We start from the raw sequence: 57671 nt of genomic DNA on the forward strand, positions 1-57671 counted from the left end.
TAATTCCTTTTGATAAAATGAATGTATTCAATATTAAACAGATCACATAGAAAATAACAGCTTCATAAGGCAAACCGGTAGTAGACTTTGATATGTCAGTATAAGAATCAAAGAATCCTGCAACATTAGCTTGACTCATCCCGTTAAATGTACCTATTAAAGTATGATACACATAAGACATTGTCCATGACTCAATATAACAATAATAAGAAGCAATAGCAATATTAGTAAAAATACCAAAGACACCAATGTATTTAAGCAACCGCCCTTTCACCATTGAATCGAGAATGTATGGAGTGCTGTGGTTTCCAAATTTCCCTCCATATCTTCCTGAAGACCATTCGATAAACAATAATGGAATACCCATAACGAGAAAACAAATTAAATAAGGAATGATAAAAGCCCCTCCTCCGTTTTCTATGGCCTGTACTGGAAATCTAAGAAAGTTACCTAAACCAACGGCATTCCCCGCCATAGCTAGTATAAGTCCAACTCGCGAACCCCATGAATCAACTTTTACTGACATATTTGTGTTTTTTGTTATGCTTCAAAGATAACAAAACAATCGAAAAATCAGCACTTAAGCAAAAAAGCATTACTATTTCATTATCATATTTATCATAAAAAAACAAAATGAACAATGGGCTCTAAAATCACTTTCACACCAAATTAAATAATATTATTTATTTAATCTAAAATAAACAATATATTTGCGCACAATTAACACTAAACTTACTAAATATATGTCAATCTGGAAAACAAAACCACTCTCGGTTTTATTAAATGAAGCATCCGAAGATGAAAAAGGGCTAAAAAGAACTTTATCTTCAAGATCTCTGGTTGCTCTGGGCGTTGGTGCCATTATTGGAGCTGGGTTGTTCTCGTTAACTGGTATTGCTGCAGCAGAAAATGCAGGTCCAGCAGTTACATTATCATTTATATTAGCAGCCGTTGGATGTGCATTTGCAGGATTATGCTATGCTGAATTTGCATCAATGATTCCTGTCGCAGGGAGTGCTTACACGTACTCATATGCCACAATGGGCGAATTTGTTGCTTGGATAATCGGTTGGGATTTAGTATTAGAATATGCTTTAGGAGCTGCAACTGTAGCGGTAAGTTGGTCTCAATATGTAGATAAATTTCTTATAAATTACGGAATACACATTCCACAATCTATACTGCATGGTCCTTGGGACGCAAAACCAGGGATTATTAATTTACCTTCAATTTTAATCATTTGTTTACTTTCTCTGTTATTAATAAGAGGCACAAAAGAATCTGCTTCCTTAAATAATATTTTAGTTATTTTAAAAGTAACTGTGGTAATTGTATTTATTGGTTTAGGCTGGGGCTTTATTAACAACGCAAATCATACTCCTTTCATACCAGTTAATGAAGGTGAAGCACTTTTAAGTTCTGGAAAGATGTCTTTTCTTAATTTCTTCAGTAGCGACTATTTTGGTCATTATGGCTGGAGTGGTATTTTGCGAGGTGCAGGAGTAGTATTTTTTGCTTTTATTGGTTTTGATGCCGTTTCTACTGCTGCGCAAGAAGCGAAAAATCCACAAAAAGGAATGCCAATTGGTATTTTAGGTTCATTAGTAATTTGTACTATTTTATATGTCCTTTTTGCTTACGTTTTAACTGGTTTAGAAAATTATCTTAATTTTAAAGGTGATGCAAGCCCTGTAACTACCGCATTTGCAAAAACAGGTTACACATTTTTAAATTCTGGGCTTACAATTGCAATTATTGCAGGATACACTTCTGTGATGTTAGTAATGTTGATGGGGCAAAGCAGAGTTTTTTATAGTATGAGTGTAGATGGTTTATTACCGAAATTTTTCAGTGATTTACATGCTAAAAATAGAACACCATACAAAACAAATCTTCTTTTTATGGTATTCGTAAGTATATTTGCGGGCTTTGTTCCTGTGTCAGACCTTGGTCACATGGTTAGTATAGGTACATTATTTGCATTTTCATTAGTTTGCATTGGTGTAGTTGTTATGCGAAAATCTAATCCAGATGCAGAAAGAGGTTTCAGAGTGCCTTTTGTTCCTGTATTCCCTATTGTAGGTGTTATTATCTGTCTAATTTTAATGGCTGGCTTACCTATTGAAAGTTGGGAGAGATTAGCAATTTGGATGGCAATTGGTGTTGCGCTGTATTTCGCTTATGGTAAAAAACGCAGTAAATTAAACAATCCAGATAAATAGATTTTTTCTAGCCTAAAAAAAGGGATTATAAAATACTTTATAATCCCTTTTTCTTTATATATACTTAGGCGCTACACTACAAATCAAATACTGAAGTTCTTTTAGCACGAATCAAATCTTTTAACTTGATCCAGAAAGCTAGAGTTAAATATACTCCAAACCAAAGTCCTGCCGTAACAAAAGATATGTAAATAAAAAAAAGTCTCACACTTGTCACTCGCATTCCTAAACTATCTGCCAGACGAGACGACACATGGAAGCCATACTTTTCAAAGAAGTACTTAAGCTTTATTATTCTAGGTACACTTTGTGCCATTGTATTATTTATTTATTCCACACCACAAAAATACATAATTATTTTTTGTTGAAACTAAAGATAGGAAGAATTAGGTAGCCGTCAGTAGTTCCATACCGATAGCACACTCTAAACACCTCCCTTTAGAACAGTACTCATTCTTAAGTTGCAACATTGCTTGCGTTTCAAAAGCACTCGCTGCATGCACTCCAAAGGATTTGAATTTATCCATAATGGCATTTTTCTCTGGCGCAACTTCATTTAGCAATTGGATCAAATCTTCTACAACCTCCCCTCCCCTGCTTTTAGCATATGCAAATTGAATTGGAATCAAGGTATTTACCACAATCAAATCTATAAACGACTTCGACAGCATTTTCTTCTTCTTTGGGCTTTCCTTATCAAATTGATAATGTTCTTGCCAATAGGAAGTCGCTGAAACCTGAAAAAGCTCGTAAATAGCCTTCACCGACGTGACTTCGCTTATTTGTGAAAATAGATTTTGGTTGCCATGATACAAATTAGCCAATTGTGAAAGTCGTATCGTGGGAAAATTATCAGGGCGGTGTTTAAAAAACTGAACTAGATTACCACTACTTTTTTCTATTTGGTATTTGTGCAACAAATAGTAAAACCTGAATTTTAAATCTTTAAAATAATTATCTTCCTTTTCAACGTCTAATAATCCTGCATTACCAAACAGTAAGGCTTCCAAATTTTCGGCCTCAGGTCCTTCTTTTCTGATAATCGAAAACGGAATGGAAGTCGCTATTTTTAGAAAGATTTCCCCGTTCGTGTTCAATCCGAAGTTTTTTGCCAACAGACAGAACAAAACCGCCTCCCAATCATTATTAGTTTGTTGAAGCAGCTCATAAATAGCTTTGGACTTCCTTTCCAATCGTTCAAAAAACAACCGCTCCTGCCAGTTTTTTAAAATAAAAGGGGAAACATCGGCTAACTGCTTTTCGCAGAAAATCCACGCTTTTGGAGACATCAATGAATTATAGTTATCTGTTATATCCCTGTCGACATATTTCTTGAGTTCCAAAACAGGAATTTCAGTATTATTTTTTCTGTAAATTTCAGTATCGTGTTCCCAAACTACGTGGAGAATTACGTTTTCGTATGCCACATCTCTTTCGTGATGATGTACATACCAGTCCGAAGATTTTAGGTGAATCTCCACGTTTCCGGCCCACATTTGATTACCGATTGTAATTTGAGCATTGAAAAAATCAGGGCCTGCCAACTCTAAATACTGACCCACATTGGCAATGGTGATTTCCTCATTATTTGAAGTTTTCAAATTAAGGATATCGAACTTCTTAAATTTCCAGAGGTAATGGAGAAAATCTTCTTTCATCGTAAAGCCTTGTAATTAAGAGACTAAAGTAACGAAAAAACGAATAACTTTTACTTTAAATTGAATCTTGAAAACTATCTCATTAAATACAGTTTGGCGCAAGCCCGAGCATCTGATAATGCTTCATGATGATTCACTTCAATTTTCATTGTCCTGCAACAATCACTAAGCTTTGTCGGTTTTAATCCTTTTGCTTTGTATATTTTAACGGTGCATTCCCATCGAGGCGATAGATTCAAATCATCGTAACTTAAGCCGTACAGCGCCATTGATTTGGCCAACACGTTCCTGTCAAAACTTTCATTGTGAGCGACTACAATTCGATCCTGTAGTCGCCTTTGGATTTCAGGAAAGACCTGCGTAAATGATTTTGCATTCACCGTATCCCTTGGATAAATTCCATGGACTTGAATTGTAAAAGGAGAATACAGATTGTTTGGCGGTTTAATCAGACTGACAAACTCATCTACTATTACTCCATTCTCAACTGTAACTATTCCCACCGAACAGGGATGGAATGCCGTTGCCGTTTCAAAATCTATTGCTGTAAATGTCATTTTTAAAGTTAGAAGTTAGAGTTACAGTTTAAAAATTATTGTATAAAATTTGGATACCTCATTATTAGTAGAAAAAACCACGAATTTACCGACTTTAACTCGTCAATATCGTGGTCTGTATGTTATAATTATCGAAAGTAAACCTACTTAATCGAACCTATAATATCGTATTTTGTAATAATATGGTGCCTTCCTTCTCCTAAATCAATCAATACCGCTGCATTGTCCCTGTTGAACAATTTAGAAACTTCTTCGATTGACGTTCCCATTTGCACAATAGGATAAGGACTTCCCATAATTTCCTTAATTGGTCTTTCGGCTGAGTTTTTATCATGTACATAACTTTGAAACAAGTCAGACTCATCTAAGGAACCTACAAATCCCGACATATCCATTACTGGTATTTGTGAAATTTTATATTTACGCATTCTTTCAATCGCGTGAGACACTAATTCTTCTGTACGAGCAACAATTAAAGGCTTGTAAATATGATCTTTTATAACATCTTCTGCTTTTTTAACTTCCTCTTCAAGAAAACCACGTTCGCGCATCCAATCGTCATTAAACATCTTCCCTACATAGCGGCTTCCCGAATCGTGAAATAAAACTACAACTACATCTTCTGGCTTGAAATGATCCTTTAATTGCAATAGCCCCTTAGTGGCAGCTCCTGCCGAGTTCCCAACAAAAATACCTTCTTCGAGAGCAATTCTTCGCGTGTACACCGCAGCATCTTTATCTGTTACTTTAGTGAACCCATCAATCAAAGAAAAATCTACATTCAAGGGTAAAATATCCTCTCCGATACCTTCTGTTATATAAGAATAAATCTCATTTTCATCAAAAATTCCGGTCTCATGGTACTTTTTAAATACAGAACCATAGGTATCAATACCCCAGATCTTGATATCCGGATTCTTTTCTTTTAGGTATTTTCCAACACCCGAGATTGTCCCTCCAGTACCTACACCAGCTATAAAGTGAGTAATTTTACCTTCCGTTTGAGCCCAAATTTCAGGTCCCGTTTGCTCGTAGTGCGCAATAGCATTCGATGGATTGTCGTATTGATTTACATACCAAGAATTTGGTGTTTCACTGGCTAACCTTTTTGATACAGAATAATAGGAACGAGGATCTGTTGGCTCAACATCTGTAGGACAAACCACTACTTTTGCGCCAACAGCACGAAGGATATCCATTTTCTCTTTAGATTGTTTATCTGACATGACGCATATCAACTTATATCCCTTAATAATAGCAACTAAAGCCAATCCCATTCCTGTATTTCCAGATGTTCCTTCAACAATAGTCCCCCCTGGTTTTAGTCTACCATCAGCCTCAGCATCTGCAATCATTTTTACCGCCATTCTGTCTTTTACGGAATTACCGGGATTAAAAGTTTCTACTTTGGCAAGTACTAATGCATCCACTCCTTCAATGACTCTATTTAATTTCACTAATGGTGTATCTCCTATTGTACCTAATATATTTTCTGCGTATTGCATTTAATTGTAATTTAAAGATTGTAATTTGTTATAAATACTTTTGCAAAGATAGTATTTTGTTAGAAACATTCATGCTTCTTATAGATTCCCTTAAGATTAATTGACGCTACTTTCTTTGATTAAGAGCTCCATGAATTTCATTTTTAACAATATTCCTTACTTGCTTCTTTGAGTAAGTAAATTATAATATCCATAATCGTTCGGACATGTAAACAAGCCCTTTAAGTTCAAAGATTAATTGAAGAAATTCCAGATTATCCCAAAACGAATCATGAAATCGCGGTACGGATTATTTGGAGCGGAGTAGAAATTATTTCCTGTAAGAGAAGAATTAAAGTGTTCTGCTTTCAAATAAACTCTAGTTCTTTGAATGCGTGCATTGATAAAAAAGTCAAGGTTGGGATAATTCCCAATTTCTTTCTTATCCTGAATAAAGAACTCCCCGATTACCGGATTATAATCATTAGCGAAATAATTTGCAAAATAATTCAAGGTTATCCCAGTTTGTAAAAATAATGCTTTTTTAAATAAGTAATTAGTGTAATAAATAGTATTCCTAGTAACAAGTTCAGGGACATTTAAAATTGCGTCCTGTTGACTTACTTTTTGATACAAGAAGGTATTATCCAGAGCAAAATTCCCGAATTTTATTTCCTTACTTACTTTAACCGATATATAATTTATAGTATTACCATATTGATTCGGGGTCACAATTTGCTGCTTTAGGTCTATTGCGCTATTCTCAAAATATAAATGATCATCCAACGTCATGAACTGTACTGCTGCTTCTACCCACGGGGTAATAGCAGTAGCGGTAATGGAGTTTATTTTTTCATTCTTGAAATTATTAGACCAGTTGTAATTCACATAACTACTTTGATACAAATTATAATTATCATTGGGCAACTTATTCAAATTTTGGTATCCAAAAGAGAATTGGTACTCCTCATTAAACTCATAATTTATCTTTGCCTCTAAATTAGATAAGGATTGATTCGTCACTGACCTTGAATACAAGAACTGCCCATTCCAATTCTTTTTTTGGTATTCATACTGACCACCAGCGCTATTTATATTTCTAGTCAATGAAGCTGGAATAGTTTTATCGTCCCTAATCAATATTTGGTTGTAGTAATAATTACTTCTAAAATCATCTGCGAAAAACTGGAACTTTCCAAGAGTAGTATTTTCATAGGTCAATCCTAGTTTATTATACATTTTATTATAATGTGTTTGGTCATTAATGCCGCTCGTTACATAGGAATCTCCAAATCTATATACTCTTTGAGAGCCTAATGTTGAAGGCACAGTTGCTTGATTGTATTCAAAAAATTTATTTTCGTAGTTAAATTGATGGCTGACGTATAAATTGTTAGATCCTTTTTTATCGTTTACCCTTAGAAAATGATCAAGAAACACGCGCTTACCTTTTAGAAATGATTTCGCATCAGTAAAGTATACCTCGAGTCGTTGTCTATTATCATAATTTGGATCTTCGTCTTCAAAATCACTGATTGTGGTAATTCCGCCATTTTCCTCATTTAAAATATCCTGACTCGTGAAATGAGCATTGGCAAAATAGCGCTCCCTTTTTGTATTGTAGCTTGTTGTAAATCTAAAATTACCAGTACTGGAAAGTTGGTTTATATACTTTCCTTCAGAGCGAAGGCCCTTGTATGCGATCGAAAAATTAAGCCTTGGATTAAGGTTTAAAGTAAAAAAAGCATCAAGCGTTTGTCCCTTTTGCATTACCGACTTGAAGTACAATTCGGTAACTGGTGTGGCGACCGAACTATATTTTATATCATTTGCTTCCAAAAAATTAAAATGTTTTGCCTTGAAACCAAATTCCGGATAAGGGGAAAACTCAGTCAGACTGTATTGTAAGGTATTATAGGTTTGCCCTTCATTTGAAAAAGGCAATAATCCGAAGATATCTTTTCGCAGATAGTTAAAACTATACTCTCTTTGAATGGTGAGTGAAGTGTCTAGGTAAGTGGTGTCACGTTCTATAGAAATAAAACGGTACTGGTCCATAGTGGCCACTTTTTGTCCATTGAGATTTTTTTTTGAATCCGATGCTATCCGACCTTTAGGCTCCATTGAATCGTCTCCTTGCTTTAACTGGGAAAACAACATTGTTGGCAATACTAAAAAATAAAATAAAAAGAGAATTCTCATTGTAAAAGGATGGAGTTAGGATATTATATAAAGGCAAAGGTAAATGATAAATATGTATAAAAAAACCCTTTATTTAATGGCATTGTATCGGATAAATTAAACCTAATTAATATACTCATTTGAATGAAGAAGTCAACGCCAGTCAAAAATAGGAACAAAAAAAACCGAGTTTGAAATTAATCAAACTCGGCTTACTAAAAAAATCCAAATTTTTCTACCTATCAGCATTAACTGATTCATCAATCAAGTCATTAGCGTCTATTTCAGCTTGCGGAATTTTCAAAAAGAACCTTTTGTCATCAGCAGTCAAACTAGATTCGCCTTTAACTCTTTGGTTACCCGTCCTAGTAATACCTCTTCTTAGACGTTTAGCGTCAAACCACTCTACACCACTTTCTAAATATAATTCTTTTCTTCTTTCAACTAAAATTTCCTCAAGTAGAGCAGCACCAGTATTAACTGATTTCAAAGCATTTATATCTCTATTCTTTTGCAAGGTGTAAAGCAAGTTATGAGCTCCAACTGCGTCCTGCAATCTATATTTCGACTCCGCCTCAATTAATATCATCTCAGGTGTACGTATGATAGAATGATCGGCATCAAAAGTAAACTGAAATTTATTAGTTATCCAGTAACGATAATCAGATAAATCAGTGATTGAGCTACTCTTCTTTTGAAAAACGGCTCTTACATCTGTTGCAGAAAATAAGTTTACGAAATCTACGTTAATATATGTTGCCGAATAAGACACCGTCAAATGATCTGTTCCTGCATGCGGCCAACCCCAGTAGTAACTACTTTGATCTGAACTTTGTGCACTTCCCCAAATCCATTCTACATTTGAATAATCATTAAATCCTAAACTGTAAGCTGATGCATTTAATACTGCCGTTGGATTACCTCCATAAGCGGCTTTAGCTGCAGCTTCAGCACCTGCCCAGTTACCCATAACCTGATATACTTGAGCTAGGATCCCATTAGCTACGCTTCTATTAATGTAAGATTTACCTAATCGTGAACTTGTTAGACCATCAACCGCTTTAGTCATATCATCAACAATCAAAGCATAAACATCTTTTACTGTAGACATTCCGTTTCCTGTAAGAGACAAACTAGTGTAAATTGGTGGTGCAGGGTAATTCAAATCAAAAGAATACGTAGGAGCAAACTCCATCACTAATTGATGATAAAAGAATCCTCTCAAAGCATAGCCATATGCCATTAATTCTTTTTTATCACTAGCAGATAATGAACTAGCCTCAACACCGTTTATTAAAGTATTTGCTTGGTTTATCATATAATACGAGTAATCCCAAGTAAAATTAACTCTTCTATAAGTTGGCTCACGATTGTCATTTTGATAATCAAAATTAAACCACGAAGGTTTAGTCATCGCATCATTCCCCTTCATTGATCGAGCATAGAAAATGGAGTTCAATCCAGCAGAGTCAACGTTAGTAAATTGCCCTCTAAAACGACGCATTATCCCTGAAATAAATGCTTCTACACCTGTTCTTGAAGTAAAAACTACTGACTCTGAAACCCCATCTGTGGGTTTAGGTTCGTCAAGAAATTCTTCGCTACAGCCAGCCAACATGACTACCGCCATGAAAGCAAATAAAAATTTTAAAAATATATTTTTCATCTTGTCTATTTTTTTTTTTAGAATTCTAAATTAATACCAAAAGACACTATTCTTTGGTTGTATGATCTACTATTGGTATTGCCATCCAAACTTTGTTCAGGATCTATACCCTTATGAGATTGCCATGTCAGCAGATTATCTGCTTGCAAATACAATCTTAATCTTGAAAGACTCGTTTTAGCTAATGCATCTTCAGAAAAATTATAACCCAAATTCAGCGCTTTTAATCTAACGTAGTCATTTTTGAATAAAAAACGTGTTGATTGCGAATTGAAATCATTATTTGCAGTTAAGAACAGAGGCACATCTGTAATGTCACCTGGCTGTTGCCAACGGTCTTTTAAATCCTGATGAGCTGACCTCCCAGGCGTTTCAAAACCTGACATTAAACCTGCATAGGTACTATCATAAATATATGAACCATAACTAAAGTTCAATAAAATATTTAAATCTAGATTCTTATACTTAAAGAAATTAGTAAGACCACCAACAACATCTGGAATAGATGACTTATCAGCATAATATCTAGTAGCTTCAGCAAAACTTTGTGTTGTCTCGCGTTCACCTGTAGCCAAGCCATCTGCCCCTAAAATATCTTTATACCACATTCCGTAACCTGTCGCTGGATCTACACCTGCCCAATCTCGTATATAAAAATCATATAATGATCTTCCTACTTCCCATTGTTTATCTCCATTGATAAAACTTTTTTGTGAAAGACTAGTAAGCTTATTGTTATCCATAGAAAAATTTAGTCCTGTTGTCCATATAAAATTAGGTGTAGCTATATTTCTGGAGTTTAACGAAACTTCCCAACCATAATTTTTTAAAGAACCGATATTTGTCAGAATTGCACTATTACCGGTAGAAGCTGGAAGCGGCTTAGCGTAGATCAAGTCTATTGACTCTTTAATATAATAATCAACCGAACCATATATCCTATCTCTAAACAAGCCAAATTCTAAGCCAATGTTTGAAGATGCCGTTTTTTCCCAAGTAAGAAAAGGATCAACTGCGCCACCTAGCACAACTCCTGTATTACTTAACTCATTAAAGCCTGTGTTGAACAATTGTAAATAAGGAAAATAAGACGCTGTCCTATTGTTTCCTAATTCACCATAAGACCCCTTTAATTTAAGATTACTGACTACTGTACTGTTTTGCAAAAATTTCTCTTCAGAGATCAACCAAGAAGCACCTACTGCGTAGAAGCTACCCCATCTAACATCTTTGTTGAAACGTGTTGAACCATCTCTTCGAAATGATCCCTCAAAAAAGTATTTCTCACCGTAGTTATAACTTAAACTACCCAAATAACTAGAAAGTCTTTCTTCTGTCACTGAACCAGAGACGTTAGATGGGGTCGTACTGCCACTTAATACATCTACCCCTGGCAAATAACCTTCTCCTTGCGCTCCTAAAGCATCTAATTCAAATTTATATGCTTCTTGAATTGCAAGAGCATTAAAATTATGGTTCCCAAAAGATTTAGAATACCTCAACGAGTTAGTAATGTTTGTACTAGTTGTGAAATCTCTATTTTGAGTAACTCGACCACCCACAGAAGAAGCATATCCTACTTCATTGCTTGCATACACATACGAATCGAAGAGGTATTTATCATAAGCTAAATTTGTCTTGAAAATCAAGTCTTTAGCCAAAGTAAATTCTAAATATCCGTTAGCTGTAAAATTATCTCTTTTATTTTTAGTTTTATAATTATACAACGATCCAAAAGCATTTTCATTACTTAGTGTAGGACGACTAGCATTCAAAAGCTGACCTGGAGTAGCTCCGTAATCAAATATATTATCTCCATTAGCGTCAGTAATTAAATCACCATTTTCTCCTCTTCTGTAAACAGGGTAAATAGATGGTACGGTATAAATCCACTGAATAGCACTTTGAAAACTAGAACCACTTTGTGTAGGGAAGTTTTGGCTCGACGTTGAATAAAAGGATGTTATCCCTGCTTTAAACCAGTCGGTTACCTGAGAATCTATACTTAAACGTGTTGTAATACGATCAAAATTAGAAGTAACTACATTTCCTTCTTGCCCTAAGTAATTTGCAGAAAAAGCATAGGCAGTTTTTTCGCTACCACCACTTAAACCTAGGGAGTGCTCTTGCCTAACCGCTGCGTTATTTAACATTAATTCCTCCCAGTTTGTCTCCCATTTTTTTTCTGATGACACTAAGTTACCATTTGCATCTACAGGAACAGCGTTTACATAAGGATTGTAACCCAACTCACCTACTAGTTGCCTTGAAGCATTTGAACCAGCAAGCTCTGGCGTTTGCCCACCTACATACTGATTTGCATTTCTCAAACCCTCCCAGCTGTATTTCATATAAGTATCCGAATCTACTAAGCCGTGTAATTTAACAGCATTACCAGCAAATCCTGCTAATGTAGAAAAAGTTACTCTAGGTGCGGTACCTAGCTTTCCTCTCTTCGTTGTAATAACGATAACACCATTTGATCCTCTAGAGCCGTATAGCGCTGTTGACGACGCATCTTTCAAAACACTAATAGATTCTATTTGATCAGAACTAATTGTATTTAAGTTCCCATTGAAAGGAGCACCATCTAAAATGATCAAAGGGTCAGCTGCGGCATTTATGGACGAAATACCACGAATACGGATTGTAGGGTTTTCACCTGGTTGGCCACCTGCAGCGATAATATTGACACCCGCAACAGTACCTTGTAAGGAAGTTAACACGCTTGTAGCTTGCTGCTTGCCTAACACTTCTTTACCAATTGTTGCGACGGAGCCAACGATCGACTTTGCCGTTTGCTTACCGTAAGCCACAACTACAACTTCATCTAGAAAATTTAACTTTTCCTTTAAAATTACATTAACGACAGAAGAAGCTCCTACTACCACCGTTTTCTCTATCATTCCTGCATAAGAAAAGAGTAAAATATCTCCCGCCTTAGCTTGGATCGAAAACTTACCGTCAAAGTCGGTTTGTATACCAGCTTTTGTGCCTTTAACGACAATATTAACACCCGGTATTGGTCCAGAACTATCTGAAACTACACCTTTAACTACTTTCTCTTGTGCAAAAGAAAATTGCATCGATAACGTTATTAATAACGTTATAAACCATTTGAATTTTAATCTCATATTTAAGTATTTGAATTAGTTACAACAAACTTGAGCTTTTTTTTTCAAAAAAAAAATTAAACAAAGCATAAAGTTTAACATTTTAATAACAATAGTATACACACAATAAAAAAACCTCTTTTTCAAACTACCGTCGCTAAAATAGTCTAAACATACTTTCACGTAAAAAGCTCTTACAAAAAAGTGTCTTTAGCGAAGAAGAATTGGCTACCAAAAAAGTACAAGAGCGATAAAAAAATAATGGTTTGTTTTTACTCCCTAAGAAAACCAATCACAGTATGCTATTTAATACACTCACGATATGCATGAATTTAATCAGCAACTCTGCTCTACGTCCATTACATGTAGACAAATTTCAGTTGACCTCAAAATAAGACAAATACATTAGTACAATGATATGCCATTAGATTAAAATTATTATCCGCACAGTTTAATCATTTTTCTATAAATTTGCTTTATGCTTCAACTTTACTTTTCAAAACTCCTTTTAGAATCCGGAACCGATGAGGCTGGTCGTGGCTGTCTTGCGGGACCTGTTACTGCCGCTGCGGTAATTCTCCCTTCCGACTTTGAGAATACAATCCTGAATGACAGCAAGCAATTATCCGAAAAAGTAAGAGAGAAATTACGGCCTTTTATCGAAAAGCAAGCCATAACCTTTGCGGTGACTCATCTGGAACCTTTAGAAATTGACAGCATCAATATCCTGAACGCCTCGATAAAAGCGATGCAGGAATGTGTTTTGAAGCTCAATCCGCAACCCGAGTACATCATAGTGGATGGTAACAGTCCTTTTATTCGAAAAAAAGGGATAAAAAACAGTAGTGGAAAAATTTTCACTCCAGCAGAAATCGACATTTTGTCTTCCATTCCGAATACTAGTATCATAAAAGGAGACGCTAAATTCATGAGTATTGCTGCCGCGTCTGTTTTGGCAAAAACCTATCGCGACGAATACATGAACCGCATTCATGATGAATTCCCTATGTACAACTGGAAAAAAAACAAAGGCTATCCCACCAAAGAACACCGGGAAGCGATAAGAAAATACGGGGTTACAAAATACCACCGAATGAGTTTTCGATTATTGCCCGAACAAATGAAGTTGGATTTATAATTTCAGATTAGCGATTTTTGATTTGCTTCCCAGTCGCAAAAACTCTAGTGAGATTCTTCAAAAGTCGCTTCAAAAAGACTGGATAAATGTTTTAAGATTTTTTCTTTTACTTCGTCCTCGTCTACTTTTTCAACACCGAGTTCTACGTTTAATGAGGTTACCGCTTTACCGCGAATGCCGCAGGGAATGATATTGTCAAAATAACCCAAGTCGGCATTTACGTTTAAGGCAAATCCGTGCATGGTGACCCAACGCGAAGCGCGCACACCCAGCGCACAAATTTTTCTGGCAAATGGCGTTCCTACACCTACCCACACCCCCGTTTCGCCTTCACTTCGACCGCATTCTATGCCATACTCTTGTAAGGTAAGAATAATGGCTTCTTCCAGAAAGCGTAAGTATTTATGAATGTCAGTAAAAAAATTATCTAAGTCGATTATGGGATAACCTACAATTTGTCCTGGTCCATGATACGTAATATCCCCACCACGATTGATCTTGTAGAAAGTGGCGCCTTTATCTTCGAGTTGTTTTTCGGACAAAAGTAAATTAGACAAATCGCCGCTTTTCCCTAAGGTATACACATGCGGATGTTCCACGAACAAAAGATAATTAGGAGTCTCTAAAGTAAGCTCCTCTCTCCTATTCCTAATTTTCAGATCAACGATTCCTTTGAACAATTCTTCCTGGTATTCCCAAGTTTCTTTGTAGTCTTTATTTCCTAAATCTTGTAACTGGATTGTTTTGTTCATTTTTCATCTTTGATTGGCAAAGTTACAAAGGATTTTATTGACTTAAAATTATAAAACAAGAAAGTCTACTATAAGTCATTTTCTAACACCACTTCAAGCGATGTACTTTCCGGATTTTGCATAGTGTCGGTCAAAAGTAGTTGCAACGACAGTGATTTCTTGTCGGTACTAATTTTAGCATCCGTATTAGAAACTGATTTTATTTTTCGCGGAAAGTGATAGTTTAACGTATAGGTTTGAACCACATTAAATTTTGAAACTTGAGTTTTTAACGTATCAATTCGCCCCGACGCTTTTTCAAGTCCTTCTACATCAATGATTTTTACAATTCTTTTAAAAACGGTTCCGTCAAAGCCATAGCTCACCTTATAATAATGCTTTTCAGCAGTTAGTGCATAATTATTCTCCAGATCATCCGCATAATCTTCTGTTTTATACAAATCAGGAACTGTTTCTATGTTATTAAAAGATTGCGTAATCACTGTTCTAAATTCTTTATCATAAGAACTTTTTTTGACATGCAAATTCACACCATTATACTTAGTGAACAGCTCTTGTTCCGGCTTAGTGAACTTCAAAAACGTGTCGTTGTATTTCAAAACGACGTCGCTAAAAGCATAGGATGTGTCGACGTACTTTTCTTCTTTGGAATAATTAGCCCCTGCAATCTGCATGTAACTGTGTTCATCACGGAGTTCAACAACTTCAATCTTTCCGCTTCCATCCTCGTTGAGATAAATGGTTTCGCTGACCTGGCAGTTGCTTAAGAGAGTTCCCACTATCAAAAAGTAAAAGTATTTTTTCATTTGCTATTCCTGCTTATTTATTGGTTTCCGCTGTATCTATTTTTTTTATAAATGTAATTTATTTCGCATTATTTCATGGTTTTTGATTTTAAAAACGTCTTTAAAAAACAAAATCGCGCAGAATAGCCCTGATCGAGCCGATATCCTCGCCTTCACTATACTTCGGGAAGGAGAGATAAAGGGGAGAGCAGGACAAATCGCAATTGAATAATATAAATTTGTGCTCCAAAAAACAGCACTTTTAACAATCCAATTTTAAGACTTTATGACTTTGCAACTTTAACACATAAAGACTATCTTTGCCGACTTAAAAACAGCATAAAATGGCATTATCCGAACAAGAAATACTTCGTAGAGAAGCGCTCACCCAATTACGCGAATTAGGGATTGACCCTTATCCTGCAAACGAATTTGTGACTACCGCTTATTCCAGCGAAATCCTCGCCGATTTTGACAAGTACGACGGAAAAGAAGTGGTTTTAGCAGGTCGATTGATGGGAAAACGCATCATGGGAAAGGCTTCGTTCGCGGAATTGAAAGACGCCGAAGGGCGTATTCAAATCTATGTCGCGAGAGATGATATTTCGACTGACGAGGAGAAAACAATGTACAATGTTGTTTTCAAAAAACTATTGGATATTGGCGATTTTATTGGAGTTCGTGGAACGGTTTTCAAAACTCAGGTAGGCGAAATCTCTGTTCATATTTACGGATTAACTGTTTTGGCGAAAGCTTTGAAACCGCTTCCTGTTGTAAAAACAGATGCTGACGGTAAAACGTACGATGCATTTGCAGACGCGGAACAAAGATACCGTCGTCGTTACGTGGATTTAACGGTAAATGACCACGTGAAAGAAACTTTTATCAAGAGAACAAAAATGTTCAATGCCATGCGTTCTTTCTTTAACGACAGAGGCTATCTTGAAGTGGAAACACCTGTTTTACAGCCCATTCCTGGTGGTGCTGCAGCACGCCCATTTATCACGCACCACAACTCGCTTGACATGCCCTTGTACATGCGTATTGCCAACGAGTTGTATTTAAAAAGATTAATTGTTGGTGGTTTTGAAGGGGTTTATGAGTTTTCTAAAAATTTCCGTAACGAAGGGATGGACAGAACACACAACCCAGAATTTACCGCTATGGAAATATATGTAGCCTACAAAGACTACAACTGGATGATGAAATTTGCCGAAGACCTTTTAGAGCATTGTGCTGTTGCGGTAAACGGAACGAGCGAAGCTACTTTTGGCGAACATAAAATAAACTTCAAAGCACCTTACGCGCGCATTACAATGACTGATTCTATCAAACATTTTACTGGTTTTGATATTTCAGGTAAAAGTGAAGCGGAATTATTTGATGCAGCGAAAGGAATGGGGATTGATGTGGATGCCACAATGGGTAAAGGAAAATTAATTGATGAAATTTTTGGAGCTAAATGCGAAGGAAACTATATCCAACCAACTTTCATTACGGATTATCCAAAGGAAATGTCACCATTATGTAAACAACACCGAGACAATCCTGAATTGACGGAACGTTTTGAATTAATGGTTTGCGGTAAAGAAGTAGCGAATGCCTACTCTGAATTAAATGATCCTATTGACCAAAGAGAACGTTTTGAAGAGCAACTAAAATTAGCTGCAAAAGGAGATGATGAAGCGACCGAGTTTATCGATGAAGATTTCCTTAGAGCGTTAGAATACGGAATGCCTCCAACATCAGGTATGGGAATAGGAATGGATCGTTTGATCATGTATTTGACGAATAATGCCTCTATCCAAGAAGTATTGTTGTTCCCTCAAATGAGACCAGAGAAAAAACAAGTTCAAGTGGAGCTGGAAGACGATGAAAAACTAATTGTTTCTTTATTACAAGCTAATGAGAACCAAATGGAATTTGGATTATTGAAAATAAAATCAGAATTGAGCGGTAAAAAATGGGACAAAGCTATGAAAAATTTATCTTCTTTAGGAATGACTGAAGTCATTGTTGTTGGAGAAACGAAGGCTTGTCGCTTGAAAGATTAATTTTATACTAAAATATAGTTAAAGAAAAAAAGGAACTCAATTGAGTTCCTTTTTGATTTAATTTAATAATGCTGCTTTATTATCAAAATCCTTTTCAGCAATTAGATCAGATACATTTCTAAACGTAGTGAGCGCTATTTGGGTGAGTGCTTCATTAGTGAAAAATGCCTGATGAGCAGTTAGCAGCATATTAGGGAAACTCGTTAATCGCTGTATATCATCGTCTTGAATAATATCTTCAGACAAGTCTTTAAAGAACAATTTCTCTTCTTGTTCGTATACATCAATCCCTAAATAACCAACTTTACCATTTTTTAGTGATTCAATAATATCTGTAGTATTAATTAGAGCTCCTCTACTAGTATTAATGAGCATAATATTATCTTTCATTTGCAAAAGCGAACTTTTATTTATCATGTGCTTTGTATTATCATTTAATGGACAATGCAAAGAAATGATATCAGCAGATTTAAAAATAGTTTCCATGGCTTCATATTGCACTCCCAAATTCTCCATTTCTTGATCTTTGTTTATATCAAAAGCTAAAACTTTACAACCAAAGCCTAAAACAATTTTAGCAAATGCTTTACCTATGTTTCCCGTTCCTATGACCCCTACTGTTTTACCATGTAAATCAAAACCCAGAAGTCCCTTTAATGAAAAGTTTTGTTCTCGCACTCGATTATATGCTTTATGCGTTTTACGATTTAAAGTCAATATCATGGCCATGGCGTGCTCAGCGACAGCCTCGGGAGAATAGGTCGGAACACGACATACTCTTATACCTGCTTTTTGGGCTGCTATAAGATCAACATTATTAAAGCCTGCACAGCGCAAAGCTATAATTTCCACACCATTTTCTGCCAGTTTTTTAATGACTTCAGCATCTACAACATCATTAACAAAAACGCACACAATAGCACTCTCTTGCATTAAATTTATAGTACGAGAATTCAATTGAACTTCAAAAAACTCTAATTCAAAGCCAAAATCAGCATTGTACTTTTCGAAAAAGACTTTATCGTAAGGTTGTGTTGAAAAGAAAGAAATCTTTTGTGTAGTTAAGTTGTTCTTTGCTATCATAATATTGAAATAAATTAAAAGGAATAGTTATGCCCATAAGGGGGAATAAGTTAAAGATAATATCAAAAGTTAGAAATACAGTACCACTACACTATTTATTCAAAATACTTTTAAACAAGAAACAATACTAATGACATAGAATTAGTATTGCTTTCTTTATTTCAGATAAAATAGTGTAAATATCAAGCCCTGTTTTTATCACATACCGATATATGTTCTATACAGACCAACTACATTGTACTATTTCCCTTTTATACCGGTATTATTATGCACGAACGCTTTGCATGAACACACGACTTTTTTGGAATGACTATTTTAGACACCTAATCCGTAAAAAAAAACTTCCGGCTTTCACCGGAAGTTTTTTCTATTTTTAAAAGGTTTTAGATACTTTATCAACTGCTCGAATCGTAAAATCTAAATCTTCGTAGCTAAGTGCATCCGTTATAAACCAACTTTCATAAGCGGATGGCGCAATATAAATTCCTTCTTGCAACAATCCGTGAAAGAATTTTTTAAATGTATCATTATCTCCATTTGCAGCTGATTTAAAATCGATTACAGGAGTAGCATCAAAATGAACTGAAATCATAGATCCAATTCTGTTTATAGTGTGCACCACGTTATTTGCTTTTAAAGCAACTTCAATTCCTTTATGCAAATAAGCCGTTTTCTCTGCTAATCTGTCAAAAATAGCAGGATCATTATTTAATGTTTGCAACATAGTCAATCCTGCAGCCATAGCCAAAGGGTTTCCGGATAAGGTTCCTGCTTGGTAAACAGGCCCTATTGGAGCAAGATAATCCATTATTTCTGCACGAGCTGCAAAAGCACCTACTGGCAAACCACCACCTATTACTTTTCCGAAACAAATAATATCAGCATCAACATTTAATAATTCCTGTACTCCACCCCGTGCTAATCGAAATCCAGTCATAACCTCATCAAAAATAAGGAGAATGTTATTGTCATCACAAAGTTGGCGCAAACCTTCTAAAAACCCTTTATTCGGGGGGATACAACCCATATTACCCGCAACTGGTTCCACTATTATAGCGGCAATTTCATTTTTATTAGCATCAATTACGGTCTTGACATTTTCTAAATCATTGTAGGTAGCCAGTAAAGTATCTTTAGCTGTTCCGGCAGTTACTCCTGGACTATTAGGTGAACCAAAAGTTACCGCTCCACTTCCTGCTTGAATCAAAAACGAATCAGAATGACCATGATAACAACCGGCAAATTTTATTATTTTATCTTTTTTTGCAAATCCACGAGCTAGTCTTACCGCACTCATACAAGCCTCTGTACCTGAATTCACAAACCTTATTTTATCTACATTAGGCACCATAGACACTGCTAAAGCAGCAATTTGAGTCTCCAGTTCTGTTGGCATACCAAAAGACGTACCTAACTTTGCTTTCTCAATTACAGCCTGTACTACCGGCTCAAAGGCATGTCCTAAAATCATAGGACCCCAAGAATTAATATAATCAATTAAACGGTTTCCATCTTCATCGTACATATAAGCCCCCTTGGCACTTTTTACAAAAATTGGAGTTCCCCCTACTGCTTTGAACGCTCTTACTGGTGAATTTACTCCTCCTGGAATTACCTTTTCTGCTTCAGCAAAAAGCTGACTACTTCTTTTATATAACATGTGTAATTTTGATGTTTTATTTACGAAATTCTCTATTCTAAACTTCTATTATTTCACTTTTAATCTTTGACCAATAGAAATGGTATTGGCTGACAGATTATTTATTTGCTTTAATTCAGTAACCAATAAATTATATTTTTTTGATATCGAGTACAAAGTATCTCCTTTTTGAACTTCATATAAAGATTTGTTTTGACTTTCAAAAGCAGCTATTCTTGTCTCTTGCTTTTCAATTGGAGTATAGTCTTTACCCATAACATAAGCATCATACTGACCCAAATTGTAACGCTCGATATAAGATATTAACTTGTCCGGGTATTTTGGATCCGTGGCATAACCGGCTCTTCTGAGCCCATTTGCCCAGCCTTTATAGTCTTCTTTTGGCAACTTGAATAAACTAGCATACCTGCTCCTACCCGTCAAAAATAACGCGTGATCGTTAAACGATTCTGCAGGTTCATAGTATTTTCTAAAACACTCCTGACTGGAATCATCATCATGTCTGACTGATTCACCAGTCCAACCCTCATGACATTTTATCCCAAAATGATTGTTGGCCCTAATACATAAATCACCTCTTCCTGCTCCAGATTCCAAAATTCCCTGAGCTAAAATGATACTTGCCGGAATACCGTAAATTTTCATATTACTCATGGCAATATCTTTATACTGAGAAATGTACTTTCCGATTACATCAGTCCCGACATACGTTACCGAGGTTGATTTTATTACTTCACCTTCCTCGTCAACTTGTTTTTGTTCTTTCTTCAGTATCGGCTTAACTCCATTTGTCTTTTTGACAGAACGGGACGCCACTTTTTTTGAACTTGAAGGCACTGCTTTTTTCGTTACTATCACAGGTTTTGTCACATTACAACTCAGTAAGGTAAGCAGCGTAAGTACTAGTAGGATTTTTTTAAACATGAGCCTTTATTATTGGTAATTGTTTCTTTCTTAATTTTGTATTCATTCCTTCGATTCCCTGTATTCCCCCCGTATGAATCAGTAAAATTTTTGACCCAGCAGGAAAATAATCCTTCTCTATACTATCCATAACGCCAAAAACCATCTTTCCAGTATAAATAGGATCCAAAGGGATGTTGTTGTTTTCAAAAAACTGATTAATAAAAGCAACTAAATTCTGATTCACCTTGCCATATCCACCAAAATGGTACTCAGTTATCAGCTCCCAATTTTCATCCGAAATCTTGGTTACAAAACTACGAATTTCATCTTTTAAAAAGTCCCCTTTTAAAGCAGGAAATCCTAAAACTTTTTGATGTGGTAATACACTGTTAATAATTCCGGAAATAGTTCCGCCAGTTCCCACTGGACAGCAAATGTAATTAAACTGTTCGTCTTCTTTGGTTAGAATTTCCTCACAGCCTTTTATGGCCAGCTCATTAGTACCGCCCTCGGGAATAAGGTAAAAATCCCCGTATTTATATTTTAAGTTTTCCAAAAATGAAGTTTCACTTTTTAATCGGTACTCTTCTCGTGAGACAAATTCGAATTGCATGCCACAGTTCTGGGCAAATTGCAAGGTTGGGTTAGTTGTTATTTTATCACGCAATTCATCCCCTCGAACAATCCCAATGGTTTTAAATCCATTTTCTTTTCCGGCAAAAGCTACTGCGGCAATGTGATTAGAATAGGCCCCACCAAAAGTGAGTAGCGTTTCCTGACTTTCCTCTTTTGCCTGAAGCAAATTATACTTCAACTTTCTGAACTTATTTCCGGAAACGAAAGGATGAATCAAATCTTCCCGTTTGATCGTCACAGAAATCGAATTTGGAAATTTTATAATTAGTTTTTGATTCAAACCGGTAATTTTTTTACAAAGATAAAGTTTATATACAACAAAAAAGCACGATTCAAAGCCATTCTCGCCAGAAGTCTTCCTTCTCAAGAAGGTTATAAAAACCTAAACATCAAAAAAATGAAAGGTAGCACAACATAAAGTAAAACCCTTTTGAATGCACTTTTGAGTAAAGCTAGTTTTTGCTTAGCACCAAATATTTTATGAATCGAAGAACAGATCTGTTTTTCAAATACCCCATGTCGGATTCATTGCTATAGGCTTCACGCTCAAAACTAATATTCCTGTAGGCCAGATCCTTGTTTTTATATTGGACCAATCGAACAGTATACTCTAGGACGTACCATATAAAAAAGGGAAGTATTAATAATTCTAACTGCTGGCGTACGTGTATTTTTTCATGATTGATAAAAACAATATTTTCTTTATCAGCACGATATCTTACGAAAATAAATGGAAAAGTGGTTAATCCACGAAAGCCTTTAGGAACTAAATATTTGCTGATAATAAGAAACATTCATTATAAAAATTATAAATTTGTGCTACTAAAATAGTTCTTTTTAATGAAATGCTCAATTTATTGGGTAAAACCACTAAAATAAACCATTACAAAACTCTTTACAATAGACTACTTTCGAATATGATTGATGAGAATGATCCAAATAAATTAATTGAAGGCGAAGATTTTTATTATACGCCTGAAGGTTATAAATGTTTTACCGAAAAACACCACCTGAAAAGAGGGTATTGTTGTAAAAGCGGATGCCGTCATTGCCCCTATGGCTATGACAAAAAAACAGGCACGAACAAAAAGTAGTTATCTTTAACTACAATCGATATAAAACAAAAAAACGAAATGGATATTTGTTTACAGAAATATAGAATCAAGATTCACAAATCCTACCATCGTTCGGATATTCGTTATCCTTAGTGATCTGGCGACGCTCAATACGCTGAGAAAAGAAATTGATTCTACGGAATCTATTTTAGCGAAAAAACACGTATCCAAACTAACGAATCACAATCAAAATGAATTTTCAAGAACAAATCCAACAAGGAATACCTACTATACTACCTCAACTAAAACCGTATGAGCTAGCTATAAATCACGCACCAAAACGAAAAGAAATCCTTTTAGCTGATGAAAAAAAACTAGCCTTAAAAAATGCTTTACGTTATTTTGAACCACAACATCATGCTGAATTAATTCAAGAATTTCGTCAGGAGCTGGAAACCTACGGCCGCATTTACATGTACCGCTTTCGTCCAGATTACGAAATGCGTGCACGTCCGATCGAGGAATATCCCGGGAAATGCGAACAGGCAAAAGCCATTATGTTGATGATCCAAAATAATCTGGATTATGCCGTAGCACAGCATCCTCATGAATTGATCACTTATGGCGGAAACGGAGCTGTTTTTCAAAATTGGGCACAGTACCTGTTGACAATGAAGTACCTGTCAGAAATGACAGACGAGCAAACATTAACAATGTATTCAGGACATCCGATGGGATTGTTTCCATCTCATAAAGAAGCACCAAGAGTAGTTGTAACTAACGGAATGGTGATTCCTAATTATTCTAAACCGGACGACTGGGAAAAAATGAATGCTTTGGGCGTATCACAATATGGGCAAATGACTGCGGGCTCCTATATGTATATCGGACCACAAGGAATTGTACACGGTACCACTATCACGGTACTAAATGCGTTTCGTAAAATAAACCGAAATCCTTCAGGCGGCATCTTTCTTACTTCAGGACTTGGTGGTATGAGTGGTGCCCAACCCAAAGCAGGGAATATTGCCGGTTGTATTACCGTTTGTGCTGAGGTCAATGCAAAAATCACCCACATTCGTCACAGCCAAGGCTGGATCAACGAAGTTATCGAAGATATTGATGAATTAGTAAAAAGAGTGGCTTTGGCGAAAGCCAACAAAGAAGTCGTATCGATTGCCTACCTGGGAAATGTGGTTGACGTTTGGGAAAAATTTGACGAAAAAAATATTCATATCGATTTGGGAAGCGACCAGACCTCCCTCCACAATCCATACGCAGGAGGATATTATCCAACTGGTATTTCCTTTGAGGATGCGAACGAAATGATGGCAAATAACCCCGATCTATTCAAAGAGAAAGTACAGGAAACATTACGTAGTCATACGACTGCTATCAATAAGCACACAGCAAAAGGGACCTATTTCTTTGATTATGGAAATGCTTTTCTATTGGAGGCTTCTCGCGCAGGAGCAGATATAATGGCCGAGAACCATATCGATTTCAAATACCCGAGTTACGTTCAAGACATCATGGGCCCCATGTGTTTTGATTACGGATTTGGCCCTTTCCGTTGGGTTTGTGCTTCAGGGAAACCGGAAGATTTACAAAAAACAGATACTATGGCCTGCGAAGTACTGGAAGAGATGGCAAAAACCGCACCCTTTGAAATTCAGCAACAAATGCAAGATAATATCCAATGGATAAAAGGCGCACAGGAAAATAAATTAGTTGTGGGCTCACAAGCCCGGATTTTATATGCAGATGCAGAAGGCCGCATGAAAATTGCTGAAGCTTTTAATCAGGCTATTACCAAAGGAGATATCGGAACCGTAGTTTTAGGGCGTGATCATCATGATGTATCCGGAACGGATTCACCTTACAGAGAAACCTCTAACATTTATGACGGTTCACGTTTTACTGCTGATATGGCGATTCAAAACGTGATTGGAGACAGTTTCCGTGGTGCTACATGGGTTTCTATCCATAACGGTGGAGGCGTAGGTTGGGGCGAAGTGATTAATGGTGGATTTGGAATGGTGCTTGATGGTTCAAAAGAAGCATCAAAACGCATCCAATCCATGCTTTTCTGGGATGTTAACAACGGTATTTCAAGACGCAGCTGGGCTCGTAATGACGGTGCTATATTTGCCATTAAAAGAGCGATGGAAACACAACCTCTATTAAAAGTGACACTTCCGAATATAGTTGCCGATAATTTATTGGATTTTTAAAAAAATGAACGTATCTTTAGTAAGGATTTAACTGTCAAATATTTACGTTATGAAAGCATTTAAACTTATACCGGTACTTTTTCTTTTCCTTTTGGGCTCTTGCAGCTCCATTAAAGTAAATTCAGATTATGATCAAAGTGTAGATTTCAGTCAATATAAAACTTATGCGTTCCATAAAAGAGGAGTCGACAGAGTCGAAATCTCTGGACTAGACAAAAAAAGAATTCTTAATGCTATAGATACTGAACTCAGCAAAAAAGGAATGATCAAAAGTGACAATCCTGATTTGTTAGTTAATATTTTCACTAAAGAACGAGAACGTATCGATGTCAATCAATACAATGCAGGATGGGGTTACGGATGGGGATACGGATGGAACCCATACCTTTGGGGAGGACGTACTTACGTTTCTAGCTATGTTGAAGGAACGCTATACATTGATTTAATTGATGCCAAGAAAAAAGAACTGATTTGGGAAGGGGAAGGTGTTGGTTACCTAACGGAAGATCGAGAGCGAAAAGAAATTAAAATCAATGAGTTTGTAGCAAAAATTCTAGCTCAATTCCCACCAAAATAGAAATACCAATAATTTCTTATTCTACATAAATGGCCTACCTTTGCGTAGGCTTTTTCTATACCCAATTATGACAATTCTTAATGACATTACGACCCTCGAAGACATCAAATTACTTGTTGACACCTTCTATTCTAAAGTGCAAAAAGACGACATAGTCGGTCCGATATTCAACGGGAAAATAGGTGACCGCTGGCCAGAACATTTGGAAAAAATGTACCGATTTTGGCAAACGATCTTACTCGAAGTACATACCTATTCAGGCAGTCCCTTCCCTCCACATAAACAATTACCGATTGCCAAAGAACATTTTGACCGCTGGATGGAAATTTTCACCACTACAACGAATGAGTTATTTGCCGGCGCTACGGCGGAGGAAGCGAAATTCCGTGCCAAAAATATGGCAGAAATGTTCCATTATAAAATTGACTATTTTAGAAATGCCGGACAAAACGGAGATCTTTTAAATTTGAAATAACAGCCAATGCGCAACTTATCACTTCTTGCTTTTTTATTCTTTACTTTCGTCTCTTGCTCTACTGTAAAAACGAATGAAACCGCAAACAGCAATCTCAGCTTTACACTATTAAATAGTGTTGAAATCCCCTTCAATAAAGAATTTAAAAACACAGTCGTTGGCGGATTGTCCAGTATAGATTATGATCCTAAAAATGATCTATACTATTTTATATCCGATGACAGAGCCGTCTACAATGACGCCCGTTTTTATACCGCCAAAATTCATTTGGGTTCAAATAAAATAGACAGCATCGCATTCAAAAATATAGTTTTCTTAAAAAATGCAGCTGGCGAAAAATACAGCAGTTGGGAGAAACAACCCGATAAATCCATTGATCCTGAGGAATTACGTTACAATCCAAAAACAAAAACAGTAGTATGGAGCAGTGAAGGCGCTCGCATTATGTCCAAAGATTTTTCGGTACTGCAGCATCCTGCGGTTCACACAGCCACCACAGAAGGAAACTTTATAAATACCTTTAATTTGCCCGCAAACCTCAACATGCAAAAAGAAGAAAAAGGCCCCCGTAACAATAGCGTCCTAGAAGGCATCACTTTTAACAAAAACTACACAACACTATATACCAACATTGAAGAACCTTTATATGAAGACGATACCGAAGCTTCTATAACCAAAGGAGGATTAATCCGACTGTATGCGTTTGATATAAAATCAAGAAAGAATACGGCACAGTACGGCTATCTTTTAGATCCTATTGCACATCAACCCAATCCTGCGGCTGGTTTTGCCGTCAATGGGGTATCTGCCATTCAATATTATGGAAAAGACCAATTGTTAGTGGTGGAACGATCCTACTCTGTGGGAAAACAAGCCTGTACTATAAAAGTCTATTTATGTAATTTCTCAAAAGCAACTGATATAAAACATATTGCTTCTTTGCAGAACCATGAATTTACCTTGGCTTCCAAAAAATTGATATTGAACATGGATGACTTGGGGATTTTTATCGACAATATCGAAGGAGTAACTTTTGGCCCAAAACTATCTAATGGTAAACAATCACTACTTTTTGTTTCGGATAATAATTTCTCTGATAAGCAAAAAACGCAAGTACTGCTTTTTGAAGTGGATTAAGATTTTTAAAGACATCAATAACTGCGGTATAAACACCGTTCCTTTTTTAATATCGATCAGCATTTTGAGGAAAGTCATCAAAGATGTACTTATACATGTCAGAAAGTAAATTTACAACTTCCTGGGACCAGATTACCCTTCTTCCTTTTTACTCAATACATGATCGTCTACCACTTCCTCAGACGTGCGAGTTTTGGCTCCATCTGAACCGGATTCACCAATAAACTCAATGTGTTCAACATATTGTGATTTAGTCAAACTTTTCCCTTCAATAGTTCGAGCCACTATAGCATCCCCATCCAAGATTGCATCTATTTTTTTTTAAAATACTTCTATCTTGAATATCTATTAGTTTCTTGATTATATGATTTTTATACGCTTCGATATTCATAATTATTTTATTTTATACTATAAAGATACAACTTTTTAAAAACGGAAAAACATTTTACGTTAACCAACTAGCACGGATTATTTCAACAAGTTATTCGCACTCTCCTTCTTTAAAAAGAGACCTAAAATAAAGAAGATAAAACAAGTATTACCTGTTTTTGACAACATTGATTTAACTGTTTTTTAAATTGAGAAGAAAAAGTAGTTCATCCATACCACTCATACCCCCTAGCCCCGATTGCAATGAAATGCTTTTTATGAAAGCCGTTTTTATTTTTCTTGTTTATAAAAAGCAACCGAAGGAAGCTCTTTTATCAACTTTAGAAAAACAAACAGCTTTGCAAAAACTTGCAATGAAAAGCGGGAAATGGCTCCCAGAATTCGTACTTTTGTACTATAACTACAACGTTTTTGACATGAACCCAACTATTGAAAGTAACCCCTTACTAGACCGATTGCCAAAACACTTGAAGCAATTTATTAAACCTCAAGATTATAGCGATTACACGCCTATAAACCAAGCGGTTTGGCGCTATGTGATGCGCAAAAATGTGGATTATCTGTCAAAAATGGCTCATAATTCATATCTGGAAGGATTAAAAAAAACGGGGATAGAAATTGACAATATTCCAAGTATGTACGGAATGAACCGTATCCTGACCGAAATTGGTTGGGCTGCAGTAGCCGTGGACGGATTTATACCGCCTAACGCATTTATGGAATTTCAAGCTTATAACGTGCTAGTTATAGCATCTGACATTCGTCAACTCGAACATATAGAATACACGCCGGCACCGGATATTATTCATGAAGGTGCGGGTCACGCCCCGATTATCGCCAATCCGGAATATGCGGAATATTTGCGCCGTTTTGGAGAAATAGGTTGCAAAGCCATCTCATCTGATAAAGATTATCAAATGTACGAAGCCATCCGTTTGCTGTCGATTGTGAAAGAAGCAGAAGATACGCCACAGGGAACTATTGATGAAGCCGAAAAAGCGGTAGAAGATTTGCAAAACAACATGGGCGAATTGTCTGAAATGGCACAAATTAGAAACCTACACTGGTGGACTGTGGAATATGGCCTGATAGGTACACTGGACAATCCTAAAATATATGGCGCCGGCTTGTTGTCTTCCATAGGTGAAAGTGCTTGGTGCATGACGGCTGAAGTAAAAAAACTTCCTTATTCTATTGATGCTGCCCACGCTAATTTTGACATAACAAAACCGCAGCCCCAGCTTTATGTCACACCAAATTTTGCTTATCTGAATTTGGTTTTAGAGGAATTTGCTAATAAAATGGCATTGAGAACCGGTGGTTTGTCGGGAATCGAAAAATTAATCGTCTCAGGTGCATTGGGAACAATAGAATTAAGCACCGGCTTACAAGTCTCAGGTGTTTTTACCAATGTAATTGAACAGGATGGCAAACCGATATACATACAAACAATAGGAAAAACAGCGTTAGCTTCCCGCGAGAAAGAATTAGTAGGTCATGGAACACTAAACCATGCCGACGGTTTTGGTAGTCCAATCGGGAAACTAAAAGGCATCAATTTAGCCATCGAAGACATGAGTCCGAAAGACTTAAGCGCTTATAACATCACCGAAAGCAACAGCGTAAAGCTGGAGTTTGAAGGAAACATTATGGTTGAAGGAGAAATCATCACTGGTTCCCGAAATTTACAAGGAGAAATTATCCTTATCCGTTTTAAAAACTGCACCGTAACACATGGAGAAACGGTTCTATTCCAACCGGAATGGGGTGTTTACGATATGGCAGTGGGAAAAAAAGTAGTTTCTACTTTTTCTGGACCGGCTGACGCAAACAGTTTTGACTTGATTACCCATATGCCTTCGAGTACCACTATTAAAGCAAAACATACTGCTGAACGGGATGACTTAGAGGTTTTATACCAAATGGTAAGAATTATTAGAAAATCTAAAGACATATATGCTTCCCTAGATCCTATTTTCCTTAGACTAAAAAAGGATCATCCTAACGACTGGTTACTTGCTGTTGAAATTGCGGAACTTCTCAAAGACCGAAACGACACTCAACTATTAAATGAAGTATTAAATTACCTTGAAGATTTAAAACAAAAAAGACCGAAAATAGCACATTTGATTACTGGAGGCCTAGACCTGATTTTTCGCACTATTACAAAATTATAATTCCGCTGACTTTTAAATAAAAAGTATTTTTATATTATATACGCTGCCTTACATCTTTTGTTCGGCAGCGTCTTTTTTTGTCATTAAAACAGATTTTCTTCTTCTTTTGTTAAACGGAATAGTTCTGCAAAACGGTAGCTAACGAAAAACCGCTGTTAGACTTCTTCAAGGTAAAAAAAAGCTTACATTTAAATTTCAAAAGAAGGTTTGAACATGATTAGTAAAGACAGTAAAATGATTCGCATAGCAGAAAAGAATATTTTCTGCAGCCAGATAACCCAATAAAACTGGACAAATAAACCAATACTGATTTTTCTTCATGATGCATTGGGCTGTTCTGAAAGTTGGAAAGAATTCCCGATGACTGTTACCGGTAAAATTCGTAAAGTCGAAATGAGAGAAGCAATGACGGCTGTATTAGGACTGTCAAAATAACATAAAAAGGGTTTGAATCAGATTACTGTTCAAACCCTTTTTATTGAAAAGAAACACAAATTGTAAAACCTGCTATAATTTTATATTCTGTTTAAAATCGTTTTCGTTTTCAATTACAACCCCATCATATTTTAATGTCCATCCTAAACTATTAGTAAGGATTAAAAACTTCGACAATTCACTAACCAGCCTATTTTGCGCATTAGTTTTAAGTGTAGACTTTTTTATCTTTTTAGCCAAGTTTGCTTTTACTGATTTACTTATTTTATTATAATCGTCACCGGTAAAAGGATTTAACTTACTTTGTTCCAAATCATAAAATTGAATGTCAGGACTAATTTTTATTTCTTCTTGTGGAATATATACAATAGTAATGGTCTTGTTTTTTTCGTTAATGTCATATTTCATTTTATGCAAGTCATAGGCGACAGTCACATCGGCATTAACGACAATCAATGCTTTTTTATCGAATGAAAGCATACCCATAAGATATTTTTCCTTATTCTTATAGGTAATCACTTCAGAGAAATGTCCTTCTGTCACTACTAATTTACCTACGTTAACAATTTGTTGCTGTATAAGGTCAGTATTGTAATCTATTCCTGAGTCTTCCTCTTTCTTGAATTCACAATATTTAAACAATAGTACAATAGTGACAATCACTCCCATAAAAACAAGTAATCTTCTTAGCATAATTAAAATTTCATGAATGAATATTGAGAAAGTAATGCATCGATTTTATCCTTGAGTTTAGCTTCAAATTTTTGATGGCTCTCCGAATTGGGGTTGAAAGGTTTATGAGATAAACTCTTTTGGATGGTTTCCACTTCCTCCATTGTTACAGAAGCGGCTTCTGAAATATTTGTTTCATTGAAACGTTTCCAAATATAATCGATGGCAACTTGATTGGGGTGCAACATGTCTTCGGCATAAAACCGATAATCACGAAGTTCATCCATCATTAGTTCGTAACTGGGAAAGTATTGCGGGTATGGTTTGAGAGTTTCAGTTTGCAGCGTACTATGAATCGCAGCAATTAAATTGGATTTGCTCCATTGATTTTCGACGAAACCATCTTTGATGTGCCGCACGGGTGAGACCGTAAAATTAAGGACCGCTTTGGGATTTACGGACTGTATCAAAAGGATTGTTCTTATAATGCTTTCTTCTATGATATCTATCGCCAACAGTTCTTTCTTAAACTGTTTTTGAGGCACTTTATGACAATTGGCAACTATTGCGCTGCTTTCATTATTTCGATAGACCCAGGCCGTCCCATAGGTAATAATGACATGCGTGGCCTCACTTAGTTCTTTCCAGGTTGATTGAACAATGATATTCAAATCGTTTAACAACTCAACTGGATCCCCATTGCTTAAATCAGAATGAGCATCATAACAATGCCAGCGTTCATTGTGAAAAAAAATATCAGCTTCCGTAAATACTTTTTGTGCCACAGCGAAGGAAATTAATTTTTCGATTGCCAGCGGATGAAATAAAATACCAAATGGATTACAGGAATTCTGAAATTTACAATAATCCAGTTTCTCTGACATATTTACCGCAAAGCAAGAGCCCAGAGATATAATCTTCGAATTGTAATCTATCGGGTGAGTACTTTTAGGAATGGGTATTTGAGTTCTGAATTGCATAGTATTTTATTTATGCAAACTTAGGGCTTTATTAGTAAAAATATTGTGATTTCAAATATCCGGACTTAGCAGTTTCTGTAAGCTGCTCCGTAGGGTAATCATCCGTATCATATTGAAAAGTACTATTAAAAAATTTAGCCGAAGATATGGTTTGATCTGCCGCATTGGTACTACTGCTTTCTACAACGCTGCTGATGGTATTATTCAATGAAATCACCTCATTGTGATCCAGTAATTTACTGTATCCTAAAATAGAATACAAAGGATTTTTTTTCGAATCGTATTGAAAATTTACGGTATATTTTGACACGACACCGGGCGCTGCATCATCTAAAATCCTTTCGTCTTTTATTAAATTTTTATCTTTAAAATACAGTATTCCATGATAAAACCTTGCCTCTTGACTTCCCGAATTTAAGCTCCTTTTTTCGTATGAAACAGTGCCATCTGTATTGTGAATATAATTTATCACATAATTATTTGGAGAAACAACCTGTATTAAATGATCAGTATCATATGAATATTCTACGGTTTGACTAAGCTGAGTACCTTTGTCTGTCGTTCTTATTTTTGTAATCAGGCCATCTGTGTAGGTAAAGTCATTACGCAATTCAATACCATCTGTAGTTACGATTTCATCCCCAATATACTTGAACAAAGTTGTAGTAGATGTCCCATCAGCTAAAGTTTCAACTACCTCTTTAAGGAATTTACTTTTACCGTCTTTATCATTGGAACAAGAAGTGAGTAAAACTGATGCAATAGATATGAAAAAAAATATTTTACTTGAATATTTCATGATAGTAGGTTATTTGGACTAGGGACAAATAGAGCAAACAAATGTAAAGAATAAATTTTGCTAAGCAAACTAAACAAGTCTAACAACCTATAAAATCGTTGAAGTGAAAATTTATTGAAATACAAAATTAAAAACCCTTTCGATTTGCCTGGGCAAAGGGAGAGGGTTCGTTTTCTTAATAAGAATAAAGAACTACTTCACGAAATCAATTGCTTTGTTTAAAGCCTCTTGAATACCGCCTGCGTTCTTCCCTCCTGCAGTAGCAAAGAATGGCTGACCGCCTCCTCCACCTTGTATGTATTTCCCTAATTCACGAACTACTAATCCTGCATTTAATTTTTTGTCAGCAACAAGTTCTTTAGATATATAGCAGCTTAGCATCGGTTTTCCTTCCTCAGCTGTAGCCAAAACTAAAAACATATTGGTTCCTAAGTTCCCCAAATCATACGCCAAGTCTTTAGCTCCTTCCGGGTTAAGATCCACTTGGACCGCAAGAAACTGTACCCCATTTATCTCTTGAATTTGTTGAGCCAATTCCGTTTTTAATCCTTTTGCTTTATCTCTTATTAATTGTTCCACCTGCTTTTTTAATTTTGTATTCTCCTCTTGTACTGACCCTACTGCTTTAATTACATCTTGCGGGTTTTTCAATGCGAACTTAATCTCATTTAATGTACTCTCCTGAGACGCAAAATAAGCTTTGACGGCATCACCGGTAATCGCTTCAATACGTCTAATGCCTGCGGCAACAGCTCCTTCTGAAACGATTTTGAAATGCCAGATTTCGCCAGTATTCTTCACGTGAATTCCTCCGCAAAGCTCCATGCTTCCGCCAAATTTAATAGCGCGCACATGGTCTCCATATTTCTCACCAAACAAAGCCATAGCACCTTCCTCCACCGCTTGCGCGAAAGGAATATCTCTGCGCTCTATTAATGGCAATTGTTCTTGAATTCTGCCATTAACAAAGTCTTCTACCTGCTGTAATTCTTCATCAGTCACTTTTGCAAAATGCGAAAAGTCAAAACGCAAATGATTTGGACTTACTAACGACCCCTTTTGTTCCACATGTGTTCCCAATATGCTTCTCAATGCCTGATGCATCAAGTGAGTCGCAGAGTGATTTTTTGTAGTATCTGACCTTAGTTTACTATCTACTTTAGCTACAAAAACACCGTTTACATTCTCCGGCAATTTTTTAGTAAAATGCAGAATTAGATTATTCTCCTTTTTAGTATCTATAATTTGGATGGTCTCATTTGCCGAAACTAAAACTCCTTTGTCTCCCACTTGTCCTCCACCTTCAGGGTAAAATGGTGTGCTATCTAAAACAATTTGGTACATAACACCATCTTTTTTAGAGTCCACTTTACGAATTCTTGTGATTTTTGCTTCGCTTTCTGTTTGGTCATAGCCTACGAAAGTTTCTGTATTTCCCTCCACTAAAATTTTCCAGTCATCAGTAGAAACTTCAGAGGCAGCACGAGAACGTGTTTTTTGTTCTTGCATGGCTTTATCAAAACCAGCTTCGTCCAGACTGAATCCTCTTTCTCTAAGAATCAAAGCCGTCAAATCAATAGGAAAACCAAAAGTATCGTACAATTCAAATGCTTTTGCTCCCGGTACTTCTTTTCCTTGATTAGTTGCAATTACGTTATCTAACAACTGTAACCCTTGATCCAGTGTACGCAAAAAAGACGTTTCTTCTTCCCGAATTACATTTGTAACTAAACCTTGTTGTTTTTTGATTTCAGGGAAAAAATCACCCATTTGGTCGGCTAGAACAGCTACTAATTGATAGACAAAAGGCTCTTTGGTATTCAAAAAAGTAAATCCGTAACGTATTGCACGACGCAAAATACGACGAATTACATATCCTGCTCCAGTATTGGAAGGCAGTTGACCATCGGCAATAGCGAAGGCTACCGCACGTACGTGATCGACAATTACACGAATCGCAATATTAGTTTTATTTTGTTCCTCACTTATTCCTTTTACTTCGTTTGAAGTATATTTCAATCCTGTAATTCCCTCCACTTTTTCAATAAGCGGTGTAAACACATCCGTATCATAATTTGAAGTAGTGTTTTGCATTGCCATACACAAACGCTCAAATCCCATTCCGGTATCTACGTGTTGTGCCGGTAATTTTTCAAGAGAACCATCAGCTTTACGGTTGAACTCCATAAATACGTTATTCCATATTTCAACTACCTGCGGATGATCAGCATTGACTAAACTTCTACCTGAAACTGACGCTCTTTCTTCGTCAGTACGCAAATCGATATGAATTTCAGAACAAGGTCCGCAAGGTCCTTGGTCTCCCATTTCCCAAAAATTATCTTTTTTATTTCCAAGGATAATGCGATCTTCAGGAACGAATTGTTTCCATATATCAAAAGCCTCCTGATCAAAAGGCACGTTCTCTGCTTCGTTCCCTTCAAAAACAGAAACATATAAACGCTCTTTATCCAATTTTAAAACTTCAGTTAAGAATTCCCAAGCCCAAGGCAAGGCCTCTTCTTTGAAATAATCACCAAAAGACCAGTTTCCCAGCATTTCGAACATGGTATGGTGATAGGTATCAAAACCTACATCTTCTAAATCATTATGTTTTCCTGAAACGCGAAGACATTTTTGGGTATCGGCAATTCTATTGCTTTTTGGCGTGGCATTGCCCAAAAAATATTCTTTAAACTGAGCCATTCCCGAGTTATTGAACATCAGAGTGGGATCATCTTTAAGAACGATGGGCGCTGAAGGAACAATTAAATGTCCTTTGCTTTGAAAAAAGTCTAAAAATTGCTTACGTACGTCTTGTGATTTCATTATTTTTTTTTTTACCACTAAGGCGCTAAGGCACAAAGTTTTTTAATTTATATTTTGCTCGAAAGCATTTTATGCCCCAGATCACAGCGGAAAGCTTCGAAATTCAGTACTCTATTTTTTCTTGAAACGGTAGAGCGACCAGAGGAAGCTTCTGCAAGTTCATTAGAAAAAACGAGAACTAATCGATAACTTGCGACGAATAGCTGGAATAGGCACATTATTTTATTTATTATTAAAAAAACGATGGAACAAATGAAACATTTATTAAATTTGTTCAACTTACATTTTACAATGTGCAAAAATAGGGTATTTTAAAATATGGCGAAAGTAAAATATTATTACGATTCGGAAAATCTGGCGTATCGCAAAATAAAAATAAAAAAAAGAAACAAATTTGGTTTTGTTATCCTGTTTTTACTGGCATCGGCATTGTTTGGCTCTCTTATATTTGTGGTTTTATTAAACACTCCTTACTTTGATACTCCTAAAGACCGGCTATTAATTCGTGAAAATGAAAATTTGAAATTGAATTATGCAGTCTTAGATAAAAAAATGGATGAGCTTGATCATGTAATTCAAGCTATTGAAGATCGGGATAATAATTTATACAGAACGTATTTCAATACCTCTCCAATACCTAAAGAAGAAAGAAAGTCCGGATTTAGCGGCGAAAATCGATATACTGATTTACAGGGATATGACAACACGAAACTGGTGCTTAACACCACAAAAAGAGTCGATATTCTTAGAAAAGAATTAGCGATACAGTCAAAGTCACTGGATTACATTCTAAAACTGGCAAAAGAGAAAAACAAACTATTATCTGCCATACCTGCCATTCAACCTGTCAGGAACGAAAATTTAAAACGCATGGCTTCTGGTTTTGGATACCGGACGGACCCATTTACCAAAGCCCGTAAAATGCACGAAGGGATGGACTTTACAGCTAAAGTGGGTACTCCTATTTTCGCAACTGGCCACGGTATCGTAGCACAAGCAGACAACAGGGCTTCCGGTTATGGGAATCATATCGTCCTTAGGCATGGTTATGGATACGAGACCTTGTATGGACATTTGAGCAAATACAATGTCAAAGCGGGACAAAGAGTAAAACGAGGAGACATTATAGGTTACGTGGGAAGTACAGGTAGATCTGAAGGTCCCCATTTGCATTATGAAGTACATAAAGACGGTAAAGTAGTTAATCCGCTCAATTTTTATTATGGAAACATTTCCGCAGTGGAATATGTAGCCATTTCAAAATTAGCTAACCAAGAAAATCAATCATTAGACTAATGCACATAGAGCTACAACCCGATAAAAGATATTACAGCATTGGTGAAATCGCCAAAGCTTTTGATGTAAATGCTTCCCTGATACGTTTTTGGGATAGTGAGTTTGACATTCTCAAGCCAAAGAAAAACGCAAAAGGGAATAGGATGTTTACCCCGGACGACATCAAAAATCTACAACTCATTTATCATCTGGTAAAAGAAAGAGGCTTCACATTAGAAGGGGCAAAAACCCATTTAAAAAAAGGTCAAAAGAAAACATTGGATAAATTTGAAATTATCCGAAAATTAGAGACCATCAGGACACAGTTATCAAATATTAAGAATCAACTATAGATTGGTGATTTTCGATTAACAATCGCTGATTTCAGATTAAAAAAAACTAAACACTAAACTTTAAATTAAATAGAAACATGGATTTTAAAAAATTTTTACCTTGGATTATTGCAGCCGTAGTTATCATCGGTGGGTACAGTTATGTTAAAGGAATAAATAATAACGCTGTTGGGTATGAGCAGGGTATTAATGAAGCTTGGGGTAACGTTCAAACTTCTTACCAAAGAAGAAATGACTTAATCGGAAACTTAGTGAATACCGTAAAAGGAGCTGCTGAATTCGAAAAAAGCACTTTGACTGCTGTTATTGAGGCGCGTGCCAAAGCGACTGCAGTAACAATTGACCCTACGAATATCACTCCGGAACAATTAGCACAATTCAACCAAGCACAAAGTGGCGTAAGCAGTTCCCTTTCCAGATTGTTGGTTAGTGTAGAACGTTACCCGGAATTAAAAGCAAACCAAAATTTCTTAAAACTACAAGATGAGTTAGCAAGCACAGAAAATCAGATTCTTACGGCCAGAACGCGTTTTAACGAAACAGTAAAGCCATACAATAATCATATCAAAATTTTCCCGAACTCTGTTTTTGCTGGTATGTTTGGATTTAAGGAAAAACCATATTTCGAAGCTGTCGCAGGTGCTGAAAAGCCGGTTGAAGTACAATTCTAAATAGAATAAAAACACTATACCCCTTCAGGATTTAAGAGCGAGATCACAGAAAGACCTTGAAATTCTTATTAAAAAAAAGACTAAACCATTAAGGAGTTTCGAACATTAAGACCTAATGAAGCTTAATTTCTTACTGGTTTTAAATTTTAAATGCTTGTGTCGTTTATTAATTTTCTGAAATAATTACAAAAAAACAAACTTATGTCAAAAACAGAAGCTTTTTTAACCCAAGAAGAAGAACAAGAAATTGTTGATGCTATTTGCGTGGCCGAAAAAAACACCTCTGGAGAGATTAGGGTTCATTTAGAAAAAACAACCGCCTTAGACCCGTACGATCGTGCTATGGAAGTTTTTCATGAATTAAAAATGGACGAAACCCAACTAAAAAACGGGGTCTTAATTTACCTTGCCGCACAAGACAAAACCTTTGTGATTTGCGGGGATCAAGGAATTAATGATGTCGTTGCAAATGATTTTTGGGACAGTACTAAAGATGCCATGGTCGCCCATTTTAAAAAAGGCAATTTCAAACAAGGCCTTGTAGACGGGATTCTCATCGCTGGAGAACAGTTAAAAAAACATTTCCCATGGTCAGAAGATGACACGAATGAACTATCAAACGAAATATCTAAAGGAGAATGATTTTACAAAAAAAGAATACCATAATTTTCTTAAACCTGCTTGTCTGTTTATTTATTACACAGATAGGTTTTGCACAATTTACAATACCTGAAAAGCCAAGTTTAGCAACTTCAGTTTATGATTACGCTAATGTTCTTAGTTCAACGGAAAAACTTCAATTAGAAGAAAAATTAATCCATTATTCTGATTCCACCACTACACAAATAGTAGTCATTACCATTGAAAGCCTAAAAGGGGAAGATGTAAGCCAGTTAGCCACTCGCTGGGCTCAAACTTGGGGAATCGGTCAAGCAAAAGAAGATAACGGTGTTATAATTCTGGTGGCAAAAGCTGAAAGAAAAATAGCAATTAATCCCGGTTACGGTCTTGAGGATCGCCTAACTGCGGGAATTGGCGGTGAAATAATTAGAAATATTATTACTCCTGAATTCAAATCCGGCAGTTACTACAATGGGCTTGACAAAGGAACAGATGCTTTAATAGATGTTTTTAAAGGCAAATACAAAGGCGAAAGAAAACAGAAGACCAAAGGGAAAAGTTTCCCTATTTTACCCTTCATTATTATTATCGTAATCATCCTTGTTCTTATTTCTAAAAACAAAGGCGGCGGCGGTGGCGGTAATTCTGGAAACCGTGGCGGTCGCGGACCAAGTTTACTGGATGTCATTATTTTATCCAGTCTTGGAAGTGGCGGAAGAGGTGGTTTTGGCGGCGGATCTTCCGGTGGAGGATTTGGTGGCGGAGGCGGCGGATTCGGTGGCGGATTTGGCGGCGGAGGCTTTTCAGGAGGCGGTTCCAGCGGAGGCTGGTAAAAAAACCTATTATACAATCATAAAAAAAGCTGCAAATTGCAGCTTTTTTTATCATTACTACCTATTATATTTCTTAAGACAAAACCAATAGTAACTTGAATCAATCGACTTCTTGTTAAGGAAAACCTCAAGTTTCATCCAATAGTTCTTTTATATTTTAATAATTCATTATCCGTTATTTAAATCATTTTTCGAACTATTAATCGTAAATTAAATAGAAAACAGTCATGAAGAATTTTGCAATAAAACTCATGTGATTTACCACCGTATTTGTATTTATTTTTATCGATTTATGTCAAGCCAATATAGCATTACCCATGCTCCGAAGTTTAGTGATTTCATGAGGCCTACTAATTCTATTTATGGTTTATACAGTACTTGCCGATCAATACACCACTATAAAAACTTTTAAAGATTGGTACGACGATCATCCTATGGACACTTTGGATGATGAGAGATAGAACAAACAGCCCCTGTTTAACTAAAAGCCAAGATAAAACTTCAGGAAATCGGGGTTTTCATGGCCGTTATTCCTCTATATTTCAAGTAGTATTGTCCAAAAGCAATATTCACTTTTTAATAATACGACAACCAATAAAAAAAGGTGTATTATCGTACTTCGCTTTTTAGCACGAGACGATGCAGCAGTTTAGGAAAAAATCGTTTTAAATAAATGCCCAGCACTTCTTTTCCTCCTATATAAGATTCAAAGGTATTAGATTCGACAGCCTTGACTAATTTTTTTGCAAAGACCGCCACCGGCATACCGTTCAGGGTTGCCTGATCATTACTGTTTTGTTTTGATCCATCGCCCGTCAGCGCGTTTACAGCAACATTTGTTTGTATGAATCCCGGACAAATGAGTGTGACATTGACATTGTCTTTTTGATGCTCCATTCGCAGCACATCAAAAAAGCCATGTAAAGCATGTTTCGCTCCGCAATAACCGGAACGATAAGGAGAACCAAATTTCCCCATCAAACTGGTGATGGTTACAAAATGTCCTTTTCTGTTAGTAATATAATGAGGTAATAACGCTTTTGTTATGGCGACCGTTCCTAAATAATCTACTTCAATGAGTTTTTTATCCACTTCAAAATCAGTATCGACTAAAAGCGACCGTTGACTCACTCCGCCATTATTGATTAGGACATCAATTTTTCCAAAAAAAGAAATGGCTTTTTCAACATGATTTTTAGCACTATTAAAATCCGCTAAATCAAAAGGAAGAACAACCACTTCCCCATTCAGGCATTTAGCTTTAACACGTTGGAGGTTTTCAACATTCCTTGCAGAAAGTATAAGTTTACAGTTTCTTTGGCTTAATTCATATGCCAAAGCTTCCCCGATGCCGCTGGAAGCTCCAGTGATCCACACCACCTTATTATTTATAGATGCCATTTTTTATTATAAATGTAAAAAAGTTTACCGAGTTATGACTAACTCGATAAACTTTCTTTAAAAAATATGGGAATAAAAATTATTTCTCTCTTTTGAAGTAAGAAGAGTCAAAAACATATTCGGCTTCCCAAAACCTAGCAGATAGCGTATCATTTTCGTTATCAAAAGGGTTTATTTTTCCGCCTTTATAAAAGCGATACATTTTATAATTTGCCATAATTACATTTTTAATTATTTTGTATCTACATTAAATAATAGTTCATAGTGCAGTAGAGTAATATTTTTTTTTAAGTGTATACTCGCCATCTTCTTTACCGGAATATTTGGTGTCATAAAGATATTCAAGCCAGAGTTCAAGTACTGGTATTCTGTTCTTTTCAGTCAAATATTCCTTATCATCTTCTGAAAGCAAAGCTAGAAATTGATCGCCCATTCTGTGATCGTTAAAGAAGCTGTAAAGAGACGAAGATTCTTTTTTGAAATAAGAAGAGTCAAAAACATACTCGGCTTGCCAAAGAATAAACGAGGGGCTATCAATTGAACCGTCAAAAGGGTTTTCATTTTCGCCTTTATAATATCGATACTTTGTGTAATTTCCCATAATTGTAATTTGTTTTATATTTTCAGTTAAGCATGTTCTTGAATTTTCTAGCATACTAGAAAGATTATTACGTATTTGAATGTGTGCTTGAAACAAGATTTGATTTTACTCACCACCTTGTGAAGTATAATATTCAAACAATTATTTACCGTTTAATTTTGTTAAATCTTTTATATTTTACATTTCAAGTTTAATTCTATTAGCAGCTGTCCTTTTGGTTTCATCAATAATCTTAGCATAAATCTGCGTAGTATTTAAATCTTTATGGCCTAACATTTTTGAAACGGTATAAATATCTGTTCCCATTGACAGTTGCAAAGTTGCGAAAGTGTGGCGGAAGCAATGGAATGTAATCTTCTTGCTTATTCCAGCATCTAAAACCCATTTGGTTAATATCTGTTTTCTCTTTGATTGGTTGCCTCTATCAGGCTAAAAACCTTTTCTAAAGATTGTTTTCTTTCTCCAAGCAAACTAAAAGCCTAACCGTAATTGGTAATGTTTCCGAACCCCCTGTTTTCTTTTGCTTGAATCGAATAAGGTGACCGCTAGCTTCAACATATTGTACTTCTTCCCAAATCAGTTTTTAAATATCGGAACGCCTTAATCCTGTTAATGCAGAAAACAGCGCTTGTACTTTAACTTCAGGACTTTTGCAGTTTGTTTTAACAAGTGCTGTAAGTTCGGTAAGTGTGATGTAGTTTCTTTGCGTTTCAGCCTGTTTAACCGCATTGATTTTATCTGCAATGTTTTCCGATAGATAGCTATCTTTGTATGCTTGTTTTAATGCGGATCGAAATTTATCATAATATATCTTAATCGAATTTTTAGACAATTGAACCTTATTACTTTTTTTGCTTTTGATCGTTTCTAAAAACGCTTTAAATCCATCGAATAACTCGGGGTCAATATCTGAAAACTTCAAAGTGTTTCCTTTGTGTAATTTTAAAAAATCACAACCTCCTAACCAAATAAAACGATTAGATAAATTTTTCTTGTCAGCAACTTTTTTGAAATATGCGATAAAATCACCATCTTATTTTTTATTCTTTTTAATTTGCTCCTGTTCTAACGTACTGTATATTTCGGACTTATTAAATTCACTTTCTTTCTTTTGCCTTATCTGTTCCGCTATATTTAAAGTATTTGTATTGTGCATTTTGTCAAGCGAATGCCTTTTGCTATCAAAGACATACATACCAAACTCCCTGCATGTTAACTCTCCATTCTCGGGATTGGTAACTGCTGAATAAAAATCGAGATATAAACTATGTCTTTTACCTTAAATTGGTTTTTTTTGCGAAGTGATACTTTTACCGCCATTGACAAGTTTTTTTCGAGGTACAGATTAAGTACAAATATAAACAAAAAAACAAATAAAAACCATATCCAAACAAAGTACAAAACAAGAAAAAACCCTTGCAAATCGAATGTTTACAAGGGTTCAATACATATTTAATATACGTTTGTTTTTGTATATTATTTTTCTCTAATATAAATATCGATTGGAACACCTGAAAAATCCCAGTTATCTCTAATTTTATTTTCAAGATAACGTTTGTATGGTTCTTTTACATATTGTGGCATATTAGCAAAAAACACAAACTGTGGTGTTTTAGTAGGTAATTGCATACAATACTTAATTTTCACATATTTCCCTTTTGTTGCAGGTGGTGGATACGCTTCAATCACTTTCAACATGTATTCATTGAATTTAGAAGTAGCTATACGTTGTTGTCTACTTTCGTAAACTTTTACGGTTGCTTCCAATGCTTTCAACAAACGTTGTTTTGTTAGTGCAGAAACAAAAAGAATAGGTACATCTGTAAATGGCATTAATTCTTCTCTGATTTTATCTTCATAATCACGGGTTGACATTGTTTCCTTTTCAACTAAATCCCATTTGTTTACCAAGATCACAACCCCTTTTCTGTTCTTTTCAGCTAACCAAAAAATACTTTGATCCTGACCTTCAAATCCACGAGTGGCATCAATTATCAAGATACAAATATCAGCATGCTCGATAGCACGCACCGAACGCATAACAGAATAAAACTCTAAATCTTCTTTTACTTTAGCCTTACGACGAATTCCCGCAGTATCTACCAAGTTAAATTCGAAACCGAAACGGTCAAATTTCGTATCAATAGAATCACGGGTAGTACCCGCAATATCAGTAACAATATATCTTTCTTTACCAATTAATGCATTGATAAAACTTGATTTCCCAGCATTTGGTCTTCCCACTACCGCAAAACGAGGCAATGCGATTTCTTCCTGAGTCGGCTCTGGTTTTACAGGAAACGAATCAATTAATGCATCTAATAAATCTCCCGTTCCACTTCCTGAAATACTTGCAAAAGTGTAATACTCTCCTAAACCTAAATTATAGAACTCAATCGCATCTTTCTCACGCATCGCATTATCCACCTTATTTACAGCAAGTAAAACCGGTTTAGTCACTTTACGCAATAGTCTTGCTACAGCATCATCCATTGGTGTGATCCCTTCTTCAACGTCAACCACAAAAATGATAACGTCAGCTTCGTCGATAGCTAATTCAACTTGCTTACGGATTTCGCCTTCAAAAACGTCATCAGAGCCACGTACATATCCTCCCGTATCGATTACAGAAAATTCCTTCCCGTTCCACTCACTTTTTCCGTAGTTTCTGTCACGGGTTACCCCAGAAACTGAGTCTACTATCGCTTCTCTTCTTTGTATCAATCGATTAAAAAGTGTCGATTTCCCTACGTTTGGCCTTCCTACAATGGCAACAATATTATTCATAATACTAATTTCAATATTTTGCAAAGGTAGTGTTTAATCCCGTGACTATCAATTTTTTTGATAGATTAGCGCAACCTTAGCTTTTTACCTGATATACGTCCGGTAATATGGACACAAACAACGGACTAAGACTTCGCTTAAGATTTTATAAAAATGTTCTGCAAAATACAGACACAGTCCTTCAAAAACTTGAAGACTATAAAAAAACAAACTGCGACGATTATTCTGTAAAAACAGGCGGAACCCGCACTTGGCTAAACATCTGAAAATCTAATTATTCTCCGCATTTACATTTGGAATTAGACCCCCAGGACGACAAAAAAACACGTATAAGAGGATTATTTGGCTTTAAGCCCACCTTATTTACCTTTTTCTATATTTCTTCATTTTATAATTGCGAGAACGTTTCTAATTTTGACCGGCATAACCGACTATGTATTAAAAAACAGGATGACATTCGATTTTATAGTTGTCGGACTTATGGTATTTGCCTAGTTTTTACTTTATTTTATCACAAAGCAAATCCGAGAAAACGGCCATATAAAAATGAACAAATTTGAAGCCCTATTTTTAAAAAGAATAGAATCTTAAATTATCAGCAGAACCAACTCCTTACGATCAAATTGCAAAAAAAAATCAATATTAGAATTTAAATTCCAATATTGATTTTTTTTATTTTTCCGCTCCGGTTAAGCTAAGCGCTAGCCTTCTGACTCTTTTCTCTTGATTTCAAATCAAAACGATAAAACAACAAGCTTATTGATTGTAACCAAAACGCTTTAACATGTTCACATTACTTCTCCAGTTTTTATTCACTTTCACATACAATTCGATGTGAATCTGTTTTCCGAAGAATTTCTCTAAATCGGCACGAGCATCCACCCCTACTTTTTTTAGTGCTGCCCCCTTATGTCCGATAATAATTCCTTTTTGCGTTTCACGCTCCACCATAATCAAAGACCTGATTCTTATGATGTTTTCATCTTCAAAGAACTCTTCAGTTACAATTTCTACTGCATATGGAATTTCCTTGCTATAGTTCAACAATATTTTTTCCCGAATCGTTTCATTTACAAAGAAACGTTCTGGCTTATCTGTTAATTGATCTTTTGGATAATAGGCCGGTGACTCCGGTAAAAGCGAAATTATTCTTTGGAAAACTTCCGGAACATTAAAGTTTTGTAAGGCGGATATAGGATATATTTCTGCATTAGGCACTTTCTCTGTCCAAAAAGCTACTTGCTTTTCTAATTGTTCCTGATTAGAGTTGTCAATTTTATTCAACAACAACAAAACAGGTATTTTTGAATGAATGATTTTATTGAAGAAGGCTTCGTCTTTTAAATCTTGCTCCCCAATTTCGACCATGTAAATTAAAATGTCAGCATCTTCAAAAGCGGACTTTACAAAGTTCATCATCGACGCTTGCATTTCGTATGCAGGCTTAATAATTCCTGGTGTATCAGACAAAATCATTTGAAAATCTTCTCCGTTTACGATCCCAAGGATTCTGTGACGAGTCGTTTGTGCCTTGGACGTAATGATAGAGAGTCTTTCCCCTACAAAGGCGTTCATTAATGTGGACTTTCCAACGTTTGGATTTCCGATAATATTTACAAAACCTGCTTTATGTGACATTTAATATATTATTTATTTTGCAAAGGTAGTTATATCAACTGAATAGATGAAATAAAACATTTTTTAAAATTTTTCTTGGAAATGATAAATTTCGGTGTACCTTTGCACCCGAAACAACGCGGGATAGAGCAGTAGGCAGCTCGTCGGGCTCATAACCCGAAGGTCACTGGTTCGAGTCCAGTTCCCGCTACTAAGTTAATTTTATTGAGATTACAAACGCACATCGCGGGATAGAGCAGTAGGCAGCTCGTCGGGCTCATAACCCGAAGGTCACTGGTTCGAGTCCAGTTCCCGCTACTAAGAAAGCTTCACAGAAATGTGAAGCTTTTTTTATTTATAGTTTATTCTAACAGCATGGCTCAAATCTGCCACGGTGAACATAAGTTCGAACCTCCGACACGACGCACTACTTATAAAGCTTTACCGCAATGTGAAGCTTTGTTTATTTTATACTATTATGTAACTAAAACTCCGTTAAATAAAAAAACCCATGATGCTTGAGCAATATGGGTTTGAAATCTCCAAACTAACTAAAAATGAAAACCATTTTAGAGCAACTAAAATTTATTTTTACAAATGCTATTCTTCAGCAACTAAAGGTCTTTCGATGTCCATCGTAACATCTAATAAAACAGCGATCCCTTTATCATTTAACATCGTCATATTCAATGTGTCCAATACTGCTAATCTTCTTGATATTAATCCACTAAATTGATTATAAGAAATATTCATTTCTTTCAAGTCTTTAAGATTTTCTAACTCGAAAGGAACTTGGCCATCCATTTTATTTTCAAATAAACTTAAGTTTTCAAGATTTTTTAGATTTGCAACTGCAGCACTTAATTTCCCATTAAGCTTATTGCTGTTCAAAAGCAATATCTTTAATGTACTGACTTCATAAAGTGAACTTGGTATTTGCCCCTCCAATTCGTTATTAAAAACAGCCAATGTTTCTAAGCGTTTCAAGTTTCCAATCTGAGCAGGCAATTCACCGGAAAGTGTATTCATATATAGTTCAAGATCAACCAAATTACTCAACTCACCAATTGAAGACGGAATCGTCCCCGTCAATCTATTAAAAGAAAGATTTAAAGCTACCAGTTCTTTTAAATTTTCTAAAGCGGATGGAATCACACCCGATATGCCGTTTTTATGTAAGTCCAATTTTTTTAAATCTGTAAGGCTCACAATCTCACTTGGTATTTCACCAACAAGATTATTATCTGATAGATCTATCGACACCACTTTATCTCCTTCCAATACAACACCATACCAAGTAGAGATAGGGGAAGATAAATCCCATTTCGTATTCCAATTAGCTCCGTTTGTCGCAGTATACAATTTCAACAGTACTGTTTTATCTGAAACTGAAACTTCTGCCATCATTGTAATTGATGCTAAACCTGTTAGTAGTAGCGTGAATAGATTTTTCATAACATTGAGTTTATAGATGTTTTAACAGTCTAAATATACACACTAACTCAATTATCGACAAATAAAATCGACGAAATACACTTTTTAACTTAATGTATATATGTTTTTCTTACAAAAAAACCATTATTATAATTAAAAAAAAACAGCATATTTGATTTGTTAACTTTAAAACTAAGCTTTTGTAAACTAACTATTTAGCTATTCTAACGGTGGCCGTTTCTGCATTTTTAGCAGGACTTATCAAGTATCATCCGAAAAATTTTGGAACCAAATGGACGACAGAAGCTTGCATGACAAGGATGAAATGAAAGGTAAAAACACGCTCTTGCTTTTCGCAATGGTAGTATTTTATGCTTTTTCAAACGCAATCAACCTTCCAATTTTAGTTATTCATCAATGGGATGCAATCAATTTTTTTGGCAGTAATCGAAAATAAGAAAACCCTTATTTTGCTAATTTTAAAGCTGATTACAAACTGCCGTACATACTTTTAAACGCGTAATACCTCATGGCATGGATTCATATCCGCTTTGTTTCTTGCAGTACATATCATTGGAAGCAAGGTATTATCCGAAAAAAAAAGAAGCAGATACACTTTAATATTGGGCAGATTCCGGATTGTCTGTTATCTGTTAATGAGTGGCCTAACTTGTGCCTGGGTATAAAATTTTCCTTTTAAAATAAAATCTCGTCTCTTTTAAGAATAAAGAGACGAGATTTTTATTATGTTGACGAAAACATAGAATAACTATTAACCTAATTATTTTAAAGCGCGATACAAGATTTCAACTGGATGCAGCGCCTCTCTGCCAGTTCCATCAGCAATCTGATGACGGCAACTAGTTCCTGAAGCAGAAATTAGAGTTGTTGTTTCTTCGGCCCTAATAGCCGGAAACAACACGAGCTCTCCAATATTCATAGATATTTCATAATGTTCTTTTTCATATCCAAAAGAACCTGCCATCCCGCAACAACCACTTGGAATATTGAGAACGGAATAGTTTTTAGGTAATGACAATATTTTTTTTAATGGTACTAAAGATGACAATGCCTTTTGGAAACAATGTCCGTGCATTCGAATACGTTCTTTTGAATCCGTAAAGGAACTGGCGGTGATGTTACCGGCTTCCATTTCGCTTGCTAAAAACTCCTCTATCAAAAAGGTCCGCGTCGCTATTTCCTTCGCTTTTATTTTTAATTCCCCGCGACACAAATCAGGATATTCATCTCTGAAACTTAAAATAGCAGAGGGCTCAATTCCAATCAACAACGAATCCTCCGGGATATGTTTACTGAAAGAAACAATATTCTGCTCAGCGATATCGCGAGCCTTTTTCACCATCCCTTTAGACAAATAGGTCCTTCCGCTAATTCCTATTTCCGCGACTACTACTTTATATCCTAGATGATTCAACAATTTTACCGCCGTCTGACCAATACCGACATCATAATAATTCAGGAATTCATCATTATACAAATACACCGTTGGCTTATTAAAATTACCATATTGAGGATAGTTTTTCATCCATTTTGCGAAGGTAATTTTATGCATCATCGGTAGATTTCGCTGAGTGGCAAAACCAGTCATTTTCTTAACCAGAGTACCCACAAATCCTTTTGCAGAAAAATTGTAGACTCCCGGTATGCTTGCAAACAGTTTATTTATTACTGGCGTATTTCCAATTAATCTAGAACGGAATTTTATACCATTTTTATCATGATACTGTTGTAGAGTTTCGGCTTTTAGCTTCGCCATATCTACATTTGACGGACATTCAGACTTACATCCCTTACAGCTTAAACACAAATCTAGTACTTCAAGCAAAGCTTCACTATCGAATTTATTTTGCTTATCTGAATTGGTTATTGTTTCACGAAGCATATTAGCTCGTGCGCGGGTGGTATGTTTCTCATTACGTGTTGCCATATAACTTGGACACATAGTACCACCACTTTTTTCAGTCTTTCTACAATCCCCTGATCCGTTACACATTTCTGCAGCACGCAGGATTCCATTAGTTTCCGAAAAATCAAAATAAGTATCCGGCATTGGTGTGTCCTGCCCTGCAGTATAACGCAACGAACTGTCCATAGGTGGCGTATCCACTATCTTGCCTGGATTAAAAACATTCCAGGGGTCCCAAGTATGCTTAACATCTTTAAAAATCTGGTAAATTTCTTCTCCCAGCATTAATGAAATGAATTCTCCTCTTAAACGACCGTCGCCATGTTCTCCGCTTAATGATCCTTTATATTTTTTAACAAGATGGGCAATATCAGTAGCAATAATTCTGAAAAGCGCTGCTCCTTCTTTGGTTTTTAAATCAATGATAGGACGCAAGTGTAATTCACCAGTTGCAGCATGTGCATAATGCACACAATTCAGATTGCGTTCTTTTAAAATCACATTGAAGTCTTCGATAAAACCCGGTAAATCGTTTACATCCACTGCCGTATCTTCTATAACAGCAACTGCCTTAGCATCGCCTGGTATATTCGACAACAATCCCAATCCTGCTTTTCGCAGTGTCCAAACCTTGTTGGTATCTTCTCCAAAAACTATTGGAAAATGATGCCCCAGATTTTTTGCCCGCAATTGAGCTTCCATTTTTTCGGCTATCTCCAGAATTTCTTCTTTAGAATCACGCAAAAATTCAACCACCAAAATCGCTTTGGGATCTCCTTGTACAAAGAATCGGTTTTTGTTTTGTTCTATATTTTCTTTGGTACAATCCAGTATATAATGATCTATCAGCTCCACACTGTCTGGATTGAACTGCAAAGCCTCCAAATTTGCTTTCAGCGATTCATTTATGCTATCACAATGCACGCACACCAAGCCTGCAAAAGGCTTTAATGCATCGACTAAATTCAATTTTATTTCGGTAGAGAAAAACAAGGTCCCTTCCGACCCTGCAATTAATTTACAGAAATTAAACTTTTGTTCAAAATCACCAAATGGTTTGCTATCGGCTAATAAATCCAGTGCATATCCCGTATTACGACGTGGAATCGATTTTTTAGGATAATTTTCATCAAATAAATCTCTGTTCGTTTGATTTGACAAAATAGTTTTCGCCTGAAGGTAAATATTTTGCTCCAGTTCGCTTACCACGTTTACTCCATTGCATTTGGCTTCAAACTCTTCATTGGTTAATGCTCCGAATACAACTTCGTTACCATCAGCCAAGAACCCTTTTATTTCTAACAAATGCTCTCTCGTTGACCCATAAATCACGGAACGAGCACCACAAGCATTGTTACCCACCATTCCGCCAATCATGCAACGATTACTGGTAGAGGTCTCTGGTCCAAAAAATAATTGATATGGTTTTAAATGCAAGTTCAACTCATCCCGAATCACCCCTGGTTGTACCCAAGCTGTTTTATTAGCTTTGTCCACCGATAGAATTTGGGAGAAATCTTGAGAAATATCTACTATTATTCCCCCTCCTACAACCTGACCTGCTAGTGAAGTACCGGCGGCTCTAGGAATGACGCTAGTTTTATGATCTCTGGCAAATTGGATTATCTTCTGAATATCTTGTTTAGTTGACGGTATTGCCACAGCTAGCGGCATTTCTCGATAAGCACTGGCATCCGTAGCATAAAGTGTACGCATTGTCTCATCAAAAAATAATTTTCCTTCTATTTGATCGGCTAAACCTTGAAGATTCATTATTGTGTTTTTTTTTTAGTTTATAATTACTTACATCATGGATTAATACAAAATTCTGTATTTGATGGTATTAGGAATTTCTTTTAATTTTTTCTCTAATTCTGGATTGTAAATATCATCAATATCGGTAATTACATATCCCAGTTGTTCATTTGTTTTTAAGTACTGCCCTAAAATATTACTATCCGCATCAGTGAGTATCGTGTTTATTTGCACTAAAATACCTTTCACATTTTCGTGGATATGCATAATACGATGCGCACTTTCAAATTCCGGCAATTGGATTTCAGGAAGATTAACACTACCATAGGTAGTTCCAGTATTGATATAATTTATAATTTTGCGGGAAACGAAATGTGCAATATCAACCTGTGCTTCCTCGGTGCTCCCCCCAATGTGCGGTGTCAAAATCACGTTAGGCATGCCACACAATTCAGATACAAAAGGCTCATCGTTGCTTTTTGGCTCTTCAGGAAAAACATCAACGGCAGCACCTTTTATTTTTCCGTTTTTCAAGTTAGCTAGTAAAGCACTAATATCTACCACATGACCTCTTGAAAGGTTTAAAAAGATTACTCCATCCTTCATGTTTTCGAAGGCTTGGGCATCGATTATATTTTCATTACTCTTTCTACCGTCTACATGTAAGCTAACCACATCCGACAAAGAAAGTAATTCTTTCAAAGAGGAACATTTCTTAGCATTTCCTAAGGCTAATTTATCAACAACATCATAAAAATACACCTTCATCCCTAAGGCTTCGGCTATGATTGAAAATTGAGACCCAATACTTCCGTACCCTACTATCCCAAGCTTTTTTCCTCTAAGCTCCACACTGTTATTAGCCGACTTGTCCCAAATTCCTTTGTGCATTTTATTGCTTTTCTCAAAAGTATCACGAACCAACATGATCATTTCCCCTAAAGCTAACTCTACCACAGAACGTGTGTTGCTATACGGAGCATTAAAAACCGCAATCCCCCTTTCACTACACTCTGGCAAATTCACCTGATTTGTTCCTATACAGAAAGTTCCAATCGCGTGAAGCTTAGTTGCCTTATCAAGTACTTTCTTTGAGATTTGTGTTTTTGAACGAATCCCTAATATGGAAACATCCTTTATTTTTTTACACAGTTCTTCTTCAGACAAAGACCCTTTCACCGTTTCAACATTGTACCCTTCTTTTGCAAAAGCGCTAACCGCATCTGAATGAATGTTTTCTAACAACAACACATTAATTCTATTTTTAGGATAGGAAACAGATGCTTTGTACGACAAATCATATAGAATTTCGTCTAATGAAGGTGAAATTCGATCCGCATTATCTACCCCTATTTGTCGACTCTCCCCTTCGGCAAAAGCATAAAATTTAGAAACCGCTCCACCTTGCAGCCGTTCATAATCTGTATATCCATCGCCAATCATAAAAATATCCCCCACCAAGTTAAGCGACTTTATTTTTAAAACTCTACCTTGATTTTCGCATAATTCATCTTCCTCATCAAAACCAATAATATTTCCTTCATGATCAAACTTAAAGGTATTAGCTAAAACCTGTTCTGGCTTTATACCATACTCTTGAACAATGGGGATAATAATTTCTTTAAACCCATTTGAAATAATATAGATATTATGAGCATTTTGTTTAAAAAAAGCTCTATTCCGAACTACTGATGGCGAAACCCTATTTTTCAAAGTATCAATTAATTCCCTAAGATGATCCCTGTTCCCCTGAAGTAATCCTATCCGCTCTGTCAATGACTCCTTCAAAGATAATTCCCCTTCAATCCCTAAATCGGTCAACCGCTGAATTTCAGCTAGAACATGCTTCCTCGTGCTATTGTTTGCATAAATGATTTCACATAAAACATCAAGCGCTTCTACTTGAATAAAAGTGCTGTCAAAATCAAAAATAAAAGTTTCTTGTTTATCAATCATTGCGTGTGTTGCTATAGTTGTTTTGTTAATTCTCTGTCACGTTGAAATCTGACTTCATCGCGTTTCACAATGCAAATAGAACCAATCTATATTAAAAAAGCCCTCTTAATTTAATAAGAAAGCTCAATTTTATCATTTTAACAATAAAAGTCCCTAATTAATTAATACTTTGCAACTTTACATCCGTACTTTCGAATATTTTATCTGCAGAAGCAGCGATAAATCCTTGATACAACTCTCCATTTTCCATTGGGTAACGAAGTGCGAACTCATAATAACAAGAAGGAATTTCTTTTGCCTCTTCATTAAAGTTAATCATACACAAATCAGCCAAAGTACTGGATTGTTCTAATAATTGCTCTGGAGTTCCTTTTATTTCGCCGCCAGAACCATTCATTTTCCAATTATTTTCTTTCAAATAAGCATTTAACTCTTCTAAGTTTTTGAAGTTTGTCAAAACATTTACATTAATCGTAAAATGATTTGCCCTAAAACCGTATACATACATCCAAGCTGCATATTCAGACTCTTCTAACAGAGATAGGTAAGTATCATATGAATTTGAACTCCATACCGCACCGCTTAAAACTAGATCTTCCTTTTCAAAAACGCTTTGATCACAAGTATCCAGCAGGACTGTTACCGACTTTTGCAAATCCTCGGAGCATTTTTCCAATTCTAACTCTGAAATAAAAATTCTTGGAGCAGTTGCATCTGTAACATGTTCATAATGCTTAGCGTACAATTTTTTTGATTCGAAAAAGTATTCTCCTTTGGCAACATAACCTGCTTTTACAAATGGCTTTTCCAATACCGCGATATTCACCCGTTCATCATTATAGGTTCTGATGGCAATATGGTCATTTTCAATTTTTTCGCCACTTTGCTCCAGCAAAGCATGAATTTTTTTGGCTGAAGGAGTTATTTTTTTATACTGCTCCCATAATTTTGACAGTAAAAGATCTTTATTCATTACGGTAATGTTGATTAGTAAATATGACACAAATATACATCGTAAATAATTAAATTATCACTATAAATATTATATTAAAAATTTTATGACACTAATGCCTAATTAAAATGTAAATTTGACATTATTTAATTGTAAGTCTCTGCGATTTATAATCAAAAAGACTTTTTAACCTATTTACGCACCATAGACTACCAATAAAACAGATCAGTTTAATCCCTATAATAAGTTCATTTGAAGTCAAAAAAAATAGTTTTTTCCATTTTTAAGAAAACAAAGAAATCATGTCCAAATATAGAAACAGCGAAAACATTGACTACATCAATCAAGAAATCATCAAAATGCTAAGTATTGATGGACGCATGGCGTACTCAGAAATCGCTAAGGAATTAAAAATATCAAACTCTTTAGTGCATCAACGTATAAAAAAATTACAAGATACCGGGATTATAAGCGGATTTTCAATACAGCTCAACGCCAAAGAAATTGGGTACGAAACGATTACTTATACGGGAGTGGCTACCAAAGAAGCACGGTTTGCCTATTCTATTGCTGAACATCTCAAAGAGATTCCCGAGGTTGTGGAATGTCATTTTGTCTCGGGTAAATATGCCCTGTTTTTAAAAATTGTGGCGGTAAACAACGAAGAGTTTCGAAAAGTGCTTTATGAAAAAATCCACAACATTGAAGGCGTGGGAAGCACTGACTCTTTTATTTCATTCGGGTCTGCCTTTCAGAAAAACATCTCTTTATTATAAATCATGCTTTAAAACAGATTATCAATAGCTTTTGCCAAATTAAAATCCTTGTCAGTTAAACCGTTTGCATCATGAGTTGACAGTCGAATATTAACCTTATTATAAACATTGAAAAGTTCAGGATGGTGACCCTGTTTCTCGGCTAAAAGACCCACTTGCACTATAAAACCGAGCGCCTCACTAAAATTCTTGAAAACAAGTTTCTTTTCAATTCCGTTATCATTAAATTTCCAGTCCTTTAAATCTTTTAATATTGGCTGAGCAGTTATTTCATTGTAGATATTCATAATTTCTGTTTTTTTTAAAGTTAGTTAAAATTTGATTAATTGCTTTGCGATTTAACTTAATATATTAATTTAGACAAATAATAATTTTTCGACCTATTGAGCTCTCCTTTTTCCTTCCAAATTTATTCTTCCGTTAAAAACATTCCTTCAGGTTGGGACTCTTTGGCGGCAAACAATCTATTTCTATCCCGTGATTATTTAGAAGTATTAGCTATTTCCGCTCCAAAAAATATACAATGCCATTTTATTGGACTGTTTCTTAATGAGGAAGTAGTCGGTATAGCAGTTTCACAGTATATTAATTTAAGAGAGGTAAACTCCTTTGGAGAAAGAGACCACTGTGTGAAAACTATCGTTCGTGACTTTGTTTTTAAAAATTTCAGCTCTAATGTACTAGTGATTGGTAACAATATGCTGACCGGACAAAACGGATGTTGTTTCAGCACAAAATTACCTGCCTCGGAAGGGTTGGTTTTATTGAAAGAAGCAACCGATGAGTTAAAAACTAATTTGCGTGCAAAAGGCGCAAAAATACACCTTACGATCTTTAAAGACTTTTCTGAAGAGGGAGCTCAACATTTTAACATTCCAGAGTTTAAATCGTTTTTTCAGTTTAAAACGCAACCTAATATGATTTTTCAGATTAGGGACTCGTGGCATACCTTTGACAACTATATTGCAGCTAAAACTAAAAAGTATCGAGACCAATACAAAAGGGCTCGAAAAAAAGCAGAAGGAATTTCGAAAAGAAAGTTATCTCTCGAAGAAATCACGAATTACAATTCAAGAATATATCAACTGTATATGAATGTAGCCAAAAACGCTCCGTTCAACACCTTCTATCTTGCAGAAAATCATTTTAAAACTTTAAAAACAGTATTAAAAGACAAATTTCTTTTTTACGGTTACTTTATCGGCGATGAACTAATTGGATTCAACACGCTGATAAAAAACGGGACTGACATTGATACCTATTTCCTAGGCTATGACGAAATCCATCAACGGGAAAAAATGTTATATCTGAACATGCTCTACGACATGATTGGTTTTTCAATTAACAAAAGATACGTCCGTATTATTTTTGCCAGAACAGCTTTAGAGATTAAAAGTTCTGTGGGAGCGAAACCTGTTGATATGTTTGGAATGATGCATCATAGCAACCCTTTTATAAACCTGTTTGTATCAAAAACTTTTCGCTATTTTGAACCTAAAATGGAATGGAAGGAACGCAATCCCTTTAAATAAAAACTATATCGGAATAGCAACTTTTAACTTGTGAGGAGAAATGGCTACGTTCAGCTCTGTTTCTCTGCCACAATATTCCCCATCAATTTGAAAACTTACCGGTGAATGTAATTTTATATTTGCCCTATCAGTTGAAATGATTTCTACATCCCCGGATTCTATTGGTATATTACCGGTAATAATTTTAGCAAAAATGGTTAAATCCAGACTTTTCAAAACTACCAATTCAAACTTTCCATCATCCATTATTCCATCAGGGTTAATAACCACTCCTGTTCCGTATTTTTTAGAATTTGCTATAACTATCATTTGCGCTACGCGTTCAACAGTTTGACCATTAGCAGTGATTATTGCAGTGAACGGCTCTTCTATGTCAACCAGAGTATTAAAAACTTGCAAAGCATACCCCCATTTACCATGTATGGCACTACTCTCATAGTTTTTTATGAGCTCTGCGTTTAACCCCAAATCACTCAGGTGTAAACTTGTCTTGCCATTTATGACTATCATATCCATTTCCGTAAATGCATTATGAAACGCTATTGACAGGCTTTCCTCCAGTTGCTTAGGAATATTTAAATCTGTTGCCAAGCCATTAGCGGAGCCAGCAGGTATTATTCCAAAAATAACATCTACATTTTCCAATGCTTCAGCTACAAATTTTATAGTCCCGTCTCCTCCGGCTATGATTACTCTTTCCGGTTTTAATGAATCATACAACACCTTTATTTTAGAAATATCATCAATCCCTGTAGTTTTATACAGCGCCAAATTCAGTCCTTTCTTTTCTGCAAAAAGGAAAGTTGCTTCAATAATTTCTGATTTGTCAATCCCACCCGCCACAGGATTCACAATCAACAGGATATTCTTTTTCAAGGTTTTATTTCTTTTATTGGGTAAAAATAATTAATTTTCACTAGACTTCAAAAGTAGTAAACAAAATGAGACCTATCTTAAAATTATATCGTGGTTATGCAAATGAGCAAGAACTGATTGTGATGGGACATGTTTTTAAACCTACAAAAAAAAAGGAATACGATTTTCTTTCAAAAAATTTAAAAAACGCACGGTCAGTAATCGGATTGTTTCGGATTAAAACACAAGCAAATGCCGACGTTTACTTAGTTCATAACAATCTAAAAATACATACAAAAACATTAAATGATGGTTATTTTAAATTTTGCATCCCTTTAGATCAATGTAACGATTATGGCTGGATCGATTATGAAGTAAGTACCATTTATAAGAATGAAACTATAGTAACTAAAGAAAGTTATATACGGCCTAGGATGGGCAATTTAGGGATCATATCTGATATTGATGATACATTTTTGGTTTCGTATACCCTTAACCCATTTAAAAAATTATACCATCTCTTATTTAGAAATGTCAACTCAAGAAAAGTTTTTGAAGATGTAGTCCCGCATTTCCAAGCTTTAAGCTCTTCAGGCAGAGCCAATGTAGGAGAACTAAATGCTTTTTTTTACGTCTCCAGCAGTGAGTGGAATCTATATCGATTTCTTGT

General features: G+C 35.7%; 50 protein-coding genes, 2 tRNA genes and 1 pseudogene (2 of these 53 only partly in view). 20 read left to right on the top strand and 33 right to left on the bottom strand.

The window, feature by feature from the left end:
• Window positions 1-526, bottom strand: the 5' end (the start) of a protein-coding gene (locus CXF59_RS09430) for a sodium-dependent transporter (RefSeq protein ID WP_101137557.1). 1145 nt of this gene lie to the left of the window's left edge; only the first 526 of its 1671 coding nucleotides appear in the window; the start codon lies at window positions 524-526; the stop codon falls past the left edge of the window.
• A 217-nt stretch (window positions 527-743) separates the two neighbouring features.
• Here CXF59_RS09430 and CXF59_RS09435 point away from each other — a divergent pair, with 217 nt between their 5' ends.
• Window positions 744-2222 carry an amino acid permease gene (locus tag CXF59_RS09435; protein ID WP_101137558.1) on the top strand — a complete coding sequence of 493 codons (1479 nt, stop codon included), beginning with the start codon at window positions 744-746 and terminating at the stop codon, window positions 2220-2222.
• A 76-nt stretch (window positions 2223-2298) separates the two neighbouring features.
• On the opposite strand, the gene CXF59_RS15390 is transcribed toward CXF59_RS09435, so the two are convergent.
• From CXF59_RS15390 to CXF59_RS09470, 7 genes are all read right to left on the bottom strand, one after another.
• Window positions 2299-2538: a PspC family transcriptional regulator gene (locus CXF59_RS15390; protein ID WP_101137559.1), complete on the bottom strand. Its 240-nt coding sequence runs from the start codon at window positions 2536-2538 to the stop codon at window positions 2299-2301.
• 70 nt (window positions 2539-2608) lie between these two features.
• On the bottom strand, window positions 2609-3880 hold the full coding sequence (locus CXF59_RS09445) for a DUF2851 family protein (RefSeq protein ID WP_101137560.1): 1272 nt from the start codon (window positions 3878-3880) through the stop codon (window positions 2609-2611).
• Between the two features lie 74 nt (window positions 3881-3954).
• Window positions 3955-4437, bottom strand: a complete 483-nt coding sequence (locus CXF59_RS09450; protein ID WP_101137561.1) for a 3'-5' exonuclease — start codon at window positions 4435-4437, stop codon at window positions 3955-3957.
• 143 nt (window positions 4438-4580) lie between these two features.
• Window positions 4581-5942, bottom strand: coding sequence for a pyridoxal-phosphate dependent enzyme (locus CXF59_RS09455; protein ID WP_101137562.1), 1362 nt, complete (start codon window positions 5940-5942; stop codon window positions 4581-4583).
• A 234-nt stretch (window positions 5943-6176) separates the two neighbouring features.
• Window positions 6177-8123, bottom strand: coding sequence for a putative porin (locus CXF59_RS09460; protein ID WP_101137563.1), 1947 nt, complete (start codon window positions 8121-8123; stop codon window positions 6177-6179).
• 214 nt (window positions 8124-8337) lie between these two features.
• The gene (locus CXF59_RS09465) at window positions 8338-9768 is read right to left on the bottom strand and encodes a RagB/SusD family nutrient uptake outer membrane protein (protein WP_101137564.1); all 1431 of its coding nucleotides are present in this window, start codon (window positions 9766-9768) and stop codon (window positions 8338-8340) included.
• Between the two features lie 17 nt (window positions 9769-9785).
• A complete protein-coding gene (locus CXF59_RS09470; RefSeq protein WP_101137565.1) occupies window positions 9786-12902 on the bottom strand; it encodes a TonB-dependent receptor in 3117 nt (1038 codons plus the stop codon).
• A gap of 457 nt (window positions 12903-13359) precedes the next feature.
• On the opposite strand from CXF59_RS09470, the gene CXF59_RS09475 reads away from it, so the two are divergent.
• Window positions 13360-14019, top strand: a complete 660-nt coding sequence (locus CXF59_RS09475; protein ID WP_101137566.1) for a ribonuclease HII — start codon at window positions 13360-13362, stop codon at window positions 14017-14019.
• Window positions 14020-14063: 44 nt separating this feature from the next.
• On the opposite strand, the gene lipB is transcribed toward CXF59_RS09475, so the two are convergent.
• Both lipB and CXF59_RS09485 read right to left on the bottom strand, forming a co-directional pair.
• A complete protein-coding gene (lipB, locus tag CXF59_RS09480) occupies window positions 14064-14771 on the bottom strand; it encodes a lipoyl(octanoyl) transferase LipB (RefSeq protein ID WP_101137567.1) in 708 nt (235 codons plus the stop codon).
• A gap of 68 nt (window positions 14772-14839) precedes the next feature.
• On the bottom strand, window positions 14840-15577 hold the full coding sequence (locus CXF59_RS09485) for a hypothetical protein (protein ID WP_101137568.1): 738 nt from the start codon (window positions 15575-15577) through the stop codon (window positions 14840-14842).
• A 323-nt stretch (window positions 15578-15900) separates the two neighbouring features.
• Here CXF59_RS09485 and lysS point away from each other — a divergent pair, with 323 nt between their 5' ends.
• Entirely contained in the window at window positions 15901-17610 is a 1710-nt protein-coding gene (lysS, locus tag CXF59_RS09490) for a lysine--tRNA ligase (protein WP_101137569.1), read from the top strand.
• A 57-nt stretch (window positions 17611-17667) separates the two neighbouring features.
• Here the strand turns inward: lysS and CXF59_RS09495 are convergent, their stop codons facing one another.
• From CXF59_RS09495 to CXF59_RS09515, 5 genes are all read right to left on the bottom strand, one after another.
• Entirely contained in the window at window positions 17668-18693 is a 1026-nt protein-coding gene (locus CXF59_RS09495) for a 2-hydroxyacid dehydrogenase (RefSeq protein WP_101137570.1), read from the bottom strand.
• Window positions 18694-19066: 373 nt separating this feature from the next.
• Window positions 19067-20353 (bottom strand): glutamate-1-semialdehyde 2,1-aminomutase, encoded by a 1287-nt coding sequence (hemL, locus tag CXF59_RS09500; protein ID WP_101137571.1) that lies wholly within the window; start codon window positions 20351-20353, stop codon window positions 19067-19069.
• Between the two features lie 48 nt (window positions 20354-20401).
• Window positions 20402-21277 carry a glucosaminidase domain-containing protein gene (locus CXF59_RS09505; RefSeq protein WP_101137572.1) on the bottom strand — a complete coding sequence of 292 codons (876 nt, stop codon included), beginning with the start codon at window positions 21275-21277 and terminating at the stop codon, window positions 20402-20404.
• A complete protein-coding gene (locus CXF59_RS09510; protein WP_101137573.1) occupies window positions 21270-22175 on the bottom strand; it encodes a 1-aminocyclopropane-1-carboxylate deaminase/D-cysteine desulfhydrase in 906 nt (301 codons plus the stop codon). Before CXF59_RS09510 ends, CXF59_RS09505 begins: the two co-directional genes overlap by 8 nt.
• A 172-nt stretch (window positions 22176-22347) precedes the next feature.
• Entirely contained in the window at window positions 22348-22689 is a 342-nt protein-coding gene (locus tag CXF59_RS09515) for a hypothetical protein (RefSeq protein WP_101137574.1), read from the bottom strand.
• A gap of 123 nt (window positions 22690-22812) precedes the next feature.
• On the opposite strand from CXF59_RS09515, the gene CXF59_RS09520 reads away from it, so the two are divergent.
• The 5 genes from CXF59_RS09520 (at window position 22813) to CXF59_RS09540 (ending at window position 27373) form a co-directional block, all read left to right on the top strand.
• The gene (locus tag CXF59_RS09520) at window positions 22813-22989 is read left to right on the top strand and encodes a DUF5522 domain-containing protein (RefSeq protein ID WP_157824593.1); all 177 of its coding nucleotides are present in this window, start codon (window positions 22813-22815) and stop codon (window positions 22987-22989) included.
• Between the two features lie 212 nt (window positions 22990-23201).
• Window positions 23202-25184 (top strand): urocanate hydratase, encoded by a 1983-nt coding sequence (locus CXF59_RS09525; RefSeq protein ID WP_101137576.1) that lies wholly within the window; start codon window positions 23202-23204, stop codon window positions 25182-25184.
• 49 nt (window positions 25185-25233) lie between these two features.
• A complete protein-coding gene (locus CXF59_RS09530) occupies window positions 25234-25761 on the top strand; it encodes a DUF4136 domain-containing protein (RefSeq protein ID WP_101137577.1) in 528 nt (175 codons plus the stop codon).
• A gap of 67 nt (window positions 25762-25828) precedes the next feature.
• A complete protein-coding gene (locus tag CXF59_RS09535) occupies window positions 25829-26236 on the top strand; it encodes a group III truncated hemoglobin (protein WP_198554671.1) in 408 nt (135 codons plus the stop codon).
• 6 nt (window positions 26237-26242) lie between these two features.
• Entirely contained in the window at window positions 26243-27373 is a 1131-nt protein-coding gene (locus CXF59_RS09540) for an esterase-like activity of phytase family protein (RefSeq protein ID WP_101137578.1), read from the top strand.
• A 132-nt stretch (window positions 27374-27505) separates the two neighbouring features.
• Here the strand turns inward: CXF59_RS09540 and CXF59_RS14975 are convergent, their stop codons facing one another.
• Window positions 27506-27676: a hypothetical protein gene (locus tag CXF59_RS14975; RefSeq protein WP_157824556.1), complete on the bottom strand. Its 171-nt coding sequence runs from the start codon at window positions 27674-27676 to the stop codon at window positions 27506-27508.
• 503 nt (window positions 27677-28179) lie between these two features.
• On the opposite strand from CXF59_RS14975, the gene CXF59_RS09545 reads away from it, so the two are divergent.
• The gene (locus tag CXF59_RS09545) at window positions 28180-29940 is read left to right on the top strand and encodes an aromatic amino acid hydroxylase (protein ID WP_101138507.1); all 1761 of its coding nucleotides are present in this window, start codon (window positions 28180-28182) and stop codon (window positions 29938-29940) included.
• Window positions 29941-30447: 507 nt separating this feature from the next.
• Here CXF59_RS09545 and CXF59_RS09550 read toward each other — a convergent pair.
• From CXF59_RS09550 to alaS, 4 genes are all read right to left on the bottom strand, one after another.
• A complete protein-coding gene (locus CXF59_RS09550; protein ID WP_101137579.1) occupies window positions 30448-31068 on the bottom strand; it encodes a DUF4230 domain-containing protein in 621 nt (206 codons plus the stop codon).
• A gap of 2 nt (window positions 31069-31070) precedes the next feature.
• Window positions 31071-32027, bottom strand: a complete 957-nt coding sequence (locus CXF59_RS09555) for a GSCFA domain-containing protein (protein WP_101137580.1) — start codon at window positions 32025-32027, stop codon at window positions 31071-31073.
• 31 nt (window positions 32028-32058) lie between these two features.
• Complete coding sequence (locus CXF59_RS09560; protein WP_101137581.1) at window positions 32059-32826, bottom strand: hypothetical protein; 768 nt, start codon at window positions 32824-32826, stop codon at window positions 32059-32061.
• A gap of 192 nt (window positions 32827-33018) precedes the next feature.
• Window positions 33019-35655: an alanine--tRNA ligase gene (gene alaS / locus CXF59_RS09565; RefSeq protein ID WP_101137582.1), complete on the bottom strand. Its 2637-nt coding sequence runs from the start codon at window positions 35653-35655 to the stop codon at window positions 33019-33021.
• A 318-nt stretch (window positions 35656-35973) separates the two neighbouring features.
• Between alaS and CXF59_RS09570 the strand changes: the two genes are divergently transcribed.
• The 5 genes from CXF59_RS09570 to CXF59_RS09590 all read left to right on the top strand — a co-directional run bounded on the left by CXF59_RS09570 (window position 35974) and on the right by CXF59_RS09590 (window position 39408).
• Window positions 35974-36951 carry a M23 family metallopeptidase gene (locus CXF59_RS09570; RefSeq protein WP_101137583.1) on the top strand — a complete coding sequence of 326 codons (978 nt, stop codon included), beginning with the start codon at window positions 35974-35976 and terminating at the stop codon, window positions 36949-36951.
• Window positions 36951-37283: a MerR family transcriptional regulator gene (locus CXF59_RS09575; RefSeq protein WP_101137584.1), complete on the top strand. Its 333-nt coding sequence runs from the start codon at window positions 36951-36953 to the stop codon at window positions 37281-37283. Before CXF59_RS09570 ends, CXF59_RS09575 begins: the two co-directional genes overlap by 1 nt.
• A 77-nt stretch (window positions 37284-37360) precedes the next feature.
• Window positions 37361-37954: a LemA family protein gene (locus CXF59_RS09580; protein WP_101137585.1), complete on the top strand. Its 594-nt coding sequence runs from the start codon at window positions 37361-37363 to the stop codon at window positions 37952-37954.
• A gap of 201 nt (window positions 37955-38155) precedes the next feature.
• Entirely contained in the window at window positions 38156-38596 is a 441-nt protein-coding gene (locus tag CXF59_RS09585) for a TPM domain-containing protein (RefSeq protein ID WP_101137586.1), read from the top strand.
• Window positions 38593-39408, top strand: a complete 816-nt coding sequence (locus tag CXF59_RS09590) for a YgcG family protein (protein ID WP_101137587.1) — start codon at window positions 38593-38595, stop codon at window positions 39406-39408. The genes CXF59_RS09585 and CXF59_RS09590 overlap by 4 nt, the downstream gene beginning before the upstream one ends.
• A 609-nt stretch (window positions 39409-40017) precedes the next feature.
• On the opposite strand, the gene CXF59_RS09600 is transcribed toward CXF59_RS09590, so the two are convergent.
• From CXF59_RS09600 to era, 7 genes and pseudogenes are all read right to left on the bottom strand, one after another.
• Entirely contained in the window at window positions 40018-40809 is a 792-nt protein-coding gene (locus tag CXF59_RS09600; RefSeq protein ID WP_101137588.1) for an SDR family oxidoreductase, read from the bottom strand.
• A gap of 79 nt (window positions 40810-40888) precedes the next feature.
• Window positions 40889-41026 (bottom strand): hypothetical protein, encoded by a 138-nt coding sequence (locus CXF59_RS14980; protein ID WP_157824557.1) that lies wholly within the window; start codon window positions 41024-41026, stop codon window positions 40889-40891.
• Window positions 41027-41068: 42 nt separating this feature from the next.
• Complete coding sequence (locus CXF59_RS09605) at window positions 41069-41410, bottom strand: hypothetical protein (protein ID WP_157824559.1); 342 nt, start codon at window positions 41408-41410, stop codon at window positions 41069-41071.
• A gap of 177 nt (window positions 41411-41587) precedes the next feature.
• Window positions 41588-41815 (bottom strand): annotated as a pseudogene (locus tag CXF59_RS15760) (tyrosine-type recombinase/integrase); the annotation flags it as partial.
• A gap of 178 nt (window positions 41816-41993) precedes the next feature.
• Window positions 41994-42431: a phage integrase SAM-like domain-containing protein gene (locus tag CXF59_RS09615; protein ID WP_157824594.1), complete on the bottom strand. Its 438-nt coding sequence runs from the start codon at window positions 42429-42431 to the stop codon at window positions 41994-41996.
• A 455-nt stretch (window positions 42432-42886) separates the two neighbouring features.
• The gene (gene der / locus CXF59_RS09620) at window positions 42887-44197 is read right to left on the bottom strand and encodes a ribosome biogenesis GTPase Der (protein WP_101137592.1); all 1311 of its coding nucleotides are present in this window, start codon (window positions 44195-44197) and stop codon (window positions 42887-42889) included.
• 756 nt (window positions 44198-44953) lie between these two features.
• On the bottom strand, window positions 44954-45835 hold the full coding sequence (gene era / locus CXF59_RS09625) for a GTPase Era (protein ID WP_101137593.1): 882 nt from the start codon (window positions 45833-45835) through the stop codon (window positions 44954-44956).
• A gap of 117 nt (window positions 45836-45952) precedes the next feature.
• Between era and CXF59_RS09630 the strand changes: the two genes are divergently transcribed.
• Together CXF59_RS09630 and CXF59_RS09635 are read left to right on the top strand one after the other, a co-directional pair.
• Window positions 45953-46025, top strand: a tRNA-Met gene (locus tag CXF59_RS09630).
• 34 nt (window positions 46026-46059) lie between these two features.
• Window positions 46060-46132, top strand: a tRNA-Met gene (locus CXF59_RS09635).
• Between the two features lie 282 nt (window positions 46133-46414).
• Here CXF59_RS09635 and CXF59_RS09640 read toward each other — a convergent pair.
• A complete protein-coding gene (locus tag CXF59_RS09640; RefSeq protein WP_232758809.1) occupies window positions 46415-47269 on the bottom strand; it encodes a Two component regulator three Y domain protein in 855 nt (284 codons plus the stop codon).
• 271 nt (window positions 47270-47540) lie between these two features.
• On the opposite strand from CXF59_RS09640, the gene CXF59_RS14985 reads away from it, so the two are divergent.
• On the top strand, window positions 47541-47705 hold the full coding sequence (locus CXF59_RS14985; RefSeq protein WP_157824561.1) for a hypothetical protein: 165 nt from the start codon (window positions 47541-47543) through the stop codon (window positions 47703-47705).
• A 324-nt stretch (window positions 47706-48029) separates the two neighbouring features.
• Here the strand turns inward: CXF59_RS14985 and CXF59_RS09645 are convergent, their stop codons facing one another.
• The 3 genes from CXF59_RS09645 to CXF59_RS09655 form a co-directional block, all read right to left on the bottom strand.
• The gene (locus tag CXF59_RS09645) at window positions 48030-50948 is read right to left on the bottom strand and encodes an FAD-binding and (Fe-S)-binding domain-containing protein (RefSeq protein WP_101137594.1); all 2919 of its coding nucleotides are present in this window, start codon (window positions 50946-50948) and stop codon (window positions 48030-48032) included.
• A gap of 42 nt (window positions 50949-50990) precedes the next feature.
• Complete coding sequence (serA, locus tag CXF59_RS09650) at window positions 50991-52886, bottom strand: phosphoglycerate dehydrogenase (protein WP_198554672.1); 1896 nt, start codon at window positions 52884-52886, stop codon at window positions 50991-50993.
• Window positions 52887-53043: 157 nt separating this feature from the next.
• Complete coding sequence (locus CXF59_RS09655; protein WP_101137595.1) at window positions 53044-53859, bottom strand: DUF1338 domain-containing protein; 816 nt, start codon at window positions 53857-53859, stop codon at window positions 53044-53046.
• Window positions 53860-54140: 281 nt separating this feature from the next.
• Here CXF59_RS09655 and CXF59_RS09660 point away from each other — a divergent pair, with 281 nt between their 5' ends.
• On the top strand, window positions 54141-54614 hold the full coding sequence (locus tag CXF59_RS09660; RefSeq protein ID WP_101137596.1) for an Lrp/AsnC family transcriptional regulator: 474 nt from the start codon (window positions 54141-54143) through the stop codon (window positions 54612-54614).
• Between the two features lie 8 nt (window positions 54615-54622).
• Here the strand turns inward: CXF59_RS09660 and CXF59_RS09665 are convergent, their stop codons facing one another.
• The gene (locus tag CXF59_RS09665) at window positions 54623-54901 is read right to left on the bottom strand and encodes a 4a-hydroxytetrahydrobiopterin dehydratase (protein WP_101137597.1); all 279 of its coding nucleotides are present in this window, start codon (window positions 54899-54901) and stop codon (window positions 54623-54625) included.
• A 96-nt stretch (window positions 54902-54997) separates the two neighbouring features.
• Between CXF59_RS09665 and CXF59_RS09670 the strand changes: the two genes are divergently transcribed.
• Window positions 54998-56146, top strand: a complete 1149-nt coding sequence (locus CXF59_RS09670; protein ID WP_101137598.1) for an 8-amino-7-oxononanoate synthase — start codon at window positions 54998-55000, stop codon at window positions 56144-56146.
• Between the two features lie 3 nt (window positions 56147-56149).
• Here CXF59_RS09670 and CXF59_RS09675 read toward each other — a convergent pair whose 3' ends face one another.
• Window positions 56150-57022, bottom strand: a complete 873-nt coding sequence (locus CXF59_RS09675) for a diacylglycerol kinase family protein (protein ID WP_101137599.1) — start codon at window positions 57020-57022, stop codon at window positions 56150-56152.
• 65 nt (window positions 57023-57087) lie between these two features.
• On the opposite strand from CXF59_RS09675, the gene CXF59_RS09680 reads away from it, so the two are divergent.
• Window positions 57088-57671, top strand: the 5' portion of a protein-coding gene (locus CXF59_RS09680) for an App1 family protein (protein WP_101137600.1). Its footprint extends 385 nt past the window's final position; 584 of the gene's 969 nt are visible here — the first part of the coding sequence; it begins with the start codon at window positions 57088-57090; its stop codon lies beyond the right edge, outside the window.

The sequence above is a fragment of the Flavobacterium sp. ALD4 genome, assembly GCF_002836475.1.
Lineage (GTDB): Bacteria > Bacteroidota > Bacteroidia > Flavobacteriales > Flavobacteriaceae > Flavobacterium.

Bases quoted from the DNA above. Each gene is read 5' to 3' on its own strand.
- CXF59_RS09600 (WP_101137588.1), bottom strand. From the start codon at position 40,809: ATGGCATCTATAAATAATAAGGTGGTGTGGATCACTGGAGCTTCCAGC.
- CXF59_RS09540 (WP_101137578.1), top strand. From the start codon at position 26,243: ATGCGCAACTTATCACTTCTTGCTTTTTTATTCTTTACTTTCGTCTCT.
- CXF59_RS09645 (WP_101137594.1), bottom strand. From the start codon at position 50,948: ATGAATCTTCAAGGTTTAGCCGATCAAATAGAAGGAAAATTATTTTTT.
- serA (WP_198554672.1), bottom strand. From the start codon at position 52,886: ATGATTGATAAACAAGAAACTTTTATTTTTGATTTTGACAGCACTTTT.
- CXF59_RS09535 (WP_198554671.1), top strand. From the start codon at position 25,829: ATGACAATTCTTAATGACATTACGACCCTCGAAGACATCAAATTACTT.
- CXF59_RS09455 (WP_101137562.1), bottom strand. From the start codon at position 5,942: ATGCAATACGCAGAAAATATATTAGGTACAATAGGAGATACACCATTA.
- CXF59_RS14985 (WP_157824561.1), top strand. From the start codon at position 47,541: ATGGACGACAGAAGCTTGCATGACAAGGATGAAATGAAAGGTAAAAAC.
- lipB (WP_101137567.1), bottom strand. From the start codon at position 14,771: ATGAACAAAACAATCCAGTTACAAGATTTAGGAAATAAAGACTACAAA.
- era (WP_101137593.1), bottom strand. From the start codon at position 45,835: ATGTCACATAAAGCAGGTTTTGTAAATATTATCGGAAATCCAAACGTT.
- CXF59_RS09530 (WP_101137577.1), top strand. From the start codon at position 25,234: ATGAAAGCATTTAAACTTATACCGGTACTTTTTCTTTTCCTTTTGGGC.
- CXF59_RS09660 (WP_101137596.1), top strand. From the start codon at position 54,141: ATGTCCAAATATAGAAACAGCGAAAACATTGACTACATCAATCAAGAA.
- CXF59_RS09570 (WP_101137583.1), top strand. From the start codon at position 35,974: ATGGCGAAAGTAAAATATTATTACGATTCGGAAAATCTGGCGTATCGC.
- CXF59_RS09445 (WP_101137560.1), bottom strand. From the start codon at position 3,880: ATGAAAGAAGATTTTCTCCATTACCTCTGGAAATTTAAGAAGTTCGAT.
- CXF59_RS09555 (WP_101137580.1), bottom strand. From the start codon at position 32,027: ATGCAATTCAGAACTCAAATACCCATTCCTAAAAGTACTCACCCGATA.
- CXF59_RS09590 (WP_101137587.1), top strand. From the start codon at position 38,593: ATGATTTTACAAAAAAAGAATACCATAATTTTCTTAAACCTGCTTGTC.
- alaS (WP_101137582.1), bottom strand. From the start codon at position 35,655: ATGAAATCACAAGACGTACGTAAGCAATTTTTAGACTTTTTTCAAAGC.
- CXF59_RS09495 (WP_101137570.1), bottom strand. From the start codon at position 18,693: ATGATAGCAAAGAACAACTTAACTACACAAAAGATTTCTTTCTTTTCA.
- CXF59_RS09465 (WP_101137564.1), bottom strand. From the start codon at position 9,768: ATGAAAAATATATTTTTAAAATTTTTATTTGCTTTCATGGCGGTAGTC.
- lysS (WP_101137569.1), top strand. From the start codon at position 15,901: ATGGCATTATCCGAACAAGAAATACTTCGTAGAGAAGCGCTCACCCAA.
- CXF59_RS09470 (WP_101137565.1), bottom strand. From the start codon at position 12,902: ATGAGATTAAAATTCAAATGGTTTATAACGTTATTAATAACGTTATCG.
- CXF59_RS09460 (WP_101137563.1), bottom strand. From the start codon at position 8,123: ATGAGAATTCTCTTTTTATTTTATTTTTTAGTATTGCCAACAATGTTG.
- CXF59_RS09575 (WP_101137584.1), top strand. From the start codon at position 36,951: ATGCACATAGAGCTACAACCCGATAAAAGATATTACAGCATTGGTGAA.
- CXF59_RS09525 (WP_101137576.1), top strand. From the start codon at position 23,202: ATGAATTTTCAAGAACAAATCCAACAAGGAATACCTACTATACTACCT.
- CXF59_RS09435 (WP_101137558.1), top strand. From the start codon at position 744: ATGTCAATCTGGAAAACAAAACCACTCTCGGTTTTATTAAATGAAGCA.
- CXF59_RS09585 (WP_101137586.1), top strand. From the start codon at position 38,156: ATGTCAAAAACAGAAGCTTTTTTAACCCAAGAAGAAGAACAAGAAATT.
- CXF59_RS09550 (WP_101137579.1), bottom strand. From the start codon at position 31,068: ATGCTAAGAAGATTACTTGTTTTTATGGGAGTGATTGTCACTATTGTA.
- CXF59_RS09560 (WP_101137581.1), bottom strand. From the start codon at position 32,826: ATGAAATATTCAAGTAAAATATTTTTTTTCATATCTATTGCATCAGTT.
- CXF59_RS14980 (WP_157824557.1), bottom strand. From the start codon at position 41,026: ATGGCAAATTATAAAATGTATCGCTTTTATAAAGGCGGAAAAATAAAC.
- CXF59_RS15390 (WP_101137559.1), bottom strand. From the start codon at position 2,538: ATGGCACAAAGTGTACCTAGAATAATAAAGCTTAAGTACTTCTTTGAA.
- CXF59_RS09640 (WP_232758809.1), bottom strand. From the start codon at position 47,269: ATGAAAAATCTATTCACGCTACTACTAACAGGTTTAGCATCAATTACA.
- CXF59_RS09580 (WP_101137585.1), top strand. From the start codon at position 37,361: ATGGATTTTAAAAAATTTTTACCTTGGATTATTGCAGCCGTAGTTATC.
- CXF59_RS09450 (WP_101137561.1), bottom strand. From the start codon at position 4,437: ATGACATTTACAGCAATAGATTTTGAAACGGCAACGGCATTCCATCCC.
- CXF59_RS09475 (WP_101137566.1), top strand. From the start codon at position 13,360: ATGCTTCAACTTTACTTTTCAAAACTCCTTTTAGAATCCGGAACCGAT.
- CXF59_RS09605 (WP_157824559.1), bottom strand. From the start codon at position 41,410: ATGGGAAATTACACAAAGTATCGATATTATAAAGGCGAAAATGAAAAC.
- CXF59_RS09505 (WP_101137572.1), bottom strand. From the start codon at position 21,277: ATGTTTAAAAAAATCCTACTAGTACTTACGCTGCTTACCTTACTGAGT.
- CXF59_RS09665 (WP_101137597.1), bottom strand. From the start codon at position 54,901: ATGAATATCTACAATGAAATAACTGCTCAGCCAATATTAAAAGATTTA.
- hemL (WP_101137571.1), bottom strand. From the start codon at position 20,353: ATGTTATATAAAAGAAGTAGTCAGCTTTTTGCTGAAGCAGAAAAGGTA.
- CXF59_RS09545 (WP_101138507.1), top strand. From the start codon at position 28,180: ATGAACCCAACTATTGAAAGTAACCCCTTACTAGACCGATTGCCAAAA.
- CXF59_RS09655 (WP_101137595.1), bottom strand. From the start codon at position 53,859: ATGAATAAAGATCTTTTACTGTCAAAATTATGGGAGCAGTATAAAAAA.
- CXF59_RS09485 (WP_101137568.1), bottom strand. From the start codon at position 15,577: ATGAAAAAATACTTTTACTTTTTGATAGTGGGAACTCTCTTAAGCAAC.
- CXF59_RS09520 (WP_157824593.1), top strand. From the start codon at position 22,813: ATGATTGATGAGAATGATCCAAATAAATTAATTGAAGGCGAAGATTTT.
- CXF59_RS09515 (WP_101137574.1), bottom strand. From the start codon at position 22,689: ATGTTTCTTATTATCAGCAAATATTTAGTTCCTAAAGGCTTTCGTGGA.
- der (WP_101137592.1), bottom strand. From the start codon at position 44,197: ATGAATAATATTGTTGCCATTGTAGGAAGGCCAAACGTAGGGAAATCG.